Source organism: Kluyvera fluvialis, assembly GCF_059725275.1.
Genome location: NZ_AP046142.1, coordinates 4,189,680 through 4,247,350 on the forward strand (window position 1 = coordinate 4,189,680; position 57,671 = coordinate 4,247,350).

At 48.4% G+C, this 57,671-nt stretch carries 48 protein-coding genes, 3 pseudogenes and 1 other annotated feature (2 of these 52 cut by a window edge); of the genes and pseudogenes, 18 read left to right on the plus strand and 33 right to left on the minus strand.

Going from position 1 to position 57,671, the window contains the following annotated elements; translation table 11 throughout:
* A protein-coding gene (locus AC6I4B_RS19810) for a glycoside hydrolase family 18 protein (protein ID WP_497767612.1) crosses the window boundary here: on the minus strand, nt 1-2,063 show its 5' portion. Its footprint begins 34 nt before the window's first position; 2,063 of the gene's 2,097 nt are visible here — the first part of the coding sequence; the start codon lies at nt 2,061-2,063; its stop codon lies beyond the left edge, outside the window.
* 390 nt (nt 2,064-2,453) lie between these two features.
* Here AC6I4B_RS19810 and AC6I4B_RS19815 point away from each other — a divergent pair, with 390 nt between their 5' ends.
* Complete coding sequence (locus tag AC6I4B_RS19815; protein WP_497767613.1) at nt 2,454-2,897, plus strand: winged helix-turn-helix domain-containing protein; 444 nt, start codon at nt 2,454-2,456, stop codon at nt 2,895-2,897.
* Between the two features lie 16 nt (nt 2,898-2,913).
* Nucleotides 2,914-3,447 (plus strand): glycoside hydrolase family 108 protein, encoded by a 534-nt coding sequence (locus AC6I4B_RS19820; RefSeq protein ID WP_497767615.1) that lies wholly within the window; start codon nt 2,914-2,916, stop codon nt 3,445-3,447.
* Between the two features lie 80 nt (nt 3,448-3,527).
* On the opposite strand, the gene AC6I4B_RS19825 is transcribed toward AC6I4B_RS19820, so the two are convergent.
* From AC6I4B_RS19825 to dnaK, 4 genes are all read right to left on the minus strand, one after another.
* Entirely contained in the window at nt 3,528-3,872 is a 345-nt protein-coding gene (locus AC6I4B_RS19825; RefSeq protein WP_497767616.1) for a phage holin family protein, read from the minus strand.
* A 125-nt stretch (nt 3,873-3,997) separates the two neighbouring features.
* Nucleotides 3,998-4,945, minus strand: coding sequence for a LysR family transcriptional regulator (locus tag AC6I4B_RS19830; protein ID WP_497767618.1), 948 nt, complete (start codon nt 4,943-4,945; stop codon nt 3,998-4,000).
* A 434-nt stretch (nt 4,946-5,379) separates the two neighbouring features.
* Nucleotides 5,380-6,516, minus strand: coding sequence for a molecular chaperone DnaJ (dnaJ, locus tag AC6I4B_RS19835; protein ID WP_497767619.1), 1,137 nt, complete (start codon nt 6,514-6,516; stop codon nt 5,380-5,382).
* An 85-nt stretch (nt 6,517-6,601) separates the two neighbouring features.
* The gene (gene dnaK / locus AC6I4B_RS19840; RefSeq protein WP_497767621.1) at nt 6,602-8,524 is read right to left on the minus strand and encodes a molecular chaperone DnaK; all 1,923 of its coding nucleotides are present in this window, start codon (nt 8,522-8,524) and stop codon (nt 6,602-6,604) included.
* 399 nt (nt 8,525-8,923) lie between these two features.
* Between dnaK and msyB the strand changes: the two genes are divergently transcribed.
* Complete coding sequence (gene msyB / locus AC6I4B_RS19845; RefSeq protein WP_497767622.1) at nt 8,924-9,634, plus strand: acidic protein MsyB; 711 nt, start codon at nt 8,924-8,926, stop codon at nt 9,632-9,634.
* A gap of 141 nt (nt 9,635-9,775) precedes the next feature.
* Nucleotides 9,776-10,342 carry an acetate uptake transporter gene (gene satP, locus AC6I4B_RS19850; protein ID WP_497767624.1) on the plus strand — a complete coding sequence of 189 codons (567 nt, stop codon included), beginning with the start codon at nt 9,776-9,778 and terminating at the stop codon, nt 10,340-10,342.
* Between the two features lie 33 nt (nt 10,343-10,375).
* On the opposite strand, the gene AC6I4B_RS19855 is transcribed toward satP, so the two are convergent.
* Nucleotides 10,376-11,686: an MFS transporter gene (locus AC6I4B_RS19855; protein WP_497767625.1), complete on the minus strand. Its 1,311-nt coding sequence runs from the start codon at nt 11,684-11,686 to the stop codon at nt 10,376-10,378.
* A gap of 102 nt (nt 11,687-11,788) precedes the next feature.
* Nucleotides 11,789-12,376: a molybdopterin adenylyltransferase gene (gene mog, locus AC6I4B_RS19860; protein WP_497767626.1), complete on the minus strand. Its 588-nt coding sequence runs from the start codon at nt 12,374-12,376 to the stop codon at nt 11,789-11,791.
* A gap of 195 nt (nt 12,377-12,571) precedes the next feature.
* Between mog and AC6I4B_RS19865 the strand changes: the two genes are divergently transcribed.
* A complete protein-coding gene (locus AC6I4B_RS19865) occupies nt 12,572-13,510 on the plus strand; it encodes an Rpn family recombination-promoting nuclease/putative transposase (RefSeq protein WP_497767628.1) in 939 nt (312 codons plus the stop codon).
* A gap of 56 nt (nt 13,511-13,566) precedes the next feature.
* Here the strand turns inward: AC6I4B_RS19865 and tal are convergent, their stop codons facing one another.
* Nucleotides 13,567-14,520: a transaldolase gene (gene tal / locus AC6I4B_RS19870; protein WP_497767630.1), complete on the minus strand. Its 954-nt coding sequence runs from the start codon at nt 14,518-14,520 to the stop codon at nt 13,567-13,569.
* 252 nt (nt 14,521-14,772) lie between these two features.
* Here tal and AC6I4B_RS19875 point away from each other — a divergent pair, with 252 nt between their 5' ends.
* Entirely contained in the window at nt 14,773-16,203 is a 1,431-nt protein-coding gene (locus AC6I4B_RS19875; protein ID WP_497767631.1) for an alanine/glycine:cation symporter family protein, read from the plus strand.
* Nucleotides 16,204-16,269: 66 nt separating this feature from the next.
* Complete coding sequence (gene yaaA, locus AC6I4B_RS19880; protein WP_497767633.1) at nt 16,270-17,043, plus strand: peroxide stress protein YaaA; 774 nt, start codon at nt 16,270-16,272, stop codon at nt 17,041-17,043.
* 38 nt (nt 17,044-17,081) lie between these two features.
* Here the strand turns inward: yaaA and AC6I4B_RS19885 are convergent, their stop codons facing one another.
* From AC6I4B_RS19885 to yjjY, 7 genes and pseudogenes are all read right to left on the minus strand, one after another.
* The gene (locus tag AC6I4B_RS19885; protein ID WP_497767635.1) at nt 17,082-17,372 is read right to left on the minus strand and encodes a DUF2502 domain-containing protein; all 291 of its coding nucleotides are present in this window, start codon (nt 17,370-17,372) and stop codon (nt 17,082-17,084) included.
* A gap of 197 nt (nt 17,373-17,569) precedes the next feature.
* Nucleotides 17,570-18,856 carry a threonine synthase gene (gene thrC, locus AC6I4B_RS19890; protein WP_497767636.1) on the minus strand — a complete coding sequence of 429 codons (1,287 nt, stop codon included), beginning with the start codon at nt 18,854-18,856 and terminating at the stop codon, nt 17,570-17,572.
* A 3-nt stretch (nt 18,857-18,859) separates the two neighbouring features.
* The gene (gene thrB, locus AC6I4B_RS19895; protein ID WP_497767638.1) at nt 18,860-19,789 is read right to left on the minus strand and encodes a homoserine kinase; all 930 of its coding nucleotides are present in this window, start codon (nt 19,787-19,789) and stop codon (nt 18,860-18,862) included.
* Between the two features lies 1 nt (nt 19,790).
* The gene (gene thrA / locus AC6I4B_RS19900) at nt 19,791-22,253 is read right to left on the minus strand and encodes a bifunctional aspartate kinase/homoserine dehydrogenase I (protein ID WP_497767639.1); all 2,463 of its coding nucleotides are present in this window, start codon (nt 22,251-22,253) and stop codon (nt 19,791-19,793) included.
* Nucleotides 22,254-22,277: 24 nt separating this feature from the next.
* Nucleotides 22,278-22,394, minus strand: a sequence feature (Thr leader region).
* On the minus strand, nt 22,333-22,401 hold the full coding sequence (gene thrL / locus AC6I4B_RS19905; RefSeq protein WP_497772259.1) for a thr operon leader peptide: 69 nt from the start codon (nt 22,399-22,401) through the stop codon (nt 22,333-22,335). Its footprint overlaps the feature before it by 62 nt.
* A gap of 210 nt (nt 22,402-22,611) precedes the next feature.
* Complete coding sequence (locus AC6I4B_RS19910) at nt 22,612-23,298, minus strand: tRNA/rRNA methyltransferase (RefSeq protein WP_497767641.1); 687 nt, start codon at nt 23,296-23,298, stop codon at nt 22,612-22,614.
* A gap of 399 nt (nt 23,299-23,697) precedes the next feature.
* Nucleotides 23,698-23,839, minus strand: a pseudogene (gene yjjY / locus AC6I4B_RS19915) (YjjY family protein).
* A 96-nt stretch (nt 23,840-23,935) separates the two neighbouring features.
* Here yjjY and arcA point away from each other — a divergent pair.
* Complete coding sequence (arcA, locus tag AC6I4B_RS19920) at nt 23,936-24,652, plus strand: two-component system response regulator ArcA (RefSeq protein ID WP_015966004.1); 717 nt, start codon at nt 23,936-23,938, stop codon at nt 24,650-24,652.
* 39 nt (nt 24,653-24,691) lie between these two features.
* Here the strand turns inward: arcA and creA are convergent, their stop codons facing one another.
* Nucleotides 24,692-25,192: a protein CreA gene (creA, locus tag AC6I4B_RS19925; RefSeq protein ID WP_497767643.1), complete on the minus strand. Its 501-nt coding sequence runs from the start codon at nt 25,190-25,192 to the stop codon at nt 24,692-24,694.
* Nucleotides 25,193-25,403: 211 nt separating this feature from the next.
* On the opposite strand from creA, the gene robA reads away from it, so the two are divergent.
* The gene (gene robA / locus AC6I4B_RS19930) at nt 25,404-26,273 is read left to right on the plus strand and encodes an MDR efflux pump AcrAB transcriptional activator RobA (protein ID WP_497767644.1); all 870 of its coding nucleotides are present in this window, start codon (nt 25,404-25,406) and stop codon (nt 26,271-26,273) included.
* Here the strand turns inward: robA and gpmB are convergent.
* A complete protein-coding gene (gpmB, locus tag AC6I4B_RS19935) occupies nt 26,270-26,917 on the minus strand; it encodes a 2,3-diphosphoglycerate-dependent phosphoglycerate mutase GpmB (RefSeq protein WP_497767645.1) in 648 nt (215 codons plus the stop codon). The genes robA and gpmB overlap by 4 nt on opposite strands.
* A 147-nt stretch (nt 26,918-27,064) precedes the next feature.
* Between gpmB and yjjX the strand changes: the two genes are divergently transcribed.
* The gene (gene yjjX / locus AC6I4B_RS19940) at nt 27,065-27,580 is read left to right on the plus strand and encodes an inosine/xanthosine triphosphatase (RefSeq protein ID WP_497767647.1); all 516 of its coding nucleotides are present in this window, start codon (nt 27,065-27,067) and stop codon (nt 27,578-27,580) included.
* A gap of 55 nt (nt 27,581-27,635) precedes the next feature.
* Here the strand turns inward: yjjX and trpR are convergent, their stop codons facing one another.
* The 4 genes and pseudogenes from trpR to sltY form a co-directional block, all read right to left on the minus strand.
* Nucleotides 27,636-27,965: a trp operon repressor gene (gene trpR / locus AC6I4B_RS19945; protein ID WP_497767648.1), complete on the minus strand. Its 330-nt coding sequence runs from the start codon at nt 27,963-27,965 to the stop codon at nt 27,636-27,638.
* A 121-nt stretch (nt 27,966-28,086) separates the two neighbouring features.
* A pseudogene (locus AC6I4B_RS19950) lies at nt 28,087-28,170 on the minus strand (hypothetical protein); the annotation flags it as partial.
* Between the two features lie 12 nt (nt 28,171-28,182).
* Nucleotides 28,183-28,266, minus strand: a pseudogene (locus AC6I4B_RS19955) (hypothetical protein); the annotation flags it as partial.
* Between the two features lie 3 nt (nt 28,267-28,269).
* Nucleotides 28,270-30,207 (minus strand): murein transglycosylase, encoded by a 1,938-nt coding sequence (sltY, locus tag AC6I4B_RS19960; protein ID WP_497767650.1) that lies wholly within the window; start codon nt 30,205-30,207, stop codon nt 28,270-28,272.
* A gap of 222 nt (nt 30,208-30,429) precedes the next feature.
* Between sltY and ettA the strand changes: the two genes are divergently transcribed.
* From ettA to AC6I4B_RS19985, 5 genes are all read left to right on the plus strand, one after another.
* Nucleotides 30,430-32,097, plus strand: a complete 1,668-nt coding sequence (ettA, locus tag AC6I4B_RS19965) for an energy-dependent translational throttle protein EttA (protein WP_497767651.1) — start codon at nt 30,430-30,432, stop codon at nt 32,095-32,097.
* A 451-nt stretch (nt 32,098-32,548) separates the two neighbouring features.
* The gene (locus AC6I4B_RS19970; protein ID WP_497772260.1) at nt 32,549-33,712 is read left to right on the plus strand and encodes a capsule biosynthesis protein; all 1,164 of its coding nucleotides are present in this window, start codon (nt 32,549-32,551) and stop codon (nt 33,710-33,712) included.
* 32 nt (nt 33,713-33,744) lie between these two features.
* Complete coding sequence (locus AC6I4B_RS19975; protein ID WP_497767653.1) at nt 33,745-35,415, plus strand: polysaccharide biosynthesis/export family protein; 1,671 nt, start codon at nt 33,745-33,747, stop codon at nt 35,413-35,415.
* 63 nt (nt 35,416-35,478) lie between these two features.
* A complete protein-coding gene (locus tag AC6I4B_RS19980) occupies nt 35,479-37,500 on the plus strand; it encodes a capsule polysaccharide biogenesis protein (protein ID WP_497767655.1) in 2,022 nt (673 codons plus the stop codon).
* A gap of 17 nt (nt 37,501-37,517) precedes the next feature.
* Nucleotides 37,518-38,765 carry a capsule polysaccharide biogenesis protein gene (locus tag AC6I4B_RS19985; protein WP_497767656.1) on the plus strand — a complete coding sequence of 416 codons (1,248 nt, stop codon included), beginning with the start codon at nt 37,518-37,520 and terminating at the stop codon, nt 38,763-38,765.
* A gap of 111 nt (nt 38,766-38,876) precedes the next feature.
* Here the strand turns inward: AC6I4B_RS19985 and AC6I4B_RS19990 are convergent, their stop codons facing one another.
* From AC6I4B_RS19990 to serB, 8 genes are all read right to left on the minus strand, one after another.
* Nucleotides 38,877-40,142 (minus strand): hypothetical protein, encoded by a 1,266-nt coding sequence (locus AC6I4B_RS19990; RefSeq protein ID WP_497767658.1) that lies wholly within the window; start codon nt 40,140-40,142, stop codon nt 38,877-38,879.
* Nucleotides 40,143-40,177: 35 nt separating this feature from the next.
* Complete coding sequence (locus AC6I4B_RS19995) at nt 40,178-43,972, minus strand: CDP-glycerol glycerophosphotransferase family protein (protein ID WP_497767659.1); 3,795 nt, start codon at nt 43,970-43,972, stop codon at nt 40,178-40,180.
* A gap of 31 nt (nt 43,973-44,003) precedes the next feature.
* A complete protein-coding gene (locus AC6I4B_RS20000) occupies nt 44,004-44,885 on the minus strand; it encodes a stealth conserved region 3 domain-containing protein (protein WP_497767661.1) in 882 nt (293 codons plus the stop codon).
* Nucleotides 44,886-45,133: 248 nt separating this feature from the next.
* Nucleotides 45,134-45,805, minus strand: a complete 672-nt coding sequence (locus tag AC6I4B_RS20005; RefSeq protein ID WP_497767662.1) for an ABC transporter ATP-binding protein — start codon at nt 45,803-45,805, stop codon at nt 45,134-45,136.
* Entirely contained in the window at nt 45,802-46,578 is a 777-nt protein-coding gene (locus AC6I4B_RS20010; RefSeq protein WP_497767664.1) for an ABC transporter permease, read from the minus strand. The genes AC6I4B_RS20005 and AC6I4B_RS20010 overlap by 4 nt, the downstream gene beginning before the upstream one ends.
* 473 nt (nt 46,579-47,051) lie before the next feature.
* Nucleotides 47,052-48,278: a multifunctional transcriptional regulator/nicotinamide-nucleotide adenylyltransferase/ribosylnicotinamide kinase NadR gene (nadR, locus tag AC6I4B_RS20015; RefSeq protein ID WP_497767665.1), complete on the minus strand. Its 1,227-nt coding sequence runs from the start codon at nt 48,276-48,278 to the stop codon at nt 47,052-47,054.
* Nucleotides 48,279-48,420: 142 nt separating this feature from the next.
* Entirely contained in the window at nt 48,421-49,803 is a 1,383-nt protein-coding gene (gene radA, locus AC6I4B_RS20020; protein ID WP_497767667.1) for a DNA repair protein RadA, read from the minus strand.
* A gap of 10 nt (nt 49,804-49,813) precedes the next feature.
* Nucleotides 49,814-50,785 (minus strand): phosphoserine phosphatase, encoded by a 972-nt coding sequence (gene serB, locus AC6I4B_RS20025; protein WP_497767668.1) that lies wholly within the window; start codon nt 50,783-50,785, stop codon nt 49,814-49,816.
* Nucleotides 50,786-50,890: 105 nt separating this feature from the next.
* Here serB and AC6I4B_RS20030 point away from each other — a divergent pair, with 105 nt between their 5' ends.
* Both AC6I4B_RS20030 and lplA read left to right on the plus strand, forming a co-directional pair.
* Nucleotides 50,891-51,523, plus strand: coding sequence for a YtjB family periplasmic protein (locus tag AC6I4B_RS20030; RefSeq protein WP_497767670.1), 633 nt, complete (start codon nt 50,891-50,893; stop codon nt 51,521-51,523).
* A gap of 17 nt (nt 51,524-51,540) precedes the next feature.
* Entirely contained in the window at nt 51,541-52,557 is a 1,017-nt protein-coding gene (gene lplA / locus AC6I4B_RS20035) for a lipoate--protein ligase (RefSeq protein ID WP_497767671.1), read from the plus strand.
* 116 nt (nt 52,558-52,673) lie between these two features.
* On the opposite strand, the gene deoD is transcribed toward lplA, so the two are convergent.
* From deoD to deoC, 4 genes are all read right to left on the minus strand, one after another.
* Nucleotides 52,674-53,393 carry a purine-nucleoside phosphorylase gene (deoD, locus tag AC6I4B_RS20040; RefSeq protein WP_015966021.1) on the minus strand — a complete coding sequence of 240 codons (720 nt, stop codon included), beginning with the start codon at nt 53,391-53,393 and terminating at the stop codon, nt 52,674-52,676.
* 116 nt (nt 53,394-53,509) lie between these two features.
* A complete protein-coding gene (gene deoB, locus AC6I4B_RS20045) occupies nt 53,510-54,733 on the minus strand; it encodes a phosphopentomutase (RefSeq protein WP_497767673.1) in 1,224 nt (407 codons plus the stop codon).
* Nucleotides 54,734-54,785: 52 nt separating this feature from the next.
* A complete protein-coding gene (gene deoA, locus AC6I4B_RS20050; RefSeq protein ID WP_497767675.1) occupies nt 54,786-56,108 on the minus strand; it encodes a thymidine phosphorylase in 1,323 nt (440 codons plus the stop codon).
* 135 nt (nt 56,109-56,243) lie between these two features.
* The gene (gene deoC / locus AC6I4B_RS20055; RefSeq protein WP_497767676.1) at nt 56,244-57,023 is read right to left on the minus strand and encodes a deoxyribose-phosphate aldolase; all 780 of its coding nucleotides are present in this window, start codon (nt 57,021-57,023) and stop codon (nt 56,244-56,246) included.
* 258 nt (nt 57,024-57,281) lie between these two features.
* Here deoC and AC6I4B_RS20060 point away from each other — a divergent pair, with 258 nt between their 5' ends.
* Nucleotides 57,282-57,671 carry the 5' portion of a YjjI family glycine radical enzyme gene (locus AC6I4B_RS20060; RefSeq protein WP_497767678.1) on the plus strand. 1,161 nt of this gene lie beyond the right edge of the window, so the window shows 390 of its 1,551 coding nt (coding positions 1-390); the start codon lies at nt 57,282-57,284; its stop codon lies off the right edge, out of view.

The following is a 57,671-nucleotide window of genomic DNA, read 5'->3' on the forward strand; positions in this document are numbered from 1 at the left end:
TTACCGCAGTTCATATCCGGCTGGTCACCCATAGACCACCATTTCACCTGGTAGTTATGGCCTTTCCAGCTCACGATTTCGAAAGAACCCCAGTTTGCGCCATATACGGTATTGGCATTCCACTGCGCATGAGGAGAGGCTTTATCATCCGCATCTGCATCCGGTTCGTCACCCTCTTCCGGTTCTACCGGAACCACAATATCGTCCTCTTCTTCATCTTCCGGTTCTGGCTGAACCTGGGACATAGCAGGAACAGCTGTCAGGACAAATCGTTGCTGAGAAGACGGTTCGTTGTAGCAATCACGAACAAACAAAGTGAACTGGAACTCAGTCTTCTCGCTGACTTCTGGCACAACAAACTCAATCACTTCCGCCGTTTTATCTGCGACCGAAATGGTAGACGGTACGCCCCAGCTAAAGGAAATTTCATCTTCGTCTTCATCCGAAGAACCCGCACCAGACAGTTGTACGGTAGCGCCACCGACAACCAGCAGTTCAATTTCCGCTTTAGGGGCGTGGTTAACACCGGTTGGGGTTTCGTTTTGTTCTTCTTCACCTTTCTCTACGTTAATCCCTTCGAAATAGAACGGTTCCATATCGATGGTTTCAGACGCGATTTCATAACCCAGACCTTCACGTACAGCGTTAACCAGCACGCCGTTGTCCTGATCGATAGTCCAGGTAAACACACCACCCAGACCCAGCTTCGCGGCATATTCACCTTTCGCTTTCACGGTACGAGGCGTATCCAGGGACAGGAACAGTTTTGATTCCGGGTTGAACAGGTAGTCAGCATCGGCAACCTTGTCGGTATAGACGTTGAAACCGTTACGGCCTTTCTGATTTTCCAGATCCAGGTAGTTGTAAATCACGTCGTACCATTCATTAGTACCGGACTCGAATGAGCCAGTGGTAATGCCGGTGCCTGGGGTATAAGAACCCTTCAGCGGGGACAGCGATTCAATTTCTGCCTGACGAGCGTTACGGGTATAACCTGCATAACCGATATTGATACGGTCAGCCGGGAAACCTTCAGCTAACAGGTGATCAACGATCGTTTCAACAGACCACGCGCCCTTCTCTTGTGCCTTCAGGTTAGTGTGATGGCCCAGTTTTTCTGCCCACGGCGTACCAAAGAAGTCATAGGTCATCAGGTTGATGCCAAACAGGCCAGCCGCCAACAGATCCTTCACTTTTGCGAAATCAAAAATACTGGTTACAGCAGAAGCTGCGATGGAGATTTTCACGTTGCCCAGGTTGGCAGCGTCCAGTTGCTTACGCAGTTCGGCAATCAGCAGAGCATAATTAGCACCATCTTCTTCGCCAAATGGGTTGCCTGCGCCTTCATTGTTTGGATATTCCCAGTCGATATCCACTTCGCTGAACATCGGGAATTGTTTGAACAGCTTGACCACACCTTTAGCAAACGTTTTACGTGAGGCGTCGGAAGCAGAGGTTTCATGGAAACCGTTACTCATACTCCAACCACCAATACTCATCGACAGTGCCAGAGTATGGCCAGCAGACTTCGCTTTCGCCTGCATATCACGCAGCGCGCCGAGTAAGCCTTTAGAGTTGGCCTGAGTCACGGTTTTTGGATCAACATCCCAACCGCTTTCTTTAAAACCCAGGTTCTCATAAGACTGGAAATCACCCCACGGATCGAGGAAAGTCGGCTCATATTTCACTTTACCGCACTGTTCTGCGGCTTCAGCAACAACGTCACGTGCCAGAGTATCGACTTTCTTAAAGCCGGTAATACCGACGAAACCGAAAATCAGTTTGTCATAAGCGGTTGGCGATACGTTGGTTAAATCATAGCCACGACCACGATCGGCTGGATTATCATTTCCCTGTAAACGGGAGTCATACTGCGACCAGTCAGTGTAATAACCGAATACTTTCGGCTTAGAGGCAGATTCTTTGTACTTATTATAGACCGGCTTCGCTACACGAGCGGAGGTATAGGTTAATTTGCTATCGTCCTTCGCTGGATTAAAGCCATCGGCAGCATTGCTGGTTTCAGTCAGGGTGTCGTTTTTAATCAGTTTGCTCGTAGCCATTTTCAATATCCTTTTAAGTTTGATTAATTGTCGCAGTTCGTTCTGCGAGGTCTATATTCCATCGATAGCTGAAAAATGGCTAATCACTAAACATCACATATTCAACACACCATATCACTCGCATCATTGAGATATATAAATACAGTAATGATACTCAACACCATTTTATTTATATGTCTCATTGACTGTTATAGGCTACGAAAATGAACCATATTAAATCTCATTTAAAAAGCCATTAAACATCATTTAATTGATAAGGGATTTTGTGATGAGCCTCTCGTAAACTCCGGGCAATACAATCAATACGACGAGTATTAATAGCTCAAGATAATTCTTATGTCCTATATTCAGCACAGACAACCAGGACGTATATAACTAAAGGACGATGTTATGAAAACATATCTCATTAATGAAATTTGTATCTACAGTGCAGGGAAGTATGAACTGAGAACCAAAACCAGTTCTCAGGTCATTAAAATGACGGCGATGAGAGCCAAGTGCCTCACCTTCATCATCGAAAACGCACATCAGGGGATTATCGAGCGACAAAAAATAGCAACAGAGTTGTGGGGAAGCCGTAGCCATTTTGTAAATGATGCCAATTTAACGCAGATACTTTATTTAATCCGCCGGGATCTAAAAGCGCTAGGGATTAGCGATTTATTCATTACGGTTCCTCGGCAAGGCATTCAGGTAAACACTGAGATTGCGATTAAACCCATAGACATGGAGAAAAAAGGAGCCAGAAAGCAGGTATTCAGAAAAGCTATTGCCGCCTTAACAACCGTATTTTCTGTCACCTTAGGCACAGCAATGTATTTGCATATTCATTAATTCAAGGAAATGAAAAATGAACCCAATTATTGATGGAATTATAAGTATTGAAGGCAGTTATAGCACGAATGCCAAGGATTCCGGCGGGAGAACAAACTGGGGAATTACGGAGGCGGTTGCCCGCGCTCACGGCTATTCAGGCGATATGCGAAATCTAACCTACAGTGAAGCTTATAGCATTCTGGAAAAGGATTATTGGATTAAACCCGGCTTTGAACAGGTTGCTCAGCTATCCTATCCCATCTCTTTTGAGCTATGCGATGCGGCAGTTAATATCGGCACTCACTATCCATGCGTATGGCTACAGCGCTGGTTAAACGTGTTGAACCGCGAAGAGAAAAACTATCGTGATATCAATGCCGATGGTCGTATTGGCCCGCAGACGCTTGCAGCTTTGAGACACTACCTTTCCTGGCGAGGCAAAGAAGGTGAAGAAACGCTTGTTAAAGCATTAAATTGTAGCCAGGGTGCATACTATTTAGATATCGCAGAAAAACATATGAAGAATGAAGAGTTTATTTATGGCTGGATGAAAAACAGAGTGGCATAGCCAGTTATCGTTGACTTAAAACATAAAAGACTCAAGGATGAGCCTTTTATATTTTATATAAATAAAAAAACCAACCTTAGCTAATTAATATTGACATCAGCAATATATTTTTTCACTTTTTCGCCTAACAGTTTCAAGATAGGGGCGGCAAACACACCACCAAGGCCTGACGCAATTAAGACCATATTGAAGCTAAGGCCTTTCTCAATAGCAATTGCACTAAATAAAAAGCTTGTAAAACAGGATATAATAACTTGTATAAGAAAATTTGAGATGCATTTATGGAAGTTGATTTCTTGCTGTTTATCCTTACGGGAAAAATAACTAACAAATCCGCCCCAGGCCCCCATAGCAATAATCGTAAGAAGAATTTCCATTTCTAATAAAACAACTTCAGTCGTCGGAAGGTGATTTGGAATAGACATTTTAAACTCCTGTATAAATATAAGTGAATGATACTTACCAGGAGTTTAATTAAAACTTGATGAAGAGCATAATAAAACAGCGTCACATTCTACCATTATGTCTCATCGGGCTTCAGTGACCGCTATTAGCGACGGAAAGAGGAAAGTGTATGCAGCATAGATACGATTTCATTAATGGCACTGATATTTTTACTATTTTTTCGCCATGATGCATAAACCTGTACCGGCCTAAACGTAAGCTCAGGGGGTGGCTGAATGAATTTAATATCATGTTTACGCTGGTTTTTATAAAACAGAGCCATTTTTAACGGCATTAGAGAGATCAATGAGGTGCGTTCAACCATGCTAATCAGGCCATTAATCGAATCACTGCGATAACCAATGATACGATTACCCTTATAATAAGGATCATCTTTGAATAACCCACTATCATTGATAATCATTGAGCTGTTGGCACCAGATTGATATAAAGCATGACGAGATGAGTAGAAATGATGAAGAGAGAGCTGTGATAATTGACTCAGCATATGGTTGCTGGAGCAGATACAAACAAAGCTCTTGAAGCTATCGATGATTTGGTTATCAACACCAGGAACTACAATGGGATCAATACCAATCAGTAGATCGCACTCTGCAGTAAACAGTTTCTCAATCATCCATTCGCGATCTATATTTCTGGATGAGAAATGGCTGACCAATATACGCTCGAAAACACCCTCACCATACAGTTGAGAAAGATAGTAGCTTTCGACAACATCCCCTCCCAAAATTGTGATATGCGCATCCTCGCTTTTTCCGCTATTAACCTGAAAAGTGTCATCAACCAACTCCATGGCCTGGCGGAAATTCTGATGAATTTCGATAGCTTTAGCCGTGGGTAACAGCCCTTCTTTACCTCTGACGAAGAGGTCTTCTTGATAGTGATTTTGCAGGCGCTTAAGCGCCAGAGAAACAGCGGCGGGGGTTATTCCTAATTTCTTGGCTGCCTTAACCGCATTTCCAGCTGAAATAATAGCGTCAAGAATTTTGATCAAATTATAGTCAAAATCTTTATTGGCACCTTTCGATCCCATCCACTACCAGCCTCTAAATGCGAAAAAAGCAATATAGATAATACTCACAATAAATCAATTCTAATCAGCTACAATTGTGCAGTTACTCTGAGATAAGCAAACCTTGCCTATTCATTATAGTGGCAAAAACTAGCCAAACATAATATGCATGAGACACGTAGAATAAATATCCTCCAGCATAGCCAGAGATTTTTCAGAGTTACAGTGCGCTAAGCTCTTATTGTCTCTCATTGCGACTACCTTTTGATTCCTTGTTTGACCGTTGCCGTTACCAGACCGCAAGGCGTTTTAACAAATCAATAAAGGGTTTTAATCACGGCCCTAAAGCTAAAAGCTTTACAGCCCCCACCCGGCAGGGGGGCTTCTATAGACAAAAACCCGGAGCACAATGCCCCGGGTTTTCGGTTTTCACTCTTTCGCCTGACGGCGAAAGATTAGCGTGTCAGGTCATCAAAGAATTTCTTCACGCCATCGAAGAAGCTTTTCGAACGCGGGCTGTTGTTTTCCCCGGTCGGGCCGCCAAAGCTTTCTTGCAGATCTTTGAGCAGCTGTTTCTGCTTCTCGTTCAGGCCTACTGGCGTTTCTACGACCACGCGGCACAGCAGGTCGCCCTGCGCACCACCGCGAACTGATTTAACCCCTTTGCCACGCATACGGAACAGTTTGCCGGTTTGCGTTTCACCAGGGATTTTCAGTTTCACACGGCCATCAAGCGTCGGGACTTCAATCTCGCCGCCCAGCGCCGCCATGGAGAAGTTGATTGGCACTTCGCAGTACAGGTTGTTGCCTTCACGCTCAAAGATAGCGTGCTGCTTCACCTGAACCTGTACATACAGGTCGCCTGCCGGTGCGCCGTGCTCACCCGCTTCACCTTCGCCAGACAGACGAATGCGATCGCCGGTATCCACGCCAGCCGGGATTTTAACTGACAGTGTTTTGGTTTTCTCAACGCGCCCGTGACCGTGGCATTTATTGCACGGATCTTTAATCAGCGTACCGCGCCCCTGACAGTGTGGACAGGTCTGCTGTACGGCGAAGAAGCCCTGACGCATCTGCACCTGGCCGGAACCGTGACAGGTTGGGCAAGTCTGTGGCTGAGAACCCGCTTTCGCGCCGCTACCGTGGCAAATGTCGCACTCTTCCAGAGTTGGGATACGGATCTCTTTGGTCACACCACGGACAGCTTCTTCCAGCGTGAGAGCCATGTTGTAGCGCAGATCGGCACCCCGTGAAGCACGCTGACGGCCACGACCGCCACCGAAGATATCGCCGAACACGTCACCAAAGATATCGCTGAAATCAGCGCCGCCGCCGAATCCGCCACCGCCACCACCCATGCCACCTTGCTCAAATGCGGCATGGCCGTATTGATCGTAGGCGGCACGTTTTTGCGCATCGGTCAGGACTTCGTAGGCTTCTTTGATTTCTTTAAATTTTGCTTCGGCCTCTTTATCACCCTGGTTACGGTCTGGGTGATATTTCATGGCCAGGCGTTTGTACGCCTTTTTGATTTCACGCTCTTCCGCTGTTTTGGAAACGCCTAAAATCTCGTAATAGTCTTGTTTCGCCATCTCTTTTTATCTGCCCCTAACATGCGTGCACGGGCGGAGAGGAAACCTCTTCGCCCGTGCCAGTAATTACCCGTTCAAAGGGCGATTATTTTTTGTCTTTCACTTCTTCAAACTCGGCGTCAACAACATCGTCATCTTTCGCGTTGTTTGCAGAAGCATCAGCGCCTGCTGCACCAGCCTGCTGCTGTGCGTGCTGCTGCTGAGCGATTTCCATCAGTTTCTGGGAAACCTGAGCCAGCGCCTGCATTTTCGCTTCGATATCAGCTTTGTCTTCGCCTTTCAGAGAACCTTCCAGCGCTGTCAGAGCAGACTCAATGGCAGTTTTGTCGTCAGCTGGCAGTTGGTCGCCGGCTTCTTCAACCTGCTTGCGAGTGCTGTGCAGCAGATGGTCACCCTGGTTGCGAGTCTGAACCAGTTCTTCGAACTTACGGTCAGATTCAGCATTCGCTTCTGCTTCGCGAACCATTTTCTGGATCTCTTCTTCGTTCAGACCAGAAGAGGCCTTGATGGTGATTTTCTGCTCTTTACCGCTGTTTTTGTCTTTCGCGGAAACGTGCAGAATACCGTCAGCATCGATATCGAAGGTCACTTCGATTTGCGGCATACCGCGCGGTGCCGGGCTGATACCATCCAGGTTGAACTGACCCAGAGATTTGTTATCAGACGCACGTTTACGTTCACCCTGAATCACATGGATGGTTACCGCAGACTGGTTGTCTTCAGCGGTAGAGAACACCTGGCTGTGTTTCGTCGGGATAGTGGTGTTTTTGTTGATAAGCGCAGTCATTACGCCGCCCATGGTTTCGATACCCAGAGACAGAGGGGTAACGTCCAGCAGCAGTACGTCTTTCACTTCGCCCGTCAGAACACCACCCTGAACGGCTGCACCGATAGCCACAGCTTCATCTGGGTTAACGTCTTTACGTGGCTCTTTACCAAAGAATTCAGCCACTTTCTTCTGAACCATTGGCATACGAGTCTGACCACCGACCAGGATAACGTCCTGGATGTCGGATACGGACAGGCCAGCATCTTGCAGAGCAACTTTCAGCGGCTCGATAGAACGGTTCACCAGGTCTTCTACCAGGCTTTCCAGTTTCGCACGGGTCACTTTAATGTTCATGTGTTTAGGACCGGTCGCGTCTGCAGTGATGTACGGCAGGTTCACGTCGGTCTGCTGAGCGGAAGACAGTTCGATCTTCGCTTTCTCAGCGGCTTCTTTCAGGCGCTGCATCGCCAGCGGGTCGTTACGCAGGTCGATGCCCTGATCTTTCTTAAACTCGTCAACGAGGTAGTTGATCAGACGGGTATCGAAGTCTTCACCACCCAGGTGGGTATCACCGTTGGTTGCCAGAACTTCGAAGGTTTTTTCGCCGTCAACTTCGTCGATTTCGATAACGGAGATATCGAAAGTACCACCACCGAGGTCATATACCGCGATAGTACGGTTGCCGACTTCTTTATCCAGACCGTAAGCCAGCGCTGCGGCGGTTGGTTCGTTGATGATACGTTTTACTTCCAGACCTGCGATACGGCCAGCATCTTTAGTAGCCTGACGCTGAGCATCGTTGAAGTACGCAGGAACGGTGATAACCGCTTCAGTTACTGGTTCACCCAGGTAATCTTCAGCCGTTTTCTTCATTTTTTTCAGCACTTCAGCAGAGATCTGCGGTGGTGCAGTTTTGGTGCCTTTCACATCAAGCCATGCGTCGCCATTGTCTGCGGCAACAATTTTGTACGGCATGATAGAAACGTCACGCTGAACTTCTTCGTCCTGGAAGCGGCGACCAATCAGGCGTTTAATCGCAAACAGGGTGTTTTGCGGGTTTGTCACTGCCTGACGTTTAGCCGGCTGACCAACCAGAGTTTCACCATCCTGGGTATAAGCAATGATAGAAGGCGTGGTGCGATCGCCTTCGGCATTCTCCAGCACACGTGCAGTAGTGCCATCCATAATCGCTACACAAGAGTTGGTAGTACCCAGGTCGATACCAATAATTTTACCCATCTAAACGTCTCCACTAAAAATTCAGTCAACATGTGGTTGTGAGTCTGTAATAAGGGCGAAACGCGCGGTTTCAACTGCCCTAAATCGTTTTTTTTCAGACTCATTCACTGCGGTTGACTACAAGATGGGGTCGCAACGGCATCCATCAAGGGGCAGGATTAAATTTTTTTCATTCAGTGCGCTTTTATTAGCGTGATTTCTGGCGACACCAAACCCAAACCACTCATACAAAATATAAGAAATACAACTATATTCAATCAGTTAAAGTCACAACTTGAAATAATTGCGTACTGAACGCCACAGTATCGCGCGATAAAATGGATCTCAGCATTTTATGACCTCGCTGAAAACAATCGGCGACGACTCACCACAATTCTCTAACCAAAAGCTATCCAGACAATGAAAGTCTCTTACCTGAATGATGAAGACCTCGCTTTTCTCCAGCACTGTAGTGAAGAACAACTCCGTCATGTCGCCCAACTGCTCACGCATAATGAGAAGGGAAAGCGGCGTCTGTCGAGCGCGCTACTGCACAATGAACTGTTTATGTCGATGGATGGGCATCCCGAACAGCACCGTCGCAACTGGCAGTTGATTGCCGGTGAACTTCAGCACTTTGGTGGCGACAGTATCGCCAATAAGATTCGCGGTCACGGCAGGCTGTATCGCGCGATCCTCCGCGATGTCGCCAAACGTTTGAGCCTTAAAACAGATACGTCTATGCCCACAGCGGATATCGAAAAAATCCTGCTGGAACACTTTGTACGCCGCGCCTGGCAGCGAATGGATGAGGCACAAAAAACGCGGTTCTATGCTGCAATCGAACTGAAAGTAATGGAACTGGAGCTGTTGCTGCCGCAGTTAATTGACCATCACCGCCTTGATAGCGGTATCTCACACCTGCTAGCCGACCAACTGAGCCACATTCTCCATAAACATGCCGCCATGAGCGTTATCGGCCACGGGCTGATACGTGGTGCGGGTCTTGGCGGCCCCGTGGGCGCTGCGGTGAACGGCGTTAAGGCTGTTAGCGGCAACGCCTATCGCGTAACGATCCCTGCTGTTCTGCGTATTGCGTGTCTACGCCGCCTCATTGCCAGGGCATCTTAAGCGCTATGGGGCGTTCAAATACGGAGAAATAGTTCATTTTCCCCGTATTAGATCATAGACAGCCCGTTTACTCCTTATTATCATGCCGCGCCCTCCATTCTGGGGGGATTACTTCACCATTAAATGATGATTTGAGGAATTATGGGCAACACTAAGTTGGCTAACCCGGCACCGCTGGGCCTGATGGGCTTCGGCATGACCACCATTCTGCTTAACCTGCATAACGCGGGTTTCTTTGCACTTGACGGTATCATTCTCGCCATGGGTATTTTTTACGGCGGTATCGCGCAGATTTTCGCGGGCCTGCTGGAATACAAAAAAGGGAATACATTCGGCCTGACCGCATTCACCTCTTACGGTTCTTTCTGGCTGACGCTGGTTGCTATTTTGCTGATGCCGAAAATGGGCCTGACGGATGCGCCTAACGCACAATTCCTCGGTGCATATCTGGGTCTGTGGGGCGTGTTCACCCTGTTCATGTTCTTCGGTACGCTGAAAGCCGCTCGTATGCTGCAATTCGTGTTCCTGAGCCTGACGGTGCTGTTTGCCCTGCTGGCTTTCGGCAACATCACTGGTAACGGCGCGGTGATTCACTTTGCGGGCTGGATTGGCCTGGTCTGCGGCGCGAGCGCTATCTACCTGGCAATGGGTGAAGTGTTGAACGAGCAGTTCGGTCGCACCGTCCTGCCGATTGGTGAAAAACACTAATCACTGCCGCGCCCCCAACGGGGGGCGCGTCTGTTACAACGTCTGCTGTAAACCCCCTTCAACCGCCACATCTCGATGCCACTCCTCACGCCACAACCAGACGCCAACAGCGATCCCCAGTAATGACAGCGCCAAAATATAAAAGGCAGGAGCCATCGGCGAAACCCCCATTAGCATGGTGACGGCAATCGGCGTCAGCCCACCGAAAATGGCGTAAGAAACATTGTAGGAAAACGAAATACCGGTAAAGCGAACCGCCGCCGGAAAAGCTCGAACCATCACGTAAGGCACTGCGCCAACCACGCCGACACACAATCCCACAGCACCATACAGCACAAATAACCATTCGGGGTGCGCGCCCGCCAGGTGATAAAACCCTGCGCTACTGCCCGCCAATAACAGACAACCGACAATAAACGTTTTGCTGGCCCCCACACGGTCAACCGCCAGGCCCGCCAGCAGGCAGCCAACGCACAGCATAATCGTCGCAATACTGTTAGCCTGTAGCGTTATCGCTGGGGCAAAGCCGTACTGTTTTTGTAGCCAAACTGGCGACATCAGGATAACCACCACAATCCCTGCGGAGAGCAGCCAGGTGAGCAACATCGATACCACCACCGCTTTGCGATGCTTCAGCACTACAGATTTTACCGGCAACTCTTGCGCCAGCGCCTTACGCTGCTGCATTTCGAGGAAAACAGGCGTCTCCTGAAGCCAGCGACGCAGATACATCGCCACCAGGCCAAAGACACCGCCCAGTAAGAATGGAATACGCCAGCCACCATCGTGGATAGCCAGTGGCGTCAGTTGCGTGTTGATCAACGTGGCCACCACCGAACCCAGCAAGATGCCTACCGTCAGCCCCGCCGTCAGCGTACCGCAGGCTATTCCGATGCGCCGCTCAGGCACATGTTCGGCGACAAAAACCCACGCCCCAGGAACTTCCCCACCGATAGCCGCGCCCTGCAAAATACGCATCAGCAATAACAGCAATGGCGCCGCCAGCCCAGCGGTGGCAAATGTCGGCAACAGCCCAATAGCCAGCGTGGGTACTGCCATCAACAAGATACTGAGCGTAAACATCTTTTTGCGCCCGACAAGGTCGCCAAAGTGAGCCATGATGATGCCGCCTAGCGGGCGCGCAAGATAACCGGCAGCGAAAATACCGAAGGTCTGCACCTGACGTAGCCATTCTGGAATATCGGCGGGAAAAAAGAGTTCACCGACTACTGCGGCAAAAAAGACGAAGATGATGAAATCATAGAACTCCAGCGCGCCGCCAAGAGCCGCCAGCGTGAGTGTTTTATAATCTTGTCGATTGAGAGGTCGTACGTAGTGTGACATGGAACCTTCGCCCCTTACGGCATATGTAAATTAAAAATTACTATACCGTAAATAAATCTGCACAACAGCGAGGCGAAAGGTTATGTCACTAAGGCGTTATATTCAGGAGATCGTTTCGCGACGTGCACTTTTTGGACGAAAAGCTGCTACTACTCGGCTGTCAGTTTCAATATACGGCCCCTCCAGAAGTTGTACACAATACGGTACACTTGCAAAGATACCATTGACCAGCACCTTACCATCAGCATCTTTAACCCCTTCCAGCGTCTCCTGAATTGCTTTTGGCTGGCCGGGTAAGTTAAGGATCAACGCCTGTTTGCGGATAACCCCCACCTGGCGCGAAAGAATCGCCGTTGGGACAAAGTGCAAACTAACCTGGCGCATCTGTTCGCCAAACCCAGGCATCACACGGTCAGCAATTGCCAACGTCGCATCTGGGGTAACATCACGGCGCGCCGGGCCGGTTCCGCCAGTGGTCAGCACCAGGTGGCAGCTCATCTCATCGACCAGCTCACACAGCGTTTGCTCAATGATAGGCTGCTCGTCAGGAATCAGGCGAGTTTCCACCTTAAAAGGTGTCGTCAGCGCCGATGCCAGCCACTCTTCCAACGCCGGAATACCTTTATCCTGATAAACACCGCTAGAGGCGCGGTCAGAGATAGAAACTAAGCCAATACGTAATGTGTTCATGATTATTCCATTAAATCTGTACTGTTAAGCAGAATAATACACGTGAATGCATTGCAATACTAAATCCCCAAACGGGTTATCTGGCGCGGTTTCCCGAGGAGCGCCGCAAAACCAGCTCACCGATTGAGGAATATCTATCGGGCCAACACAGTGAGTGCCAGACTCCTTACCTCTATCTGCCAGGGAGGGTAAAGGATGCGGAAAAACAGAACACCAACGCCTCATGATTTAGTCTTTAAGACCTTTCTTTCACACGTGGAAACCGCGCGGGATTTTATTGCTATTCATCTTCCTCCCGCATTGCTGCGCCTTTGTGATCTACACACGTTGCGCCTGGAATCCGGCAGCTTTATTGAGGATGACCTGCATCCTTATTTCAGTGACATGCTCTACTCGCTGAAAACCACCTGCGGCGACGGCTATATTCATGTGCTCATTGAACACCAAAGTTCGCCAGACAAGCATATGGCCTTTCGTCTGATGCGTTATGCCATCGCCGCAATGAAGCGCCATCTTGATGCCGGGAATAACACACTGCCTTTGGTCATCCCCATTTTGTTTTATCAGGGGCGAAAAAGTCCGTATCCATATTCAATGAACTGGCTGGATAACTTTGCTAATTCAAAACTTGCCGGGCAACTCTATACTCAGCGTTTCCCGTTGGTGGATATCACCGTCATTGCCGATGATGAAATCATGCGTCACCGCAGCATGGCGGCGCTCACCTTGATTCAAAAACATATTCGCCAGCGCGATCTCGCTCAGCTATTAGACAAACTTGCGAGCCTGTTAACCTTGAATCACATCAGCGGACAGCAGGTGGTTGCACTGGTAAACTACATGCTACAAGCGGGAGAAACGCAGGATGCCCGTGAATTGCTGTATCAACTGGCGCAACGCGCGCCCCGGTATGGAGACGAACTGATGACACTAGCAGAACAGCTCAAGCAGGAAGGCCGTAACGAAGGAATACAGCAGGGGCTACAACAAGGTATACAGCAAGGACAGCAAACGGGCGAACGTGAAGCCTCACGTAAAATTGCGCGGGCGATGTTTCAAAAAGGCATACCGCTTGCCGACATTATCGAAATGACCGGCGTAAACGCCGAGGAGTTGGCCGCGCAACCGCATTAAAAAAACAGCCCGCTCTCAATAAAGAGAAGCGGGCTGTTGTCATGCAACACGCTGTCTTACAGCAGGTCGCCGATCATTTTTTCCAGTTTTTCCTGGTCGATGGCAAACTTACGGATACCTTCCGCCAGTTTGTCTACCGCCATTGGATCCTGGTTGTGCTGCCACAGGAACTCAGACTCGGTGATACGTGCCGGACGCGCTTTCACTTCACCGGTGTAAACCAGCTTACGTTCAATTGCGCCTTCGCTTTCTGACAGCTCTTTCAGCAGTGCCGGAGCGATGGTCAGACGGTCGCAGCCCGCCAGTTCGAGGATTTCGCCGATATTACGGAAGCTCGCGCCCATCACGACAGTTTCATAGCCGTGCTGTTTGTAATATTCGTAGATTTCGCTCACGGAAACCACACCTGGATCTTCTGCCGGTGCGTATTCTTTCTTATCAGTATTGGCTTTGTACCAATCCAGAATACGACCAACAAATGGGGAAATCAGGTAAACACCCGCTTCCGCACAAGCACGCGCCTGTGCGAAGGAGAACAGCAGCGTCAGGTTACAGTTGATGCCGTCTTTTTCCAGTTGCTCCGCTGCGCGGATGCCCTGCCAGGTAGATGCCAGTTTGATCAGGATACGGTCGTTGCTGATGCCCGCATCGTTGTACATTTTGATCAGGCGTTTCGCTTTCGCGATAGACGCTTCGGTGTCGTAAGACAGACGCGCGTCAACTTCAGTGGAGATACGGCCTGGAACCAGTTTCAGAATTTCAAGACCGATGTTTACGGCCAGTTTGTCAGTGGCATCCACAACCTGCTGAGCGCGGTCACTGCTCTGGCTACGCGCCCACGCTACCGCATCGTCGATAAGCTTACGGTATTCAGGAATCTGTGCTGCACCCAGGATCAGAGAAGGGTTCGTCGTCGCATCCTGAGGCTGGTACAGCTTCATTGCCGCGATGTCTCCGGTGTCGGCCACTACGGTTGTGTACTGACGCAGAGATGTCAATTTATCCGTCATGATAGTGTTTCTCTTTAAACAGCTGTTAGGGGGATGTAACCGGTCTAACACGATAATATCACGCCCCTTCCTCAGCGCAACCGCCGACGTCGCGAGAGCGCAGAGTATGATAAACTGAAGCATCAAACTTTGAGGGTTGCTATTCTTTGCCCCCAATATGGTAGCGCTTACACTGGCTGAATCGAATCGTGCGAAGCGAGCCTGGCTTCCCGCCACCAGCCCTCTATTTCGGCATAGACAAGAGGACGTTTAATGCCTGATTTCCTATCTTTTATCAGCGAGATACTGTGGGGTTCGGTAATGATTTACCTACTCCTCGGCTGTGGTCTCTGGTTCACATGGAGAACCGGCTACATCCAGTTTCGCTACCTCCGTCAGTTTAGCAAAAGTCTGAAAAGAAGCCTAGAGCCTCGGGAAGGGGGTCTGACTTCATTCCAGGTTTTATGCATCAGCCTTGCCTCACGTGTCGGCAGCGGCAACCTCGCGGGGGTAGCGCTAGCCATTACCATTGGCGGCCCCGGAGCAGTATTCTGGATGTGGGTTGCCGCCATTATTGGCATGGCCATCAGCTTCGCCGAATGCTCGCTGGCGCAGTTGTACAAAGAGCGCGACGCCAGCGGTCAGTTTCGCGGAGGCCCTGCCTGGTATATGTCTCGTGGGTTAGGAATGCGCTGGATGGGTGTATTGTTCTCACTTTTCCTGCTGCTCGCTTACGGCCTGATTTTCAACACCGTACAAGCCAACTCGGCGGCACGCGCCTTGCGGTACGCATTCGATATCCCGGAAAGCGTAAGCGGAAGTGTGATGGCTCTGCTTGCTCTGTTAGTGATAGTCCGTGGCATCAAAGGCGTCGCACGGATTACTCAGTGGCTGGTACCAATAATGGCAGCGTTATGGGTTACAGCCTGCCTGTTGATAAGCCTATGGCATATCGTTGAGCTACCCGTCATTTTCGAAATGATTATCCGTAGCGCTTTTGGCTGGCAGGAAGCCGCTGCTGGCGCGGCGGGCTACACCGTCAGCCAGGCTATCACCAGTGGTTTTCAGCGCAGTATGTTTTCCAACGAAGCAGGAATGGGCTCTACGCCAAACGCCTCTGCTGCGGCCTCATCTTTCCCCCCTCACCCGGCGGCACAAGGAATTGTGCAGATGATTGGCGTGCTGATTGACACCCTCGTTATCTCCAGCGCCAGCGCCATATTGGTGCTGTTAGCCGGACACGATACAAAGGCCACCAGCCTTGATGGCATTCAGTTGATTCAATACGCCATGAGCGAGTTGGTTGGCGGCTGGGGCAGCAGCTTTGTGGCTATCATCATGCTGTTGTTTGCCTTTACTTCGGTGGTGGCAAACTACATTTACGCCGAAAATAACCTGATATTTTTACGCTGGAATAAACCGTGGGCAGTCTGGCTGCTGAGGCTCTCCACGCTGCTAATGGTCATGGTCGGTAGCCTGATGAGCCTTTCGGTCGTCTGGCAAATTGCGGATGTCATTATGGCGCTGATGGCGCTCACTAACCTGACGGCATTGCTGCTGCTTTCTCCGGTCGTGCGAATTATCGCCCTCGACTATTTGCGCCAGCGCAAGCTGGGTGTGACGCCGGTATTCGATCCCGATTATTACCCGGAAATAGCCCAACAGCTCGCGCCGGATAGCTGGGATCAACCGCCGCGCCAATGACAGCAATCGATCACTTACTGCCATTTTTTTGTTAAAGTTGAGTGAAATTTTCTGCAAGGACTGGATATGCTGATTCTGATTTCTCCGGCTAAAACGCTCGATTACCAAAGCCCGTTGGCAACGACGCGCTATACCCAGCCCGCACTGCTGGAACATTCCCAGCAATTGATTGGGGAGGCGCGTAAGCTCTCCGCGCCGCAGATTAAAACCCTGATGGGGATTAGCGACAAGCTGGCCGATTTAAACGCCACGCGCTTTCACGACTGGCACCCAGATTTCACCCCAGATAACGCCCGTCAGGCGATTTTAGCGTTCAAAGGTGATGTCTACACCGGGCTGCAAGCCGAAACCTTTAGCGAGGCGGATTTTGACTTTGCGCAGAAGCATTTGCGTATGCTTTCCGGCTTGTACGGCGTGCTACGCCCGCTGGATCTGATGCAGCCATACCGTTTAGAAATGGGCATTCGCCTGGAAAACCCGCGCGGTAAAGATTTATACCAATTCTGGGGCGATGAAATTACCCGCACCTTGAATGCCGCGCTGCACGAGCAAGGCGATGACGTGGTGGTCAACCTGGCATCGGATGAATATTTCCGCTCCGTGAAGCCTAAAACGCTCGAAGGGCGAATCATCAAGCCAGTATTCCTTGATGAGAAAAACGGCAAGTTTAAGGTAATTAGCTTCTACGCCAAAAAGGCGCGCGGGCTGATGAGCCGCTATATCATTGAAAATCGCCTGACCAAACCGGAGCAACTGACTCAGTTTAATAGCGATGGTTATTTCTTCGATGAGGAAAGTTCTACGGCCGACGAGTGGGTATTCAAACGCCACGAGCAGTAATACATTGGCTGGCCGGATAATGCTATCCGGCCTACGTTCTAGTGGTGATTCGGTGGTTGGCGATCGTGTCCGCGATGATCGTGGCGATCGTCGTGACGGCGGTTGCCGCCATGCGGCGGAGTATGCGGATGCCAACGGTTATCACGCCACTCATAATGCGACTGCCACCAGCCATGATCACGCCAGTGGCCCCCATCCCAATAATTGCCGCCATTGTCCCGGTCGCCAATCTGTAATTTCACCGCCGGAACCAGCGTAATCTCAGCGGCCTGTACCATTACCGGAGCCGCCAGCAGCATTGTCAGTGCAAACATCGCAGGTTTTAACATGGGTAACTCCTTCGTTCTTGATGTGCCATTGTGGCCGATAAGAACAGCTTACTGCGGCGAAACCCGTGTTGTTATTCTCTGCAATCCTATATTCTAACTGCCCGCATTTATTGGGAATTTCTCCTTTTTTCCTGCCGAATTTCTGCATAATTTCTCCCTGTTTCCCCCTTCGTTTCAGGAAGGGGGAAACGAAGATATTACGCTTTACTCATCATCAACTTACGCAGCGCGGCATAGTCAGCTGGCAGGTTATGCGACAGCAGCGGCAGATCTGCGCGATCCGCCAGCGCCTTCGGCAGCGGCAGCGTTTCTTGCAGGATCTCTTCCACGCTCTCTTTAAACTTCGCCGGATGCGCAGTCCCCAGGAACAGGCCGTATTCGCCAGGCTGGAGCTGGTCACGCAAGGCACGATACGCAATCGCAGCATGAGGTTCAGAGGTGTAACCCAGCGCCTGGAGTTCACGCATCGTCGTTTTGGTGGTTTCATCATCCACCGCCGCGTAGCCCAGCTCGTTCAAACGCCAAATTTTACGGCGGAACAGCTCTTCCACGCGCGGCCAGTTATTTGGCTGGCTGACATCCATCGCATTCGACAACGTGGCCTGAGTCGCTTTTGGTGCCCATTTGCCGTCTTGCAGGAAACGCGGCACGGTGTCGTTCGCATTGGTGGCGGCGATAAAGCGTTTCACCGGCAGACCCAGCGATTTTGCCAGCAGACCTGCGGTCAAATCACCAAAGTTACCGCTTGGTACGGAAATCACTAGCTGATTACGAGCTTCCTGCGGCAGCTGTGCGACGGCCTCAAAGTAGTAGCAAATCTGCGCCAGCAGGCGGCTGATATTGATAGAGTTCGCCGAGTTCAGGCCCAGCGCGACTTTCAGTTCTTCATCATCAAAGGCTTGCTTCACCAGCGCCTGACAGGCATCGAAATCCCCGTCGATAGCGACAGTTTCAATGTTGCCGCCCAGGGTGCAGAACAATTTTTCCTGCAACGGACTAATTTTGCCGCGCGGGTAGAGGATAACCACTTTCACGTTCGGCAGGCCGTAGAACGCGTGTGCCACAGCGGCGCCGGTATCACCGGAGGTCGCAGTTAAAATGGTCACCGGCTTGTCGCCCGCAATATGGGTGAGCATCTGCGCCATAAAGCGGCCACCGAAATCTTTGAACGCCAGGGTCGGACCGTGGAACAGTTCGAGGCAGCCGACATCTTCCTGCACCTTCTTGACCGGCGCCGGGAAGGTAAACGCGTTAGCGATACGTTGTGCCAACTGCTCCTGCGGAATTTCATCGCCAATAAACGCGGAGAGAATTTTCGCGCTGCGGGTGACAAAATCCTGCGTCAGCAGGTCATCAATGTCGGTCAGGTTGAATTCCGGCAAATCAAGTGGGAAGAACAACCCCTGTTGCTTGCCAAGCCCTTGAGTAACGGCCTGCGCGAAGCTGACCTGCTCATTGTGATCTTTTAAATTGTAGAGTTTCATCGGTTATCCCACTACTCGTGCGCCCGCCGTGTCCAGCCGGCAAATATGAACGAAGCCTTCTTGATTCTGTAGGTAATGCTGGCCGAGCCAATCCGCCACGCGCTGCGCGGTTTCCGTTTTATCACACAGGGCAAACAGCGTTGGCCCTGAGCCGGAAATCCCGCAGGAAAGCGCGCCAATACCGGCAACCGCCTGACGCGCTTCACTAAAGCCCGGCAGCAATTTGGTGCGGTATGGCTCGGCAATCACGTCTTTCATCAGTTTTGCCGCCAACAGAGGCTGGCGGGAATAGCAGGCATGAATAAAACCGGCCAAATGACGACCATGCGCAATGCAGTCCTGGCGGCGATATTGCGCCGGTAGAATCGCCCGCGCTTCTGCCGTCGAGACTTTAATGCCCGGATACGCCAGTACCCATAGCCACTCGTCGAAACAAGGAACCTGCTGGCTGATGATGTCATTTTCTTCAATCATCAATTGCATGCCCCCCAGATAGCACGGTGCGACGTTGTCGTAATGCACACTGCCGGAGATGCGCCCTTCCAGCTCACCCATCAGTGCCAACATTCGGGTTTCATCCAACGGTTTGCCGCAGAATTCATTCATCGCCACCAGCGCGGCAACCACGGAACAGGCGCTGGAACCGAGGCCTGAGCCAATCGGCATATTTTTTTCCAGCGTCATTGCTACGGGGATCTCTCTACCCATTTCCTCGCAATAACGCTCCCAGCATTGGTAAACAATATTTTCGTGCGGCTCGCTTGGCAGTTTGTCGGCGAAGCGGCCAAGATTTTTCAGGCTGAAACGGTCAGCCGCCTCAACCGATACGTTGTCGCCCAGCAGGCTGCCGTCAATCGGCGTGACTGCTGCGCCCAGGACATCAAACCCGACGCTCATATTGGCACTGGAAGCCGGGGCATACACCTTCACCATGTTAAACTCCTAACTTCCATGACAGTGTGCGCAGCAGGTCAGCAAAGACCCCTGCCGCCGTTACGTCGTTGCCTGCGCCGTAGCCGCGCAGCACTAACGGCAGTGGCTGATAATAGTGGCTGTAAAACGCCAGTGCGTTCTCACCGTTTTTGACTTTAAACAGCGGGTCGTTGCCATCTACGGCAGCAATCTTAACGCGGCAAACGCCGTCTTCTTCAATATTGCCAACATAGCGCAGTACTTTGCCTTCATCACGTGCTTTTGCCACCCGCGCGGAGAACTCATCGTTAAGCTGCGGCAATCGCGCCATAAAGCTGTCGGTATCTCCTGAAGCATCAAAGCCTTCCGGCAATACCGATTCCACGACGATATCGTTCAGTTCCAGACTACGCCCGGTCTCACGCGCCAAGATAAGCAACTTGCGCGCCACATCCATTCCCGAGAGGTCATCACGCGGATCAGGCTCGGTATAGCCAAGCTCACGCGCCACTTTGGTGGCTTCCGACAGGCTCATGCCTTCATCCAGCTTGCCGAAGATAAACGACAGAGAACCCGAAAGAATACCGGAGAAGTGCTGAAGCTCATCGCCCGCGTTCAGCAGGTTTTGCAGGTTTTCAATCACCGGCAGCCCCGCCCCCACGTTGGTGTCGTAGAGGAATTTGCGTCGCGACTGTGCCGCCGCATGGCGTAGCTGATGGTAGTAATCCATCGATGATGTGTTGGCCTTTTTATTCGGCGTCACCACATGGAAACCTTCACGCAGAAAATCGGCATACTGGTCAGCAACTGCCTGGCTGGAAGTGCAATCCACAATCACTGGATTCAACAGGTGGTACTCTTTCACTAACCTAATCAGACGGCCAAGGTTAAACGGTTCTTTCGCCTCTGCCAGCTCAGCCTGCCAGTTCTCCAGGTTCAGCCCGTGAACATTGGTTAACAACGCTTTCGAGTTCGCCACGCCACAAATACGCAGGTCGATATGCTTTTTCTTCAACCAATTTTGCTGGCGCTTCACCTGCTCCAGCAATGCACCACCGACACCACCGACGCCAATCACAAACACTTCAATCACCTGGTCGGTGTTAAATAGCATTTGATGCGTAACGCGAACGCCGGTCATCGCGTCGTCGTTGCTCACCACCACCGAAATAGAACGTTCGGAGGATCCCTGAGCGATAGCTACGATATTGATATTGGCACGCGCCAGCGCGGCAAAAAACTTCGCGGAGATTCCGCGCAGGGTACGCATACCGTCGCCGACGACCGAGATAATAGCCAGCCGCTCCATGATAGACAGCGGCTCCAGCAGCTCTTCTTTCAGCTCCAGATAAAACTCATCTTCCATCGCTTTCTTCGCCCGCGCACAGTCGCTTTGCGGCACGCAGAAGCTGATGCTGTATTCCGACGATGATTGGGTTATCAGCACCACGGAGATACCCGCGCGCGACATAGTTGCAAACACCCGCGCCGCCATGCCGACCATCCCCTTCATGCCAGGGCCGGAGACATTAAACATCGCCATGTTGTTGAGGTTGGAAATGCCTTTGACCGGCAGGTCGTCTTCATCACGGCTTGCGCCAATTAGCGTACCCGGAGCCTGCGGGTTGCCGGTGTTCTTGATAAGACAAGGGATTTGGAACTGAGCGATAGGGGCAATGGTGCGAGGGTGAAGAACTTTAGCGCCGAAATAAGAAAGCTCCATCGCTTCCTGATACGACATGCTTTTCAGCAAGCGGGCATCAGGCACCTGGCGCGGGTCGCAAGTATATACCCCATCGACATCAGTCCAGATCTCACAACAGTCAGCGCGCAAACAGGCCGCCAGTACGGCTGCGGAGTAGTCAGAACCATTACGCCCCAACACCACCAGCTCGCCCTTCTCATTACCCGCCGTGAAGCCTGCCATCAACACCATATGGTCAGCAGGAATCTGGCTTGCGGCAATACGACGGGTTGATTCAGCAATATCGACGGTCGATTCAAGGTAGTGGCCGACAGCCAGCAGTTTTTCAACGGGGTTAATTACCGTGACCTTGTGCCCTCGGGCGCTCAGCAGGCCAGCCATGATGGCGATAGACAGCTTTTCGCCCCGGCAAATCAGGCCAGCGTTGACGCTGTCCGGGCATTGCCCCAGCAGGCTGATGCCGTGCAGGATGTGTTTGATTTGGGCAAATTCTAGTTCAACGGCGGCTTTCAACTCCGTCAGAGGGAAACCCGGCTGCGCGGTAGCAAGTCCCTGAAGTAATTCGGTAAAAATACGTTCAGCGTCGGAAATATTGGTCAGTGCATCCTGGCCACCAATGGTTTTTTCAATCATCGCCACCAGGTGGTTGGTGATTTTAGCCGGGGCAGAAAGCACGGTTGCTACCTGCCCCTGCCTGGCGTTGCTTTCCAGAATGTCGGCAACCCGCAGAAAACGTTCTGCATTTGCCACTGATGTACCGCCGAACTTCAAGACTCGCATGGTTCTACCCCTTGATCTTTGGTCGAAAAAAAAGCCCGCACTGTTAGGTGCGGGCTTTTTTCTGTGTTTCCTGTACGCGTCAGCCCGCACCGTTACCTGTGGTAATGGTTGTGGTGGTAATGGTTGTAGTAGTGCTGATGCGAATCATGGATGTTGTGTGCTCTGTTATTTAGCTGTCTGTACTCAATGCCTATATTGGTTAAAGTATCTGCTGGTTTAAGTCAATGAATTTTTAACTTCGTCACATTCTGAAACCACTTCAGATCTGCCCATTTAACCGGTCATAACCCATCGTAAAGACCATAAGAAAAGCCACTCGCAACGTCATAAAACCATAAAAATACTTTATGTCAGGATTTTACTCTGCGAGTTTATTTTCAATATCATGCAGCAAACGATGCAACATTGCCGTATCACGTTGCTCAAGTAAGCCAATACGTTGTTGTAACCAGTCGGCGAGTTTGGCATCGTCGCCAACATCCAATTGTTCAAGCAAGAGTGTGATACGCGCCCTTAACGCAATCAGCTGATTTCCGTCACCTGTCGTTGCCGCTGGGTTCGTTTTTTGTAACAGCGAAGAAAGTTGATAACAATAAACCATCACCGCCTGGCCGAGATTCAACGAAGGATAATCAGCCACCATCGGCACACCAGTTAACACATCGGCTAACGCCAACTCTTCATTGGTGAGGCCTGAATCTTCACGCCCAAATACCAGCGCCGCATGGCCCATCCACTGCGATTTCTCCGCCAACATCGGTAGTAATTCCTGCGGTGTGGCGTAGTAATGGAAGCGCGCACGGCTGCGTGCGGTTGTCGCGACAGTAAAATCAACGTCGTGTAAGGCATCCGCCAGCGTGGGGTAACAGGTGATGCCATCAATGATATCGGTTGATCCGTGAGCAACCCATCGGGTTGCGGGTTCCAGGTGCGCTACGCTATCTACGATACGCATATCATTGAAACCCATCGTCTTCATCGCACGGGCTGCCGCCCCGATATTTTCGGCTCTTGCTGGAGAAACCAGCACAATAGTTAAGCGCATTTAAAGTTCTCTTAATTTTCTGTGTTCGGCAATAATGTGATGCAGTTCAACATATTGCGCAGCGCGAATTTACAAAAATGCAACAAAAATCGCTGAAATGATGTTTCATCATACATAAAAGAAGCTAAACTGTTTTCTGTAAACCATGCAATTTAGAATGTTAACAAAAGCCAGATATCTCACTGTTTATACGAACTATTTTCATTCACACAGAACAATAATAATTGGATTCATCAAATTTATCAGTTAACCTGTGCAACTACTTGAGTTGTGGAAAAAATGTAATAGTCGTTATCATTAAAGAGTGATAATTTCACCGAACTGTTAACGTGCTACAATTGAACTTGATATATGTCAACGAAGCGTAGGTTTATTGGCGGTCAGGTGCCTCTTTACCTGTTATGTTGCTGTTAAAATGGTTAGGATGACAACCGTTTTTGACACTGTCGGGTCCTGAGGGAAGAGTACCCACGACCAAGCTAATGATGTTGTTGACGTTGATGGAAAGTGCATCAAGAACGCAATTACGTACTTTAGTCATGTTACGCCGGTCATGTTAATTTTCGACATGCATCAGGCAGGTCAGGGACTATTGGTACTTCCTGTTTCGATTTAGTTGGCAATTTAGGTAGCAAACATGCAGACCCCGCACATTCTTATCGTTGAAGACGAGTTGGTAACACGCAACACGTTAAAAAGTATTTTCGAAGCAGAAGGCTACGATGTTTTCGAAGCGACCGATGGCGCGGAAATGCATCAGATCCTGTCTGAGAATGATATCAATCTGGTAATCATGGATATCAACCTGCCGGGGAAAAACGGCCTTCTGCTGGCACGTGAACTGCGTGAGCAAGCGAACGTAGCCCTGATGTTCTTGACCGGTCGCGACAATGAAGTCGATAAAATTCTCGGTCTGGAAATTGGTGCAGATGATTACATCACCAAACCGTTTAACCCACGCGAGCTGACTATTCGTGCGCGTAACCTGCTGTCCCGTACCATGAATCTGGGTACCGTCAGCGAAGAACGTCGTAGCGTTGAAAGCTACAAGTTCAACGGTTGGGAGCTGGACATTAATAGCCGCTCTCTGGTGAGCCCTAACGGTGAACAGTATAAGCTGCCGCGTAGCGAATTCCGCGCCATGCTGCACTTCTGTGAAAACCCAGGCAAGATTCAGTCTCGTGCTGAACTGCTGAAGAAAATGACTGGCCGTGAGCTGAAGCCTCATGACCGTACGGTTGACGTGACCATTCGTCGCATCCGTAAACATTTCGAGTCTACGCCGGATACCCCGGAAATCATCGCCACTATCCACGGCGAAGGTTACCGCTTCTGCGGCGAACTTCAGGAATAAAAGATCAAAACGGCGCATTCAGCGCCGTTTTTCTTTGCTCTATTCTGCCGCTTTAACCGTAGCCTCTGGTGCTGCCCACGGCATAATTGGCACGGCGCTAATCGCATTCTTCGGCGAGCCATCAACCACTTTATCCGAGTAGGTCAGATAAACCAGCGCGTTACGTTTGCTGTCATAAAAGCGCACCACCTGCAACTTTTTGAATACCAGCGATGTCCGTTTCTGGAATACCACTTCCCCCTGAGACTTCCCATTCTTGATTTTGTCGGTCAGCGCAATCGGGCCAACCTGCTGGCAGGAAATCGCCGCATCGGATGTATCTTCCGCCAGGCCCAACCCGCCTTTGATACCACCGGTTTTCGCACGACTGATATAGCAAGTGACATTCTTCACGTCCGGATCATCGAACGCTTCGATAACTATCTTATGATCTGGCCCAAACATTTTGAAAACCGTATCAACAGAACCAATCTGCTCCGCATGTACACCCAGGCTGGAGGCAGCCAGTAACAGGCCAGCCATTAATTTGTTGTATTTCATATTGTTACCATTTTCGTCGATTGAGTTAAGTGATTATTCATCATCCGAAGGGAAAGTGTTTAAAGATCACAGCTTTACAAAAATCAGCGGTCTTATTGGTCAGAAAACGCACTTATGCACAAAAAAAACACTGAATGCTAAAACAGCAAAAGATGCTATTATCCGCTACTTTGGTAACAGGCACCTAAGAATTTAAGGATGAGGGCATTTTATGGATCAGGCAGGAATTATTCGCGATCTCCTCGTTTGGCTGGAAGGCCATTTAGATCAGCCTTTATCGCTCGATAATGTGGCGGCAAAAGCGGGTTATTCCAAATGGCACCTGCAACGTATGTTTAAAGACGTTACAGGCCATGCGATTGGCGCCTACATCCGCGCGCGTCGTCTGTCTAAATCTGCCGTTGCGTTGCGCCTGACCTCGCGCCCTATCCTTGATATTGCCCTGCAATACCGGTTTGATTCTCAGCAAACCTTTACTCGTGCGTTCAAAAAGCAGTTTTCCCTGACGCCTGCGCTGTACCGCCGCTCGCCGGACTGGAGTGCGTTCGGTATGCGCCCACCGCTGCGCCTGGGGGAATTCACGATGCCAAAATACGAGTTTGTCACACTGCCAACTACGCATCTGGTCGGGGTTACCCAAAGCTACACTTGCAAGCTGGAAGAAATTTCCGCCTTCCGTCATCAAATGCGTGTGCAATTCTGGACTGATTTCCTCGGTAATTCACCGTCCATTCCTCCTATTTTGTACGGGCTTCATGAGCCACGTCCAAGCCAGGAAAAAGACGATGAGCAAGAGGTGTTCTACACCACCGCGCTGACGCCTGAAATGGCGAGCGACCACCTGAGCAATGCCCATCCGGTAACGCTGGATGGCGGTGAGTATGTGATGTTCACTTACGAGGGGCTGGGCACTGGCGTTCAGGACTTCATCCTGACGCTGTACGGAACCTGTATGCCGATGCTGAACCTGACCCGTCGTAAGGGCCAGGATATTGAGCGCTTCTTCCCGCAGGATGAAGCACGGAATCAGGAACCGCCGATTATGCTGCGCTGCGAATACCTGATTCCGATTCGTCGCTAACGCTGTAGCTCATCCAACGCAGGGGTATCCAAATGAGAAACATCCCCTGCGGTTTCAACTACCCATCCCGGCGCAAGCCACAGGCTCTCCTGATAATCCACGCGCGAAATAGAGCAGTTACGCAAGCGTAAACGGCGCTCCGCATGTGCAGGTAGCCCCAGAATCGTGCCGACCAGGCAACCTAAAGCAATCCCGTGGCTCACCAACAGTGGGCGGCTTCCAGGTGGGAGTTCAAGACAAGCCGCCAGCCCAGCGAGCATACGCTCGCTAAGCTCCTGCATCGACTCGCCTTCAGGAATGCGCCCACCCGGCGTGCCGTTAACCACCTGACGACGCCATTCTTCTTCTTCCGCAGTCAGTGAATCCAGATGGCGCTGCTCCAGCACCCCCATATTCAGCTCACGCAGACGTGAATCCAGCGTAATGCCGCAGCCACAGGCGTCGGCGATAATCTCGGCGGTACGACGCGTACGGCCCAGATCGCTGGCGATAACATGCGTGATGCCATACGAACGAACGCGAGCACCCACCTGCATAGCTTGCTGTTCTCCTTTGGCCGTCAAAGGGCTGTCAGACTGGCCCTGGATACGCCGTTCAGCGTTCCACTGCGTTTCGCCATGGCGAACAAGATATACCTGTAACATATTTTTTATCCGTTAGACTGCGATGACATTTTATCTTCTGTATACTTTATGGCTTTCGCGGTGCGAGAAGGCGGCAAGTTTACTCAGGTAAAAAGGGTGAGTGAACACGCCCACGCATCTGCAACTTGAAAGACGACGAGTATGATTATGCATCAAGTTGTATCAGCTACCACCAATCCTGCCAAAATTCAGGCAATTCTTGCGGCATTTAACCAGATCTTTGGTGAAGACTGCTGTCAGATCGATGCCATTTCCGTCGATACCGGTGTACCCGAGCAGCCTTTTGGCAGCGAAGAAACGCGTGCAGGTGCGCGTAATCGAGTCGCTAACGCACGACTTGCTCGCCCCGATGCAGATTTTTGGGTCGCGATTGAAGCCGGTATTGACGAAGGAGCCACGTTCAGTTGGGTGGTGATTGAAAGCCGTGATCAGCGCGGAGAAGCGCGTTCAGCCACGCTACCACTGCCAGAAGTGATTCTTGAGCAAGTCCGCGCTGGGGAAGCGCTTGGCCCCGTGATGTCGAAATATACCGGCATTGATAAGATTGGTAATAAAGAAGGCGCGATTGGCGTATTTACCGCCGGTGTGCTCACCCGCAGTAGCGTTTACCATCAGGCGGTAGTGCTGGCGCTAAGCCCTTTTCACAACGCCATTTACCGCTAAAACTTACACGCTGCCGGATAGCGACGCTAACGCGCCTTATCCGGCCTGTATTGGGCTAGGGCTGCGTTTTTGGCAGCGTTTGCTCCAGCCATTGGCGCAGCTCAACGGGCGCTGATTTCAGGCTATTTGAGCCACGGGTGATCGTCGCAATGCCTGCACCTAGCTCATTTTTCAGCTCTCGCTGGCTCATTTCTCCGCGCAGTAACTCTTCAATAATCCGCACACGCGTCCCCAGCGCTTCACGCTCGTCTGGGGTCATCATGAGATTGAGCAACGGCAGAGACAACTCGTCGGTATACGCCAGACGCAGAAGCTCCACAAAGCGAAGCCACTCCTGGTTACGCTGTTCAGCAACCGAGGCTGAATAAGGGGATTGTTGGGTCATGACAGGCCACCGTGTTATCTATGTACTCTTGAACGAGTACAATAATAACACAATCTCTGGTGAGGCTAAATGATTCCGTAGGTCTGATAAGCACAGCGCCATCAGGCATCTGTATTCGATTGCCGGATGGCGGCGTAAACGCCTTATCCGGCCTACATGATGCTCGTGGTTCTGTAGGCCTGATAAGCGCAGCGCCATCAGGCATCTGTATCCGATTGCCGGATGGCGGCGTAAACGCCTTATCCGGCCTACATGATGCTCGTGGTTCTGTAGGCCTGATAAGCGCAGCGCCATCAGGCAATCATCAATACCGACGCTTCCACTCACTTGCGGTGAGTACATCCTCTTTTTGGCCCATAAAGTGGCGATAATACGCATCGTAGGCCAGCACGTTTTTCACATAACCGCGCGTTTCTGAGAACGGAATACTTTCAATAAAGGCAATAGCATCAATGCGCCCAGCGCTATTGCCAAGCCACGTGCGCACACGTCCTGGCCCCGCGTTATACGCCGCAGAAGCAAAGATGCGGTTATTTTCAAACTGCTGATAAACATACTGTAGGTAGCGAGTACCAATATTAATATTGGTTTCCGGCTCTAACAGTTGTAGCGGATTGCTATAACCCGGTAGGTTGAACATTTTCACAGTGTGAGTCGCCGTGCCCGGCATAATCTGCATCAGCCCGCTGGCCCCCACTGGCGATTTCACCTTCGGATTCCAGGCGCTTTCCTGGCGCGCAATCGCCATCGCGTAACTCTGTGGGATGTCTTGACCGGAAGTATAACGCACGAACAAATCGTTATACGCCAGCGGGAAGCGCTCTTGCAGGTTATCCCACAGCTTACCGGCAATGGTCGCCTGCACGCTGAGATCCCACCAGTTCTGATCGAACGCATAGCGCGCCAACTGAGCCTGTTCCGTCTGGTTACGGCTGCTGACCAGATTCGCCCACTCGCTACGCGCGGTATTATCCTGATTCCAGTACATTAATTCGCGCACACGCGCCATTTCGGCGCCGCTGGTTAAGGTGGATGAAGGCGTGCCCGGAGCCTTCTCGACTCGCAGAGTATACGGCTCGCCCAGACGCTGTGCGGCAACCATCGGATAAAAACCGCGTTGCTGCATCAGCGACCGCAGAATATCGCGCGCTTCATCATCGCGCCCACGCTCCATCAGCAAATCAGCCTGCCAATAGCGCCACTCATCCTTCTCTTTGGCTTCCATCGGCAAACGCGCCAGCCAGGTGTTTAGCCCAGAGCGATCACCGGTTCCCAGCGCCATACGCACTCGTCGTTCAACCAGCGAGGTAGACTGCGAACGCATAATGGCGTCATCACGCCAACTGGCCTGCTCATCGGTGACATCTGTCCCCATCAAACGCCAGGCAACAATATCGCGCAGCTCTTGCGTTTGCTCCTCATTAAGCTGCTGCGCCTGCACCAGCGATGGGATCATCAGCCGTGCGTTTTCCACATCCTGACGCGCCACACTGCTGAAGGCGACCGCCGCCATTTGGCGGGTAAAATCCGTCGCGCCGGTAGAACGGGCAAAGGTCAGCACGTTATTGGGGTTACTGGCAAGGTCTGTAATGGCGGCGGCAATGGTTTGATATTCAGATGGCATTTGCGAGGCCAACGCCTTCACCAGCCTGGTATTTCCTGCTTTCATCGCTAAGCGGATGCGCTCCAGATAGGCCAGCGGATCCTGGCTGCCGGAAGTTCTCCAGGCGCTGAACAACTTGTCGCAGGCATTAGGGCGGCTCTGCCCAGTCAACCACAAGGTTTTTGCACCTTCCCAGGCTCCCTGGGCATCTCCCACCGAGTATTTGGCATAGTAATAGTTACATTGCGCCTCGGCAGTACCCGGTTTGTCTGGGCTAAATGCCAACAATCCCCGCCAGTCTTCCCGGCGCGCCAGTTCGTTGACGAAGCGGTTTTTTAAGGTTCTCGCCGGCGGAAGCGTAGGGTTCGCTTGCACAAACTGGGTGACCGCCAGCGCAGGCGTGTTCATCAGATCGCCCGTTAGCTGGCGATATTGCAGATACGGGTACAGTGGGTAATCGCGCAGTGTCGGCATTAACTGTTCGACCACGTCCATCTGGCGGTTGTCCCAGGCTTGTTTAATTTGCGCATAGCGGCTGCGTTGCTGATCCAGCGTGTCAGCGTGGGCCACACTGCTCGCTGTCAGCAGACAAACACCTGCTGACAGCAGACGCCACATATATTTTTTGGCTTTTTCCACAAGCGCTTCCTCGTTATCGCGTTACGTCCATGCAGCATCTTGCCGCCTGATTAATTCATGCTAACTATTGATGAGAAAATGTTCCACGCCATGAACACTTTTTTACGTTTTATTGGTGTATTTACGCGGCTGAATTTGCCTGCTGGGCTTAAACGGTGAAAACAGCTACACTTCGTCTTTGAAAGTCTATTCATCACTATAAACAAAGAGGCGAAGTCCAACGTGGCTCAATTCGTTTATACCATGCATCGTGTCGGCAAAGTGGTTCCGCCGAAACGTCATATTCTTAAAAATATTTCACTGAGCTTCTTCCCTGGCGCGAAAATCGGTGTACTCGGCCTGAATGGCGCGGGTAAATCCACCCTGCTGCGCATCATGGCTGGGATCGATACAGAGATTGAGGGTGAAGCACGCCCACAGCCGGGCATTAAAATTGGTTACCTGCCGCAGGAACCAAAACTGAATCCAGAACATACCGTTCGTGAATCTGTTGAAGAAGCCGTTGCTGAAGTGGTTAACGCGCTGAAGGGCCTGGATGAAGTGTACGCCAAGTACGCTGAACCGGACGCTGACTTCGATAAACTCGCGGCGCAACAGGGTAAGTTTGAAGAAATTATCCAGGCGCACGACGGCCACAACCTGAACGTTCAACTGGAACGCGCTGCCGATGCGCTGCGCCTGCCAGACTGGGACGCAAAAATTGAAAAACTCTCCGGGGGTGAACGCCGCCGCGTTGCGCTGTGCCGTCTGCTGCTGGAAAAACCAGACATGCTGCTGCTCGACGAACCGACTAACCACCTGGATGCCGAATCTGTCGCCTGGCTGGAACGCTTCCTGCACGACTTCGAAGGTACTGTAGTGGCGATTACCCACGACCGTTACTTCCTCGATAACGTGGCGGGTTGGATTCTGGAGCTTGACCGTGGTGAAGGTATTCCGTGGGAAGGCAACTATTCCTCCTGGCTGGAGCAGAAAGATCAGCGTCTGGCCCAGGAAGCCTCTCAGGAAGCGGCTCGCCGTAAATCCATTGAGAAAGAGCTGGAGTGGGTTCGTCAGGGCGCGAAAGGCCGTCAGTCAAAAGGTAAGGCCCGTCTGGCACGCTTTGAAGAGCTGAACAGCACCGAGTACCAGAAACGTAACGAAACCAACGAACTGTTTATTCCACCTGGACCACGTCTGGGCGATAAAGTCGTTGAAGTTAACAACCTGCGTAAGTCTTACGGCGATCGCGTGCTGATTGACGACCTGAGCTTCTCTGTACCGAAAGGCGCCATCGTCGGTATTATCGGCCCGAACGGCGCGGGTAAATCAACCCTGTTCCGTATGATGTCTGGCCAGGAACAGCCTGATAGCGGTTCTATCACCTTAGGTGATACCGTGAAACTGGCTTCTGTTGACCAGTTCCGTGACGCCATGGATAACAGCAAAACCGTGTGGGAAGAAGTCTCCGGCGGGCTGGATATCATGAAGATCGGCAACACCGAGATGCCAAGCCGCGCTTACGTAGGCCGCTTCAACTTTAAAGGTGTTGATCAGGGTAAACGCGTGGGTGAACTGTCCGGCGGTGAGCGTGGTCGTCTGCACCTGGCGAAGCTGCTGCAAGTTGGCGGCAACATGCTGCTGCTCGATGAACCAACCAACGACCTGGATATCGAAACTCTGCGCGCGCTGGAAAACGCCCTGCTGGAGTTCCCGGGCTGTGCAATGGTTATCTCGCACGACCGCTGGTTCCTCGACCGTATCGCGACCCACATTCTGGACTACCAGGACGAAGGTAAAGTCGAGTTCTTCGAAGGTAACTTTACTGAATACGAAGAGTACAAGAAACGCACGCTGGGCGCTGACGCGCTGGAGCCAAAGCGTATTAAGTATAAGCGTATTGCGAAGTAATTTTGCTAAAGCGAATGGTGAAAGCCATTCGCTTTAATAATACTTAATTCAACTTAAAGATATAATAAAAAACATTCACCAAAAAATTAAATGGTCAGTTTTTAATTAATAAAAAACCATATTTCCAACCCATCTATAAATCAAATCAATATAAATAAGTTAAGAAAGCCTTCTCATATACAATCACTATTGTGATGCTTTAATGACTGTGCTAAAAATGCGGCATGAATTTTGGCATAGCATTATTCACAGAAAATATTCTTGGACAGGAATCCATAGAGTATGAAACATCACCTGATAATACATAAAGGAATGAGATGTTTTATCACAACGTCTATTGTGCGTTATATCGATTAAGCCAACAGAATAAATGGAGTGAATGAATGTATCCTATCGCATTCAAAACGCTCCCATTTAATCATTAATTAAGCATATCGAATAACCCATGAAAATGAATAATATTTTATCTGGCAACTTTATTGCCAGAAAAAAAAGATTGGCTCATGTAGCCGTCAAAAAATGCCGACAATTTGATATCCAGCGTCATCTATGGAAGATAGTTGTTGCAGCCCCAATGTGTCTGTTGATCGTGTATTTGGTTATTTTTAGCCAACCTCGCTATATCAGCGAATCAAAGGTTGCGGTCAAACGCCCGAACGATATCGACAGTTCTAGCCTGAATTTTGGGCTATTGCTAGGGGCATCTAACCCCTCTTCCGCCGAAGACTCTCTGTACCTGAAAGAATACATCAACTCGCCGGATATGCTGCAAACGCTGGATAAGAAACTCGATTTTCACCATGCCTTTAGCCAAAGCGGCTGGGATTTTCTCTTCCACCTGCCTGCCGACATCACTTCAGAGGGGTTTCTGGAGTATTACCGCGCGCGCCTTAACGTGGACTATGACGAGAAAACAGGTCTGTTGACGATACAGACGCAGGGCTTTACCCCCGCGTTTTCCCAGGCATTTAACCAGGCAGTACTGAAAGAATCCGAACGCTTTATTAACGAGTTGTCGCATAAGATTTCACGCGAGCAAATGCAGTTTGCCGAAGATGAGCTTCAGGAAACCAGAGAACGATTAAACAGCAGTAAAAACAATCTATTATCCTATCAGAATAGCAATAATATTCTTGATCCCGCCGCTTCTGCAGAAGCGGCAACCACGCTTGTCAACGCGTTGATCGCCAAAAAGATTGATATGGAAGCGGAGTTACGCAATTTACTGACCTATTTGCGTGAAGATGCTCCACAGGTAGTCAGCACCAAAAATGCCATCAAATCATTACAAGCCCAAATTGACGTTGAGCAAAATAAAATTACCGCACCAGATGGGAAAAAGCTGAACAGCATGGCTGCGGATTTTGAAGATCTCAAGACCACGGTCAAATTTGATACTGACCTCTACGCATTAGCGTTACAGGCTATTGAAAAAACACGCATTGAAAGCGCGCGTAAATTAAAAACACTGTCCGTGATCAGTTCCCCGCAGTTACCGCAAGAATCTAGATTCCCAGACATACTATATCTCTTAGCAAGTTGGTTATTGGTGTGTTGTCTGTTGTTTGGCACGGCCAAATTATTGATCGCCATTATTGAAGATCACAAAGACTAGTATCACTACCAATATATTTAACCGAGTCTATTATGAAATTACTGAAATCGATTCTTGTACTGAGTATTCTGCACTCCTGCCAGGCACTGGCAGTAGGCATTACTGCTGATTCAGAGTTAACCGGAGCGGCTGAGTTATCGAGTCTAATCGCCGCCAAAAATCAGACTACCGACAGCAATGGTTTTGACAACACGCCGATGCCAATGGAAGCACCGCCATTAAGCCGCATGTTTGGCGCTCAGTTATTTAACGGTTCTACAGCAGACAGCGGAAGCAGCATTGGTTTTAACCCGAATTACATCATCGGGCTTGGCGATACGATCCAGATAAGGCTTTGGGGGGCATTTAATTTCGATGGTGCCCTCCCCGTTGACCCTAAAGGCAATATCTTCGTCCCTAACGTAGGCCCGTTAAAGGTCAACGGTGTGAGTAATGGCCAACTAAACAGCCTGGTTACGGCCAAAGTGAAAGATGTTTATCAGTCGAATGTGAATGTCTACGCCTCACTTCTTCAGGCGCAGCCGGTAAAAGTCTTTGTGACGGGTTACGTCAGGAATCCAGGACTTTACGGCGGAGTTGCATCTGACTCCCTGCTCTCTTATTTGAGCAAAGCCGGTGGCGTCGATAGCGACCGAGGGAGTTATGTTGATATCACCGTTAAACGCGGTAAATCGGTACGCTCCCATGTAAACCTGTACGATTTCTTGCTCAACGGCACGCTTAATCTATCCCAGTTTTCCGATGGCGATACCATCGTGGTTGGCCCACGCCAATATACTTTCAGCGTTGAAGGCGATGTGTACAACAGCTACGACTTTGAATTTCACGACAGCACCATTCCCGTCACGGAAGCGTTAGAGTGGTCACGACCCAAACCGAGCGCAACGCACTTTACCATCGTGCGACAGCAAGGGGCGATGAAACGGACAGAGTATTACCCGTTAAGCAGCGCGTCGGGGAAAATATTGCAGGATGGCGATAAGTTGATCATCAGTTCAGACCGTTATGCCGGGACGATTCAAGTCCGTATTGAAGGTGCGCATTCCGGCGAACACGCCATCGTGCTGCCCTATGGTTCTACGATGAAACAAGTGCTGGCGCAAATTCGCACCAATAGCATGTCACAACTTAGCAGCATTCAGCTGTTCCGCCATTCGGTCGCGGTTCGTCAAAAAGAGATGCTGCACACCTCACTACAAAAGCTAGAAGAAGCTTCGCTATCCTCACAGTCCTCAACACAGGAAGAAGCTCGGCTGCGCGTTCAGGAAGCCCAGCTTGTCAGCCGATTTGTAGCCAAAGCCCGTAGCGTGGTGCCTAAAGGTCAGGTGGTACTCAATGAAAGTAATCTCGACAGTGTCATTCTGGAAGACGGTGACGTAATTATCATTCCAGAAAAAACCTCGCTGGTGATGATCCACGGTTCTGTGCTGTTCCCAAATGCCATCTCCTGGGATACCAAACTGGATGTGGATGACTACATCGAGAAATGTGGCGGCTTAACACAAAAATCTGGCCAGTCGAAAATCATCGTAATTCATCAAGATGGCTCTGCCGTTGACGCTGACGATGTGGACAAAGTCCTGCCTGGCGATGAAATTATGGTGCTGCCGCAATACGAAACTAAGAATCTGGAAGTGACGCGCGGTATTTCCACCATTCTTTATCAAATGGCCGTTGCCGCCAAAGTCATTTTGGATCTGTAACACCAAGGGATGTGGCGGAGTTGCTCCGCCACTGACAGACCACCAATAGGGAAGCCATTCAGGATGATAGGCATCTACTCTTCAGGCATCTGGCAGATACCACACCTTCAAAGTTTTTTAGGTGAGGAATGCTGCAAACTTTCTAATCTTACGTCCATTCCTGATGGCGTGAATGCTATTGCTGTTTGGGGAGAGCGCACCTCTGCTCAACGCCCAATAGCGCGAGCAGCTAAAGCTGGGCTGCCGATACTACGGTTAGAAGACGGCTTTACACGCTCGCTAGGCTTGGGTGTCAACGGCGCACCGCCATTAGGCATGGTTGTTGATGATTTAGGCATTTACTACGATGCCAGCCGACCTAGCCGACTGGAAGTTCTAATTCAGCAAGAAGCCAAAACCCCACGACTACAAAGTGATGCGCTACGCGCTATTACCTTAATGGTTGAGAACGACCTGTCGAAATATAACCACGCCCTCCCCTTCACAGAAACTCACCATACTGATGTCACTCTGGTGGTTGACCAAACCTACGGTGACGTTTCCGTTACACTAGGCGGCGCAACGGAAAAACAGTTCGCAGCAATGCTTTCTTGTGCCAAGCGGGAGCATCCCGAAGGCGAAATCTGGGTTAAAACACACCCCGATGTTCTGAGCGGAAAAAAGAAAGGCTACTTTGATTCGTTGAGTGACGATCCACGGATTCGATTGATTACGGAAGATTACAGCCCACAATCGTTACTGCGCTGTGTCTCTGCGGTTTATACCGTGACCTCGCAATACGGTATTGAAGCGCTGCTGGCAGGGAAAAAAGTGACCTGTTTTGGCCTGCCGTGGTATGCAGGATGGGGGCTAACTGACGACAGACATCCATCAGCCAGTGACCTTACCGCCCGGCGTGGCAGTGCACCGCTGCTAGCCCTGGTAGCGGCGGCGTGGTTGCAATATACCCGCTATATTGACCCTTATACAGGTAATCCAGGTTCGCTATTAAATGTGCTGGAGTATCTCCATTTACAACGTAAACACCTTCTCACTTGCCACGGTCATCTTTGGGCTCCTGGTATGACGCTGTGGAAAAGCAGCATCGTAAAACCTTTTCTGAGTACCCTCACAAATCGGGTCAACTTTTCTCATCGTGGTCAAGAGGCCAGCGTCTGTGTGGTTTGGGGAGTAAAAGGAGAACAGCGCTGGCAAGTTGCAGCATCACGGAATGAGATTCCCGTTTGGCGCATGGAAGATGGCTTTTTACGATCTTCCGGTTTGGGTTCAGACTTACAGCCACCATTGTCGCTGGTACTCGACAAAACGGGCATATATTACGACGCCACACGGCAAAGCGACCTGGAAAATCTGCTCAACCATTCAAGCCTGACAATAGAACAGCAGCAACGGGCACAAGCGCTGCGACAAAAGTTGATAGCCAGCAAACTCAGCAAATATAACCTCGGCGAGCAATGGGTCATCCCTGGAAATTCTGCCGGGAAGCAAAAATTATTGGTGACTGGTCAGGTAGAAAACGATGCATCTATTGCTCGTGGAACGCAGACCATCAAAACAAATTTGGCGTTACTGCGTACCGTTCGTAGACGCAACCCCGATGCCTTCATCATCTATAAGCCACACCCAGATGTTCTGGTAGGCAACCGCCCCGGACATATCACGGCTGAAGACATGGATCTCCTGGCGGATTGTGTAGCGCTAGATGCCGACATTATCGAATGTATTCAGCAGGTTGATGAAGTACATACCATGACGTCACTGTCAGGGTTTGAAGCACTGATACATGGCAAAAAAGTCTATTGCTACGGTATCCCTTTCTATGCCGGCTGGGGGTTAACTACCGATGAACACACGTGTGAACGCCGACAGAATCTCCTTACCCTCAACGATTTACTGTATCAGACACTGATTAGCTACCCCAGTTACATTCATCCGGAGCTGAGGCAGAGCATCTCACCTGAAATGGCCATGGATTGGCTGCAGGCACAAAAGCGGCAGAACTTAGGCCTAAATCGTGGAGCAAGCCAGTATCTGCAACGGCAAAGCCGAAAACTACAGATGCTTTATAAGGCTATGAAAAACTGATAACGAGAGGGATCTCTATGAACAGTAATACGCTCAATACACTTCTCGCCGGTAAACGTTACTTGCTTCTGCAAGGGCCAATGGGGCCATTTTTCAATGACATGGCAGAATGGTTAGAATCTCAGGGACGTGAAGCCGCCAATGTAATTTTTAACGCAGGTGACCGCTTTTACTGTCGTAAGCGGAAATATTTTACTTATCGACAAATACCGAACGAGTTTCCACATTGGTTAAAAGAGACATGGCAGGAATATCCTTTTGATACCATCCTGTGTTTTGGTGACTGCCGCCAGCTACACCAGGCAGCCAAGCGTTGGGCGCAAGCGAAAGGCATACGTTTTCTGGCATTTGAAGAGGGGTATTTGCGGCCACACTTTATTACTCTGGAAAGTGGTGGGGTTAACGCCTATTCGTCGCTTCCTCGGGAGCCAGAGTTTTATCGCCATTTACCCCTGCAACCGGAGCTAGAGGTTCAGTGTTTAAAACCCTCCACTAAACTGCGTATCTGGCACGCTATGTGGTATTACCTGATAAGTTGGATCTATCGAGCTCAGTTCCCTCAGTACCAACACCATAAAGTCTTTTCCCCCTGGTACGAAGCTAAGTGCTGGATCCGCGCTGGTTGGCGAAAACAATGGTATCGCTATAAAGAACGACACGTGATGTCGCTACTAAAAACGACACTGGATAAACGCTACTTTCTAGCCATATTACAGGTGTACAACGACAGCCAGATCCGCAATCACAGCCCCTATAAAGATGTGCGTAATTACATTAATGATGTGATGTTTTCATTTTCAAAGAAGGCATCGCCGACTGATTTTTTGGTGTTCAAACATCATCCAATGGATCGTGGACACCGCCTATATGCGCCGCTGATCAAAAAATTAAGCAAGCAATACGGCGTCAGCAACCGAGTGATTTATGTTCACGATCTTCCGATGCCACGCATGTTGAGCCACTCAAAAGCGGTAATAACCATCAATAGCACTGCTGGGATCTCTGCACTTATTCACAATAAGCCATTAAAAGTGATGGGACGTGCGCTATACGATATTAAAGGATTAACCTTTCAAGGGCACATAAACCAGTTTTGGGGAACAAGTTTTAAACCTGATGCTAAGCTTTTCAAAACATTCAGCATGTACTTACGTGCAAATACACAGATTAATGCAGTGTTTTATGGCAGGAAGTCGCCTGAATTGATTCAATACCAAGTAACACACAAAGAAAAAATAACGAATGGGAAATGGTTCCTACAGTAAAAAAAATCTCTTCAATGCCCATTGAAGAGATTTTATAAAGTAAACAATACTTGTATCTTTCGCCCCCTACATGACTAATAAATACTTCAAAGATCATTTGGGGGCTAAAAATCACAGATTATTAATAGAAACCATTTCGGTACTTACATTTATACTTTGATTAAGAGGATAAACAAACTCTTTGAAATCATAGTACACATGCAACCTCATTTCATAATCACCAATAGGAAGATGTTTTAATATATCAAAACCTTTTCTCCAGTAAATACACAGCATATTATTGAATTTATTATTCAATGACACAGAGTAATTACCACTTGAATTATGAAACTCAATTTCAGCATAAACTTTTTTAACCATCTCCTCGTCTTTGAAAGCACCGAGCAATCTTGATGCACATAATTTTCCATTTACAAAAGCAAAACGCATATCAATACTTTTCTTTTGCACGGCATCTCGGTTGGCAATAAGTTGGATAACTTTAGAGAATTGTCTCTTAACTAATTCCATCGCAGAACCAGAATGCGGCATGTCTTTAAGCATAACGACATTTATGCCAGGAAATAATTTCATAGGTAATTTTCTGGATGCATCGAAATCATTCTCAGCAAACGAGTAAGTGACATTCCTATTGATAGTCTGTGGAAGCTTCTCCAGATAATTATAGTACTTCCTTGCCTTTTCACCCAAACTGAATCGCATAAGCGCATTTTGCGATGAGTAATTATAGAGATCCAGTTGAGGTATATCTATAAAAAATTTTGAATCAGGAAACTTATCTATATAATCGATAGCGATTGATCCACCTTTTGAGTTCCCATAAAAGATAAGATCGGTTGTTTTTAAATTATACTTAGAACATAACTCATAAATAAGCTCCGTAGCAATATCTTTAATGCAAGAACCATTTTCTGTTTCATGCATGTAATTTCCATAGACACTTTCTTTGTCCTGAAAAGCAAGGATAAGGACACCGTGTAATCTAGACTGCAGTGAAGTCATTGCACTTAATCGATAATTAACATTATCAAAATTACTTACACCGGGAAATGTCACCAGACACTTCCTGGGCATACTAACGTCACCACTTAATGAATAAAATATGGATTCACTACCGGATACATATTCTATTATTTTATATCGATTATCAAAATCAATTTGATCTGGATGGAATATTTTATACGGCAAGATATCCAGCGAGACATGTTCTAAATTACCCTTCAATTCAACCTTATCATCTTTACTGATAGGTAGGTTAGTGAACCATTTTCCTTTCCTACCTGAAATTGGTATCTCAGTACCATTTATTATTAACATTGACTTTATTGAAATCAAAGAGTTATCAAATTTTATATTTGCATATAGTGACATAAACATTCTCAATTAATATGAATTGATAAATACTATACTGTTTAACTCAATGACATTTTAATCAGTAATGTGGTATTTTCGTTTGCCCAAAGTCTTGCGACTGAAAGTCGCTTTTTTAATTCATTATCGACAGAGGGTAGCTTTGATAGGCAAGCCTGCTGGAAACAGGATACAGCCACGTCATATTCACCATATGACATAGCCAGCTCACCAAATAATATAATATTTTTAACAGATAAATCATTTACGTTTATTCTTTTGAAATAGCTATAAGACTCATCAGTTAGATTGGAAGAACATAATTTATAAGCAAAATCTTCTATTATTCTGACAGGAAGTGAGTCAAAACATTCATCAACAAATAACTTAGCCTTATGCAAATCATTATGTATATATAAAAAATATTTTAATATATCTAATCTGTAGTCTTCCTGGAGACTTAATGGCGATTCATAGAAACAAGAGAAATCTTCAATCTTCGCTATTTTTTTATGAGCACCACGCATTCCAAAAAAGTAGCAAGAGGCAAATAATGGAATGGAGGTTCTTCCCTGAAGAATAGATGAAGCCCCAATAAAACGCATAATCAAACCCCATTTATTCATTTTATACAGCGCACGTAAATAAATGAACTTAATAAGAATGTTTTGTTTGTTTATTGATGATAGTTTTAGATAATTTTTATTTACATAGTCATACCGACCGGCCAAGTCTAAGATTCTATACGTTAGCACGTTGCTATTTAACGTATTAAATTCAAATAGTTCAGAATTCTCCAATAGATACCTAACCGCCCCCATAGGATTATCATCTATCAGCTGGAGAAGCGTTTCGTCACATTCTCGTAAAAAGTCATGGTATATTTTGTTATTATCCTGAGTATCAGGCGCGAATAATTTATTATAGAAAACACGCTCAATATCATCATAATGGGTCACCGGCGATGTCGGTGCTGACTCCATTAGTATATTATAAATTAATTCATATTTTGATTTCAGTTTATTACGTTCAACGTCAGATAAATTCAACACAGCATCAATGATTATTTTAGCTTTATCTAAATATCCGAGATGCAAAAGGATATCTACATAGTTACATATATATTTCGAATCAATCCCATCAAATCTATCGTCACCTTTATTTTCAGACAAAACAGAACTGTATCGACGGTTGGACAAAACAATGTTTTTATCATCATATGCTTTCATCGCCCATTCAACAGCTTTAAATTTCCCTTTAGACTCGCCTGAATTTTCAAAAATAGAATCATCAAGCATTTTATTATCAAGAGACTCAATCGCTGCAACCGTTCTTTCACAGCATTTACCATCTCTGTAAGGGAAGAATTTATTTGCTTTCTCTGTATAATAAGGCGACATCACACAGTTAGCTTTTATCATATCAACGACAAAATTAACTGTATTTTCCTCATCATTATAAACAGGACCAAATCCGTTCTCACGATAACTAAAGTAACCTTTATTATAATGTCCTTTATTAAAGAAAGCATCCTCATCGAATTGATAATAGCAGACAGGTTTATTAAGGTAAGCCATTTCGAATGCTACCGATGAGTAATCAGTAATCATTACACTGGCCTTTAAAAACAATTCTTGAATGCTTCCGCTGGAATGACTCAATACGGTCACATGCTCAGGAAGGACATACTGATCCAAATAAGGCTGAATATTAGCATGGGGAAAGAAAACTATTTTATATCCATACTTTTCAGCAGTGATTTTAAGATCATCATTAGCGAGAATATCATACCATGCTTTCGCATATTCGCTCTCAGTGAAGTCTGGAAGCAGCTCCCTCTCTGTCCCAGAAATAACTTTCCCTAATAATGATGGCCTCCATGTAGGCATAACCAAAATCATTTTTTCGGATTTAATTTGAGAATTGATTAAAGCATCATGACGAGGTAACCCAGTAAGAACGGCTTCTTTAGCCGTAAATTTATAAGGGCTCATATCATCAACAATTGATTTATATTCATCAAAAGAAGATGTTACAAACATATCAAATTTTTTCCAGTCAGGTTTGAACAATGCTGACTGGTCATTATGTATTATCCCATGTTGGAGGAAGACAAATTTCTTCCACGTCATTCGCTTATCTTTAAAATAATCAGTTGCAAACTGGGCAGCATGAGAACTAATCACTCGTGAACATGATTCTAATGCTTTTTCATGCTCAGGCTCACCAAACGCGAGTAAATGAAATCCTTCATCGCTTAAACGTTGCCAGTCATGAGATTCTCTCTGCAATACAAACCAGGCTGGAATATCTGGCCGCATATTGTGTACGTAACGATATAAATGCTCTGCATTATCATCTGCCTGATTATCTCGATCCATAAAGATCCATGCATTTCGATAATTAGCAGAAGTCTTGAACTTGGGTTTTAGCGCATTATGTTGTTTCCTTATATTCAAAGGCGATATTGAATTAACTATTTTCCTATCAAGCCCACGAATTTTAATAAGCTGATGGTCTATTTTAATCGAGAGCGGATTAGATATAATATTTTTATTTGAACTTAACCAAACAACTCTTTCAATGAAGAACACCTCACCAAATAAGTTATGTGATATGCACTTATCAATAACAGGAATGGAATCTATGTTTTTAAATGTAAAATATTCTGTCACTAATAAAGATGTATAATATCGCAGCATAAACATATCTTTATCAATATCATACTGAATAATATCAACCGCACTACTTATACGCTTCTTACCAATCAGATTAAAACAGCCGACTTTAAATTGTTCAGCGCATGCTATATTAAATTTATTAATGCAATCTATTCCTATTAACTCAATAGACCGTTTAAATGAGTCCAGGAATTTTTCTTTATCTTCGTGGGTAATATTATCTAGAAGGGATTGATTTGCGAGACCTTTCTTTATGTATTTCAATAGCATGTGGAAAAAAGATCGCCGTAGAAAAATCTGCCATTTTTTCGCCCCCGGCAAATTACGCGAAAATTTTTCACAAAGCAAAATGAAATGCTCTGAAAATAAAGATGGATCACCCCAAGTATTATCTTTAAACAGATGAGCTACATTATCTTCATGAACTAAATATCTTGACTTGGCTGATATTGTCAACCTTCTTGTATCGGGAAGACTCCTGAATATATCGAAAAATATACCTAAACCATCAAATCGCAAACAACCAAACCCCATTTGTTTACGTAAAATAGCTTTTAAAACACCAGTTGGGAATAAACATCCATATATAGACTCAACAGCCATCTGGGCTGGCAAAACATTATCAGAGGAAAGTTTAGAATATAAAGCAGTTATCGGGTTATAATTGCGACCAACTTCACTAGTTGAGTTCGCTTTTAAAACAGAGGTGCAGATAACAGAACCGCGCCTATTTTTTTTGGGATCTGCCAATAAGAACTTATCAGTGATTTGAATAAAATTAGAATCAATAAAGTCATCCCCCCATACAAACATCGTATAATTATTTTGTAACGATGAAGTAAATGAAAGATAATCAAGTTCATTTTCCTCTGAGAACACTTTTACTTCACTGCCTAGCGTCTGAATGTATTCACATTGTTCTGGAGTAACACCAAGATTGAGTATTGATATATTTATCTTTTCATAATCTACATTTTTTTGTTCATATACAGAGTCAAGACATCTCTGTAAATTAAATACATTCTCATTAACGACAATTACAATTTCATAATTATATCTTGTCACTGCTTTTTTAACCGATGTCGTTAATGCTGGAGCTTTAATTTCTCTCTTCAAGAACATATCATGGAAGAACAATCCTGGATCCCTGATTAATTTTTTCAGTTTTTTATTCATTTCTTACTAGTTCCATTAGTTATATGATAAATTACTTTTCTTTATAGTATTGTTCTAAGGCCGTAGTTAATAATCCCTTATAATTATCAATAGTTCCTCTTTCAGTATTAAAATCATTCGCGCAGAATGAATGTGGCTGTGTACTATTTTTTAATGCATTACTCAATGCTCTATAATTTTCGAAAGCAGCATTCGATCTAATATTAAAGTAGTAACAAAAGTCACGAGCAGGAACTGCCTGCCCTTTTATATAAGTCAGCCACGGGACAAGGAATGTTGCTAAATTCAAATCATCATTCGTTCTGAACCGGTGACTCAAAAAAGAAAGAATATTGTCAGGAAAAATATCCCATGCCATATTAAACATGCTTTTTCTTAATGGTATGTATGTATGTACTAAAGGGCTATCAATTGATATAGCAGAGTGGGTATTAAGCAATGCCACAGAATGCAAGGATGCAGATAGCGTCGGGGTGTCAACACCTCGATTCTTAAGCTCTTCCAGGCTTTTTGTTGACAGAAAAAGTGATGCAATTCCATTATTTTTGAAGAAATTAGATGCCATGAGTGGACGAGCAACAAAAACATCATCATTAAAATAAATAAAGTGTTCTGACAAACCGACTATTTTATGAATATGGGCTTCAATAACATGAGAGTTAAACGTTGGGAGGAATTTATTATCTATTATTTCTTTGTGATCGATAATTTTAATTTTTTCAGACAAAAATAGAACATCAGGTTTTTGATTATCAGTAACAATAAATATATTGCGTACCCATGGCATGTTAGCAAGGACACTTTTTATTGAGTAGTATATTTCATTGTGATTATCAAATCTCGCTTTATCTGTAGCATGTTTGCCCAACGGAGTAGAATTAATGCTATTAAATTCATTAAATTTTTTTTCCATTGGGAATCATGATTATCAACCCACGTATATACTATATCAATAGGGAATTCAGTTGGTAATCTGGATTCAAAAATCATATCATGATTAATAATAATACGTTCATCATAAGCCGGACATGATATTTCACTCCTGATAATGGGATATCTTTTATTTAAATAATCACGGAAGAACATCCCTGGAGTTCTGATCAACTTCATTAGTTTTTTCATTTTGATACCCACCGATAAAAACATTAATACAAAATACAATCAAGATATACCGAACTCTTCGAATCGGTATTTTTTGATAGCATCGATGACAGTATCAAAGTATGTAATCCTATTTTGCCTATCAATAAAAAGAGCAACATCGCAATGTTCAACTAAAGTGTGAAAACTATGTGATACCATTAATAGACTAGATTCACTTCCTCGGCTTTTAAATAAATCGGCGCATTTTTGTTTAAATCTTGCATCCCCAACTGCAGTCACCTCATCAACTAAATAATAATCAAATTTGAAGGCCATACTAAGTCCGAAACCAAGTCTTGAACGCATCCCCGAAGAATATGTATTTATTGGCATATCAAAGTATTGACCAAGTTCAGAAAATTGCTCCACAAAACTGATAATATTAGAAATATTTTCATTTTTGGCATAAACCCGAGCAACAAACTTCACATTATCACGTCCAGAAAGACTCCCCTGAAAACCACCGGATAAACCGACTGGCCAGGATATTTTTTTATTCGTAATAATACGTCCGCAATCAGGCTTGTCTATCCCTCCGATAATTCTCAATAATGTTGATTTACCAGCACCATTACGACCAACTAGAGCCACACTTTTGTTCTCAGGCAATTCAATATTAACGTTCTTAAAGACATACTTTCTGCCATGTGGAGTTTTATAACTTTTTGTCAACTCTTCAATTTTAATCATGATGTCAACATAGCCTCTTCCTGAGATACATAAAGTGCAATTCCCATGAAGAATACAAGCAAAGAACTAAATGCCAGATATCCAAGACTAACACCAGCACTTGAATACCCAGAGACAACAGACTCTCGGCTTAATTCCACTGCATGAACAATCGGATTAATAAGGTAATATTTTCTATAATCTTCAGGGATAGAATGCAGGGGAAACATTATGCACGAAACGAAATAGAGTGGTTTTAGCATAATTGGTAGGAATTTTTCGGTTTCACGAAACCGCTTGCCAACAACCATAAAGATAATGCCAATCCCACAAGCAAAGATAGTCAAAAAAAACCAAACCGAACATAATATAACGATCTGATCAAACTCATATTCTTCACCACAGAAACCAATAAGAGACATTAATACAATGTATACCGATACGTATATAATAACTTCAAGAAACGCTCTGGCTATAATTGTATCAATAGGTTTTACTGGCCTATAGCTAAATAGGCCGGCGTTTGCATCGATTGCCTTAATAGATCTGTTGGCTATATTTGTAAAAATAAAATAAGGTATTAATCCATTTATAATAAATACAGGAAATGATATATCCGGCATCGTTTTCCGCATTATATATCCGAATACGGTTAACAAAATAACAAGATGAGATGCTGGCTCCAGGACTGCCCACAAACATCCGAGACGATACTTACCAAAACGAGTTTTTATTTCTCTCATGAATAATGCTTTGATAACCGCCTGTTGTACTTCTAAGCCACTTCTGGCCATGTTGCTCCTGTACATCTCTTTGATTCAGACACGCTACCGCCCATGGCTTATAGCTACCAGTACGCTAACTGAGATGGATTTATAATTTGAAGGAATGTCTTATAAGGAGTGATACAAATATATTTTATATTTGCCATATAAACTAAGGATATTAAAAAATCCGGAACATCACTCCATTGAATATTCCAGAAGACATATTTGCCTTGAGATATTGTACCCAATAACAAATGTTTTCGTAGCTCAGTTGTTTTAATTAAATTAAAATAATTATTTAAAATAAATAATTTTTAAGAAAATACTATTAGGATAAATAATTTAGATGAATTATAAGTGCGCACATACAAATCAATATATATTATTATAAATGATATATATTTGATTGATTATTATTTTTTATTATTTTATTGATATCGTGTTTATTTAAGCTGTGTTAGATAAGAAAACGGGTTTCTCTTCTGAGAAACCCGTTTCGGTTAATCGCCCATCAATTCCCTAACTAATTCCACGCATCGCAGAAACCGTGAATCGTAGTCAGATTCTTTGACGTGAACGAACTCGATGTTGTTCTTCTCAAGCATCGACACCAGTAATTCCTGGAACTCTTTGCGAGCAGTTGAGCTACCCAGGCTACGCAGCCCATCGGCAACCCACGGGGTGTTATTCTCCAGCAGAATAACTAAGTCAAAACGATACTCGTCAATCAATGCCTGGACGAACGGGTGCTCACGCCCTTCATACTTCTTGCAGAACGCCTGAGTGCTAACAAAATCGGTATCGATAAACGCCACTTTATTGGCGTACTTCACCGCAAAATCAATGTACTGGGCGTGGCCGAGAGCTATTTTGTCGTAATCAGAATATTGCAACGCCATTTCATCACCGCCCAAGTGCGAGAACACATAGTCACGGCCATATTCCCAGGCACTGGTGGTATTAAAAATGTTCGCAAGTTTATTCACCAACGTTGATTTCCCACTGGACTCGCCGCCAAGAATAGCGACAGTACGCACAAAGAACGGCTTCACTTCGGTAGGAATATAATCCCAGTAGCGGAACGGGTTTTCACGAATCTGCCCGCCACTAATGTTCATAAACGTTCTTTTCGGGTCAATCAGCACCGTTTCAATACCTAAATGCTCAAGGTACTGTGGCGCATCGGCCTCTTCAGAAGAGTAGATCCAATTAGGCTGGATCCCCTTCTCTTCCATAAAGGTTTTCATGCCTGCGCTCCACACGTCCCAGCCGTGCGGATAAGGCTCCATCCCTTCCTCATTGAAGGCATGAATGCGGATATTTTTTTGATACTTGAAGGTTTGCAGCAACCAGCGCAAGCGATCCGAAACCGTAGGTTGCTGCGACATTGCGCTGTCCTCAAACAACGCGCGGTCACGCGTGTCGTCATACCCCATGATGATATGTAACTCATCAACCTGACTACAGGCGCGTTGAATTAAATAAATATGCCCAGTATGCAGGGGATAAAACTTACCAAATACGACGCCAACATTTTTCTGCTGACGGGGAAACTCTAGCTCTAAAAAGCGATGCAGCGCTTCCAGCTTTTGCGCACTAGGGCTTTTAATTTTCGCATTTAACAGTTGGCTTAAATAACCTTTAGTCATGCCGCTGGCATCAGCAACTTGCTGTAAAGTACAGCCTTTCTGGCGGATGGCGGTTTTCAAATAATCGAACGCTGACAAAGGTGCCTCCTGCAAAATCGGATAGTGGGATATAGACGGTGATAAAACGATCGTAGGCCAAATAAGGCAGCGCCGTCACCCGGCGTAGTAACCCTACTCTGCCTGATGACACTACGCTTATCAGGCCTACTGAGATTAGATATTATAAGTCGTCAAAGACACTCAGTGCATCAGTGAGTTTCTTCACACCGAAGACCTGCATCCCTTCGGGCGGTTTTTTAGGGACATTGGCTGCCGGAACAATCGCCCGGCGGAAGCCGTGCTTCGCCGCTTCTGAAATACGTTCCTGGCCGCTAGGGACTGGACGAATCTCACCGGATAACCCGACTTCACCAAAGACCACCAGATCCTGTGGCAACGGCCTATCTCGTAGGCTGGAAACCATCGCCAATAACAACGCTAAATCGGCGCTGGTTTCTGTCACTTTAACGCCGCCCACCACATTCACGAACACGTCTTGATCCGCCATTTGTAAACCACCATGTCGGTGCAATACGGCAAGCAAAATCGCTAAACGGTTCTGTTCCAGCCCCACGGCAACGCGCCTTGGGTTGGACATCATGGATTGGTCCACCAGCGCCTGAATCTCTACCAGCAAAGGGCGCGTTCCTTCCCACACAACCATAACGGAGCTACCGGAGGTCACTTCATCACCTCGGCTCAGGAAAATCGCCGACGGGTTGCTGACTTCGCGTAATCCCTGCTCGGTCATGGCGAACACACCTAACTCATTCACCGCGCCAAAACGGTTTTTATGGCTGCGCAAGGTACGGAAGCGAGAGTCGGCATCACCATCGAGCAGCACTGAGCAGTCGATACAGTGTTCCAGCACTTTTGGCCCCGCCAGAGAGCCGTCCTTCGTCACATGGCCAACCATCACAATCGCCACACCGCGCGTTTTCGCAAATCGCGTCAGATAAGCGGCAGTCTCGCGCACCTGAGCCACACTGCCCGGCGAGGACTGGATATCCGCCATGTGCATTACCTGAATGGAGTCAATGACCATTAGCTTCGGCTGTTCTTCTTCGGCAATCAGGCAAATCTGTTCAATACTGGTTTCCGACAGCATATTCATGTTCGCCGTTGGCAGGCCGAGGCGATGCGCACGCATTGCGACCTGCTGCAATGATTCTTCCCCAGTGACGTACAGGGTTTTCATTTGTTCAGCCAGCTTGCACAACGTTTGCAGCAACAGGGTAGATTTCCCCGCGCCGGGGTTGCCGCCAATCAGGATTGCGCTGCCAGGAACCACGCCGCCGCCCAGCACACGGTCAAACTCTTTAAAACCGGTAGAAAAGCGAGGCAGTTCTTCCAGACTAATGTCCGACAGTTTTTGCACCTTCGCGACACCGGCATTACCCGCATAGCCGCTCAGGCGCTCGTTACGTGCAACCGTGGGGGAAGCCGCAACACGCACCTCGGTGATGGTATTCCATGCCTGACAGGCGCTGCATTGCCCCTGCCAGCGCGGGTAGTCCGCACCGCACTCATTACAAACAAATGCGCGTTTAGGAGCTTTCGCCACGTTAACCTCTTTATTTCTGATTCATGCTGCCGGAGAGGATGCAGAACACCCCCATCAAATCGGCATGGCGGATAGTGACTTCCGTCTGTTCATTCACTTTGGGTTTGGCATGATACGCAATCCCCAGACCCGCTTTTTTGATCATCGGCAGGTCATTAGCACCATCGCCTATCGCTACTGTCTGGGTATGTGGAATTTCATATTTTTCAGCCAATTGCAGCAGCGTTTTCGCTTTATACTGCGCATCGACAATGTCACCGACCACTTCACCCGTCAGTTTGCCGTCACGAATACCTAACTCATTCGCCACCGCCGCCGTTAAGCGCAGTTTGTCACGCAGATATTCCGCAAAGAAGGTAAAGCCGCCGGAGGCAATCGCTACTTTCCAGCCGAGCGTTTCCAGTTTCAGCACCAGTTGAGTCAACCCTGGCATTAACGGTAGCTCATCACGAACCTGACGCAGAATATTGGCATCGGCGTCTTTTAACGTCGCGACACGCTGCCGCAGGCTCGCGCTGAAGTCTAACTCGCCGCGCATTGCGCGCTCGGTCACTTCCGATACCAGTTCGCCTGTTCCGGCCAATTTGGCGATTTCATCGATGCATTCAATCTGAATTGCCGTAGAATCCATATCCATCACCAGTAATCCCGGCGTACGCAGGTGCGGAATTTTCCCCAGCGGAGCCACGTCAAGCCCGGCATCATGCGCCAGACGTGTCGCTCTTGGCGTTAATGATCCCGCCAGGCGAATAACCTGATAATCTTCAACACACCAGGCGGCTACAATCACCATCGCTGCCCCCAGCTTACGCTGATAGGTCGTCAGGCGTTCTTTATTCAGACCACGGCCATACAGCAACCAGCCGCTGCGACCGGCGTGATAATCCAGCGGCATCACTTCATCGCCGCTGAGTGAAAGCGGCAACCCAGGCCACAGGGAAACATCTTCAGGCAGGTCGCACCAGGTCAAACTGTTTGGCATTACGGCTCCAATCTTCTTTTATTAAGCCAAGGAAAATAACGCCTGAGGCTACCTTGTAACCAGCGCTTCTGGCAACATTAAGCTGTAAATTTTCAAAGGTGGAATATGGTTCGCGCAAAACTGAAATTTCGGCTGCATCGCACGGCAATCGTTCTTATCTGTCTCGCACTGCTGGTCGCGCTGATGCAAGGGGCCTCATGGTTCAGCCAGCAAAGCCAGAAACAACGTAATCCGCAGCTTGAAGAGCTGGCGAGAACGTTGGCGTATCAGGTGTCGCTGAATTTAGCTCCCATGATGAGAAGCGAAACGCCAGACGAGAAAAAGATTGGGCAACTGCTCAATCAGCTTACCGCCAAAAGCCGTATTCTGGACGCTGGCGTCTACGACGAACAAGGCGATCTTATCGTGCACGCAGGCGAACAGGTCGATCTCCGCGATCGCCTGGCGCTGGATGGCAAAAAAGCCGGCAGCTACTTTAACCAGCAAATCGTCGAACCTATTCAGGGGAAAAATGGCCCACTCGGCTATTTGCGGCTGACGCTGGATACGCACACCATCGCCACCGAATCCCGGCAAGTGGACAATACCACCAACATTCTACGCCTTATGCTGCTGTTGTCGCTGGCTATCGGCGTCGTGCTCGCCCGCACCCTGCTGCGCGGTAAACGCACCCGCTGGCAACAGTCGCCGTTCCTGCTCACCGCCAACAAACCGGTTCAGGACGAAGATAAAGATTAATCAGAAAGGAAATCGCCATGTCAACGCTGCGTCTGCTGCTTTCAGAATCCCACGATCCCTGGTTTAACCTGGCCGTGGAAGAGTGTATTTTCCGCCAAATGCCTGCCACTCAACGGGTGTTATTCCTGTGGCGCAATGCGGATACCGTTGTGATTGGCCGAGCGCAAAACCCGTGGAAAGAGTGTAATACCCGACGGATGGAAGAAGATAACGTGCGCCTTGCACGCCGTAGCAGCGGCGGCGGAGCGGTTTTTCACGACCTCGGTAATACCTGTTTTACCTTTATGGCCGGTAAACCGGAATACGATAAAACCATCTCCACCAGCATTGTGCTGGACGCGTTAAACTCGCTAGGGATCACGGCAGAGGCCTCCGGGCGTAACGATCTGATCGTGAAAACTGACGAGGGCGATCGCAAAGTGTCTGGTTCAGCCTATCGCGAAACGAAAGATCGCGGTTTTCACCACGGTACGCTGCTGTTGAATGCCGATCTCAGCCGCCTGGCAAACTACCTTAATCCAGATAAAAAGAAACTCCAGGCAAAGGGGATCACCTCTGTGCGAGGCCGGGTTGCTAACCTGGTCGAGTTGTTGCCTGAAATAACTCACGAGAAAATCTGCGAAGCGATAACCGATGCTTTCTTCCGGCATTATGGTGAGCGCGTCGAGGCCGAAATTATCTCTCCAGATAAAGCCCCGGATCTGCCTAATTTTGCTGAAACGTTTGCTCGTCAGAGTAGCTGGGAGTGGAATTTTGGTCAGGCTCCGGCGTTCAGCCATTTGCTGGATGAGCGTTTCACCTGGGGAGGTGTCGAGCTACATTTCGACGTCGAGAAAGGGTTAATTACCCGTACGCAAGTGTTTACCGATAGCCTTAACCCCGCGCCGTTAGAAGCGCTGGCAGAGCGTCTACAGGGCTGCCAATACCGCGCCGACGTGTTGCAACAAACCTGTGAGTCTTTGCTGGCGGAATATCCTGAGCAGGAAAACGAGCTGCGGGAGTTGTCGGCATGGATTGCCGGGGCCGTGCGCTAGAGCGGTAGATAATTGCCGGATGGCGGCTGCGCCTTATCCGGCCTACAGGTTCGTGCCGATTTTTGCCTGTTTGTAGGCCCGGTAAGCGTAGCGCCACCGGGCACAACAAATGCACCTTACTCCTGGTCGCCCAGCAGTACGGATTCCAGCGCGATTTTGATCATGTCGTTGAAGGTCGTCTGACGTTCAGCGGCAGTGGTCTGCTCGTGAGTACGGATATGGTCAGACACGGTGCAGATGGTCAGCGCTTTCGCCCCAAATTCTGCCGCCACGCCGTAGATACCTGCAGCTTCCATCTCAATACCCAGAATGCCGTACTTCTCCATCACGTCGAACATTTGCGGATCCGGCGTATAGAACAGGTCTGCGGAGAAGATATTACCCACGCGAGCGTCAACGCCCAGCGCTTTCGCGGCGTCAACCGCGTTGCGCACCATGCCGAAGTCAGCGATGGCAGCGAAATCGTGATCTTTAAAACGCAGACGGTTTACTTTAGAGTCAGTGCAAGCCCCCATACCGATAACCACGTCACGCAGCTTCACGTCCGGGCGTACCGCGCCGCAGGAACCCACACGGATGATTTTCTTCACGCCGAAATCAGTGATCAGCTCTTTGGTGTAGATGGAGCAAGACGGGATACCCATGCCGTGACCCATTACGGAGATCTTACGGCCTTTATACGTCCCGGTAAAACCCAACATGCCGCGAACGTTGTTCACTTCACGCACGTCTTCAAGGAAAGTTTCAGCAATGTGCTTAGCACGCAGCGGGTCGCCTGGCATCAAAACTACGTCAGCGAAATCGCCCATTTCTGCGTTAATGTGTGGGGTAGCCATTATTTTATCCTTTTATAAGTTGCTAATGCCTGATGGCGGCTACGCCTTATCAGGCCTACAAACAACAAACGATTCCTCGTAGGCCGGATAAGCGTAGTGCTATCCGGCAACGAGTATCACAGCATATTTTTGCCGTATTCCATCGGTGACGTACCAAAGTAAGTCGCCAGGGTCTGGCCGATATCCGCGAAGGTTTCACGGTGTCCCAGCGAGCCTGGTTTTACTTTCGGGCCGTAAATCAGCACAGGGATGTGCTCACGGGTATGGTCAGTGCCCTGCCAGCTTGGGTCACAGCCGTGGTCAGCGGTCAGGATCAGAATATCATCCTCACCCACCAGCTCCATCAGCTCCGGCAGACGGCGGTCGAACAGTTCCAGACCTGCGGCATAACCGGCGATATCGCGACGGTGGCCCCAGGAAGAGTCGAAGTCTACAAAGTTAGTGAAGACGATAGTCTTATCACCCGCTTCTTTCATCTCTTTGATGGTCGCGTCGAACAGCGCATCCAGGCCAGTCGCTTTCACTTTTTTAGTGATACCGCAGTTAGCGTAGATATCAGCAATTTTACCGACAGAAACCACGTGGCCGTGTTTTTCATCCACCAGTTTTTGCAACACGGTCGGCGCTGGCGGTTCAACAGCCAGGTCGTGACGGTTACCGGTGCGCTGGAAGTTCCCCGCTTTATCACCGATAAACGGACGCGCGATAACGCGACCAATGTTGTAGCCGCCTTCGGTCAGTTCTTCACGAGCGATTTCGCACAGCTCGTAAAGTTTATCCAGCCCAAAAGTCTCCTCGTGGCAAGCAATCTGGAACACGGAGTCAGCGGAGGTATAGAAAATCGGCTTGCCGGTTTTCATATGTTCTTCGCCAAGCTCATCCAGAATCACTGTACCGGAAGAGTGACAGTTACCGAGGTAACCCGGCAGATTTGCGCGTTTTACCAGTTTATCCAGCAGTTCCTGCGGGAAGCTGTTCTGATGGTCGCTGAAATAGCCCCATTCGAACAGTACCGGTACACCGGCGATTTCCCAGTGACCAGATGGCGTATCTTTACCGGAAGAAAGCTCATGCGCCCAGGCGTATGCGCCAACCACTTCCGCGTTGGCGTCCATCCCGGCGGCGATTTTGCCGGTAGACCCCTGGTGAGCTTTAACCAGCCCCAGGCGAGTCAGGTTGGGTAAATTCAGCGGGCCTTTGCGGCCATTGTCAGCCTCACCTTTGGCACAGGCTTCTGCAATGTGGCCCATAGTATCTGAACCGACGTCACCAAAGCGGTCTGCGTCTTCTGTTGCACCAATCCCAAAGGAGTCCAGCACCATAATAAATGCACGTTTCATCTTGTTCTCCATACATCTTGCGCTGCAAAAAAGCGATCAGATCAGTATATCGCTATTCAGTTATCCGGCGATAGACTGTCGGTGTAATTTCTGGCGCTTTGTCGTCCAGTTTAATGGCCGCCTTCACGGCTTTTGCCGCATCTTGCCAGCTGGACTCATCTTTCGCGTGGATAACCGCCAGAGGACGTTGACCATCAACGCTGTCGCCCAGGCGCGCCATGTCGGTAAAGCCGACGCTGTAATCAATGGTGTCCGAAGCCTGACGGCGACCGCCGCCCATAGAAACAACTGCCATACCCAGCGCTCGGGTATCCATCGCACTAACAAAGCCTTCAGTATCAGCATAGACTGCTTTGCTGAGCATCGCCGTCGGCAGATATTTCGCATAGTTTTCAACGAAATCGGTCGGCCCTTTCTGCGCCGCCACCATGCGACCGAAAATCTCTGCCGCTTTGCCGTTATCCAGCACCGCCTGTAGTTTTGCGCGCGCTTCGCCGTCGTCTTTCGCCAGATTACCGGAGATAAGCATCTCAACGCACAGCGCCATCGTGACATCGAACAGGCGTGGGTTACGGTATTCACCGGTCAGGAACTGCACGGCTTCGCGGACTTCAACGGCATTACCCGCGCTGGAAGCCAGCACCTGATTCATATCGGTAAGCAAGGCGGTGGTACGCACGCCTGCGCCGTTGGAAACGCCAACAATCGCTTCTGCCAGTGCCGCAGAAAGTTCGTAGGTCGGCATAAATGCGCCGCTGCCTACTTTGACATCCATCACCAATGCATCCAGCCCTTCCGCCAATTTTTTGGCGAGGATTGACGCAGTGATAAGCGGGATGGAGTCCACCGTCGCGGTAATATCGCGGGTGGCGTAAAAACGTTTGTCCGCCGGTGCGAGCGAGCTGGTTTGCCCGATAATCGCCACACCCACGTCTTTAATAATTTCGCGGAAACGGTTGTCATCCGGGAAGATATCGAACCCAGGAATCGCTTCCAGTTTGTCGAGCGTACCGCCGGTATGGCCCAAGCCGCGACCAGAGATCATTGGCACATAGCCGCCACACGCAGCCACCATTGGGCCAAGCATCAGCGAAGTCACATCGCCCACACCGCCGGTAGAGTGTTTATCGACAATAGGGCCATTCAGATTCAGGCTTTTCCAGTCCAGGACGGTTCCAGAATCTCGCATCGCCATAGTCAGCGAAACACGCTCCGGCATGTTCATATCGTGGAAGAAAATGGTCATAGCCAGGGCTGCAATCTGCCCTTCTGAGATGGTGTTATCGCGAATACCATTGATAAAGAAACGAATTTCTTCATCGCTCAGCGCCTGACCATCACGTTTTTTACGAATAATTTCTTGTGCGAGAAACACGGTAACCCCCAGGGGAAAAGAGTAGAAGGCCGTTGTAGGCCGGGTAAGCAACGCGCCACCCGGCAGTCGTATTCATGCCGGATGGCGGCTGCGCCTTATCCGGCCTACGTCGCTACACATCCGGCAATAAAAGACTTAGTAGCTGCTTGCGCTCTTGCCGTCGCCATGACCCAGCGCTTTCAGCAGGCTTGCCAGCAGACTGGATGCGCCGAAACGGTAGTGACGGGAATCCGCCCAGTCTGCGCCAAACAGTTCATCGGCAATCGACAGGAACAGCTGTGCATCTTCCGCAGTGCGTACGCCGCCCGCTGGTTTGAAACCAACCGTTTTAGACACGCCCATATCGCGGATAACTTCCATCATGATGCGCGCGCTTTCTGGGGTCGCGTTCACCGGTACTTTACCGGTTGACGTTTTAATGAAGTCTGCACCGGCTTTGATGGAGATTTCAGACGCTTTGCGAATCAGCGCTTCTTCTTTCAGTTCGCCAGTTTCAATAATCACTTTCAGCAGAACGTTAGCTGCGGCACAGGCGTCTTTACACGCTTTAACCAGATCAAAACCGACCTGTTCGTTACCCGCGATCAACGCACGGTAAGGGAATACCACATCAACTTCATCAGCACCGTAAGCAATCGCGGCGCGGGTTTCTGCCAGCGCGATATCAATATCATCGTTACCATGTGGGAAGTTGGTCACGGTCGCGATACGGATATCCGGTGTGCCCTGCTCGTTCAGCGTTTTACGCGCAATAGGAATGAAACGCGGGTAGATGCAGACCGCCGCAGTGTTACCCACCGGGGTTTTCGCCTGATGGCACAGCGCGATCACTTTCGCGTCAGTGTCGTCTTCGTTCAGGGTGGTCAAGTCCATCAGTTGTAACGCACGCAGGCTGCTTGCCTTTAAATCAGTCATTTTTCTCTCCGACGGCGCAATGCCGTTTAAATCGTCACCTTGCGGGTCTGTGACTATTGTAACACTGCCCCGCGTTTACACTTCGACCTTCATCACACTTAGTGAAAAGTTCGTACAAATTTGCACATCAATAACGAGACTCATATCATGTTTTCACACCAACATTGGCCTATAAAACGTCCATTCACCTGCTGGGATCAAAGGATACGTGCATCATTTTTCATACACTGCGCGCATCGATCGCCAGAGGAACTGAACATGCCAACATCGATAGACTCATCGTTGCTGCAACACTGCCAGCAAATTGTGACAAGCTCCGTATTGTCTCCAGAACAGAAACGCCATTTTCTGGCGCTGGAGGCGGAAAACGCCCTGCCCTATCCTGAACTGCCCGATAATGCCCGCCAGGCCTTAGCCGACGGGGTTATCTGCGATATGTTCGAAGGCCACGCGCCATATAAACCGCGCTATGTGCTGCCGGATTACGCGCGTTTCCTCACCAATGGTTCTGAATGGCTGGAGCTGGAAGGCGCGGAGGATTTGGACGATGCGCTGTCGCTGCTGACAATCCTCTACCACCACGTCCCCTCTGTAACGGCTATGCCGGTATATCTCGGGCATCTTGATGAGCTGTTATCGCCTTATGTT

Bases quoted from the DNA above. Each gene is read 5' to 3' on its own strand.
- thrA (WP_497767639.1), bottom strand. From the start codon at position 22,253: ATGCGAGTCTTGAAGTTCGGCGGTACATCAGTGGCAAATGCAGAACGT.
- AC6I4B_RS19995 (WP_497767659.1), bottom strand. From the start codon at position 43,972: ATGAATAAAAAACTGAAAAAATTAATCAGGGATCCAGGATTGTTCTTC.
- AC6I4B_RS19985 (WP_497767656.1), top strand. From the start codon at position 37,518: ATGAACAGTAATACGCTCAATACACTTCTCGCCGGTAAACGTTACTTG.
- deoC (WP_497767676.1), bottom strand. From the start codon at position 57,023: ATGACTGATTTAAAGGCAAGCAGCCTGCGTGCGTTACAACTGATGGAC.
- AC6I4B_RS19815 (WP_497767613.1), top strand. From the start codon at position 2,454: ATGAAAACATATCTCATTAATGAAATTTGTATCTACAGTGCAGGGAAG.
- lplA (WP_497767671.1), top strand. From the start codon at position 51,541: ATGTCAACGCTGCGTCTGCTGCTTTCAGAATCCCACGATCCCTGGTTT.
- yjjX (WP_497767647.1), top strand. From the start codon at position 27,065: ATGCATCAAGTTGTATCAGCTACCACCAATCCTGCCAAAATTCAGGCA.
- mog (WP_497767626.1), bottom strand. From the start codon at position 12,376: ATGAACACATTACGTATTGGCTTAGTTTCTATCTCTGACCGCGCCTCT.
- dnaJ (WP_497767619.1), bottom strand. From the start codon at position 6,516: ATGGCGAAACAAGACTATTACGAGATTTTAGGCGTTTCCAAAACAGCG.
- creA (WP_497767643.1), bottom strand. From the start codon at position 25,192: ATGAAATACAACAAATTAATGGCTGGCCTGTTACTGGCTGCCTCCAGC.
- robA (WP_497767644.1), top strand. From the start codon at position 25,404: ATGGATCAGGCAGGAATTATTCGCGATCTCCTCGTTTGGCTGGAAGGC.
- serB (WP_497767668.1), bottom strand. From the start codon at position 50,785: ATGCCAAACAGTTTGACCTGGTGCGACCTGCCTGAAGATGTTTCCCTG.
- AC6I4B_RS20010 (WP_497767664.1), bottom strand. From the start codon at position 46,578: ATGGCCAGAAGTGGCTTAGAAGTACAACAGGCGGTTATCAAAGCATTA.
- tal (WP_497767630.1), bottom strand. From the start codon at position 14,520: ATGACGGATAAATTGACATCTCTGCGTCAGTACACAACCGTAGTGGCC.
- AC6I4B_RS19865 (WP_497767628.1), top strand. From the start codon at position 12,572: ATGCGGAAAAACAGAACACCAACGCCTCATGATTTAGTCTTTAAGACC.
- arcA (WP_015966004.1), top strand. From the start codon at position 23,936: ATGCAGACCCCGCACATTCTTATCGTTGAAGACGAGTTGGTAACACGC.
- thrB (WP_497767638.1), bottom strand. From the start codon at position 19,789: ATGGTGAAGGTGTATGCCCCGGCTTCCAGTGCCAATATGAGCGTCGGG.
- msyB (WP_497767622.1), top strand. From the start codon at position 8,924: ATGAAAGTCTCTTACCTGAATGATGAAGACCTCGCTTTTCTCCAGCAC.
- AC6I4B_RS19875 (WP_497767631.1), top strand. From the start codon at position 14,773: ATGCCTGATTTCCTATCTTTTATCAGCGAGATACTGTGGGGTTCGGTA.
- yaaA (WP_497767633.1), top strand. From the start codon at position 16,270: ATGCTGATTCTGATTTCTCCGGCTAAAACGCTCGATTACCAAAGCCCG.
- AC6I4B_RS19820 (WP_497767615.1), top strand. From the start codon at position 2,914: ATGAACCCAATTATTGATGGAATTATAAGTATTGAAGGCAGTTATAGC.
- thrC (WP_497767636.1), bottom strand. From the start codon at position 18,856: ATGAAACTCTACAATTTAAAAGATCACAATGAGCAGGTCAGCTTCGCG.
- trpR (WP_497767648.1), bottom strand. From the start codon at position 27,965: ATGACCCAACAATCCCCTTATTCAGCCTCGGTTGCTGAACAGCGTAAC.
- AC6I4B_RS20030 (WP_497767670.1), top strand. From the start codon at position 50,891: ATGGTTCGCGCAAAACTGAAATTTCGGCTGCATCGCACGGCAATCGTT.
- deoD (WP_015966021.1), bottom strand. From the start codon at position 53,393: ATGGCTACCCCACACATTAACGCAGAAATGGGCGATTTCGCTGACGTA.
- AC6I4B_RS19825 (WP_497767616.1), bottom strand. From the start codon at position 3,872: ATGTCTATTCCAAATCACCTTCCGACGACTGAAGTTGTTTTATTAGAA.
- AC6I4B_RS19830 (WP_497767618.1), bottom strand. From the start codon at position 4,945: ATGGGATCGAAAGGTGCCAATAAAGATTTTGACTATAATTTGATCAAA.
- AC6I4B_RS19975 (WP_497767653.1), top strand. From the start codon at position 33,745: ATGAAATTACTGAAATCGATTCTTGTACTGAGTATTCTGCACTCCTGC.
- satP (WP_497767624.1), top strand. From the start codon at position 9,776: ATGGGCAACACTAAGTTGGCTAACCCGGCACCGCTGGGCCTGATGGGC.
- AC6I4B_RS19970 (WP_497772260.1), top strand. From the start codon at position 32,549: ATGAATAATATTTTATCTGGCAACTTTATTGCCAGAAAAAAAAGATTG.
- AC6I4B_RS20005 (WP_497767662.1), bottom strand. From the start codon at position 45,805: ATGATTAAAATTGAAGAGTTGACAAAAAGTTATAAAACTCCACATGGC.
- AC6I4B_RS19910 (WP_497767641.1), bottom strand. From the start codon at position 23,298: ATGCGCTTAACTATTGTGCTGGTTTCTCCAGCAAGAGCCGAAAATATC.
- AC6I4B_RS19980 (WP_497767655.1), top strand. From the start codon at position 35,479: ATGATAGGCATCTACTCTTCAGGCATCTGGCAGATACCACACCTTCAA.
- gpmB (WP_497767645.1), bottom strand. From the start codon at position 26,917: ATGTTACAGGTATATCTTGTTCGCCATGGCGAAACGCAGTGGAACGCT.
- deoB (WP_497767673.1), bottom strand. From the start codon at position 54,733: ATGAAACGTGCATTTATTATGGTGCTGGACTCCTTTGGGATTGGTGCA.
- AC6I4B_RS19885 (WP_497767635.1), bottom strand. From the start codon at position 17,372: ATGTTAAAACCTGCGATGTTTGCACTGACAATGCTGCTGGCGGCTCCG.
- AC6I4B_RS19990 (WP_497767658.1), bottom strand. From the start codon at position 40,142: ATGTTTATGTCACTATATGCAAATATAAAATTTGATAACTCTTTGATT.
- dnaK (WP_497767621.1), bottom strand. From the start codon at position 8,524: ATGGGTAAAATTATTGGTATCGACCTGGGTACTACCAACTCTTGTGTA.
- AC6I4B_RS19855 (WP_497767625.1), bottom strand. From the start codon at position 11,686: ATGTCACACTACGTACGACCTCTCAATCGACAAGATTATAAAACACTC.
- AC6I4B_RS20000 (WP_497767661.1), bottom strand. From the start codon at position 44,885: ATGGAAAAAAAATTTAATGAATTTAATAGCATTAATTCTACTCCGTTG.